This window comes from Pseudomonas petroselini, assembly GCF_045037875.1.
GTDB lineage: Bacteria > Pseudomonadota > Gammaproteobacteria > Pseudomonadales > Pseudomonadaceae > Aquipseudomonas > Aquipseudomonas petroselini.
In genome coordinates, this window is the sequence record NZ_CP173614.1 from 6,147,754 (window position 1) to 6,202,083 (window position 54,330).

The 54,330-nt window shown below is 60.4% G+C and carries 61 protein-coding genes and 1 pseudogene (2 of these 62 cut by a window edge); 28 read left to right on the forward strand and 34 right to left on the reverse strand.

Translation table 11 applies throughout. The annotated features are described in order from the left end of the window. A protein-coding gene (locus tag ACI512_RS28340; protein WP_236380017.1) for a biotin-dependent carboxyltransferase family protein crosses the window boundary here: on the reverse strand, nucleotides 1–507 show its 5' portion. It extends 468 nt beyond the left edge of the window; only the first 507 of its 975 coding nucleotides appear in the window; the start codon lies at nucleotides 505–507; the stop codon falls past the left edge of the window. Beyond that, a complete protein-coding gene (locus ACI512_RS28345) occupies nucleotides 504–1,382 on the reverse strand; it encodes an allophanate hydrolase subunit 1 (RefSeq protein ID WP_043205785.1) in 879 nt (292 codons plus the stop codon). The genes ACI512_RS28340 and ACI512_RS28345 overlap by 4 nt, the downstream gene beginning before the upstream one ends. A gap of 44 nt (nucleotides 1,383–1,426) precedes the next feature. Between ACI512_RS28345 and ACI512_RS28350 the strand changes: the two genes are divergently transcribed. Further along, nucleotides 1,427–1,621: a hypothetical protein gene (locus ACI512_RS28350; RefSeq protein WP_236380020.1), complete on the forward strand. Its 195-nt coding sequence runs from the start codon at nucleotides 1,427–1,429 to the stop codon at nucleotides 1,619–1,621. Between the two features lie 80 nt (nucleotides 1,622–1,701). On the opposite strand, the gene ACI512_RS28355 is transcribed toward ACI512_RS28350, so the two are convergent. Beyond that, nucleotides 1,702–2,463, reverse strand: a complete 762-nt coding sequence (locus tag ACI512_RS28355; protein ID WP_236380022.1) for a 5-oxoprolinase subunit PxpA — start codon at nucleotides 2,461–2,463, stop codon at nucleotides 1,702–1,704. Nucleotides 2,464–2,583: 120 nt separating this feature from the next. Between ACI512_RS28355 and ACI512_RS28360 the strand changes: the two genes are divergently transcribed. Continuing rightward, a complete protein-coding gene (locus ACI512_RS28360; RefSeq protein ID WP_405121444.1) occupies nucleotides 2,584–3,501 on the forward strand; it encodes a LysR family transcriptional regulator in 918 nt (305 codons plus the stop codon). On the opposite strand, the gene ACI512_RS28365 is transcribed toward ACI512_RS28360, so the two are convergent. Continuing rightward, a complete protein-coding gene (locus ACI512_RS28365) occupies nucleotides 3,498–4,394 on the reverse strand; it encodes a LysR family transcriptional regulator (protein WP_236380024.1) in 897 nt (298 codons plus the stop codon). The two genes, ACI512_RS28360 and ACI512_RS28365, sit on opposite strands and share 4 nt — an antisense overlap. Before the next feature lie 106 nt (nucleotides 4,395–4,500). On the opposite strand from ACI512_RS28365, the gene ACI512_RS28370 reads away from it, so the two are divergent. Beyond that, the gene (locus tag ACI512_RS28370; protein ID WP_236380026.1) at nucleotides 4,501–5,259 is read left to right on the forward strand and encodes an SDR family NAD(P)-dependent oxidoreductase; all 759 of its coding nucleotides are present in this window, start codon (nucleotides 4,501–4,503) and stop codon (nucleotides 5,257–5,259) included. On the opposite strand, the gene ACI512_RS28375 is transcribed toward ACI512_RS28370, so the two are convergent. After that, nucleotides 5,158–5,670 carry a multidrug/biocide efflux PACE transporter gene (locus ACI512_RS28375; protein WP_043205787.1) on the reverse strand — a complete coding sequence of 171 codons (513 nt, stop codon included), beginning with the start codon at nucleotides 5,668–5,670 and terminating at the stop codon, nucleotides 5,158–5,160. The genes ACI512_RS28370 and ACI512_RS28375 overlap by 102 nt on opposite strands. 89 nt (nucleotides 5,671–5,759) lie before the next feature. Here ACI512_RS28375 and ACI512_RS28380 point away from each other — a divergent pair, with 89 nt between their 5' ends. Further along, nucleotides 5,760–6,614 carry a LysR family transcriptional regulator gene (locus tag ACI512_RS28380; protein ID WP_015885515.1) on the forward strand — a complete coding sequence of 285 codons (855 nt, stop codon included), beginning with the start codon at nucleotides 5,760–5,762 and terminating at the stop codon, nucleotides 6,612–6,614. A gap of 36 nt (nucleotides 6,615–6,650) precedes the next feature. Here ACI512_RS28380 and ACI512_RS28385 read toward each other — a convergent pair whose 3' ends face one another. Genes ACI512_RS28385 through ACI512_RS28400 form a run of 4 tightly spaced genes read right to left on the reverse strand, consistent with a single transcriptional unit; the run spans nucleotide 6,651 to nucleotide 9,189 of the window. Further along, entirely contained in the window at nucleotides 6,651–7,874 is a 1,224-nt protein-coding gene (locus ACI512_RS28385; RefSeq protein WP_236380027.1) for an RNA polymerase sigma factor, read from the reverse strand. Then, nucleotides 7,871–8,350, reverse strand: a complete 480-nt coding sequence (locus tag ACI512_RS28390) for an SRPBCC family protein (RefSeq protein WP_046036465.1) — start codon at nucleotides 8,348–8,350, stop codon at nucleotides 7,871–7,873. The genes ACI512_RS28385 and ACI512_RS28390 overlap by 4 nt, the downstream gene beginning before the upstream one ends. Before the next feature lie 32 nt (nucleotides 8,351–8,382). After that, nucleotides 8,383–8,727, reverse strand: a complete 345-nt coding sequence (locus tag ACI512_RS28395) for a YciI family protein (protein WP_231808796.1) — start codon at nucleotides 8,725–8,727, stop codon at nucleotides 8,383–8,385. A 42-nt stretch (nucleotides 8,728–8,769) separates the two neighbouring features. Continuing rightward, nucleotides 8,770–9,189 (reverse strand): nuclear transport factor 2 family protein, encoded by a 420-nt coding sequence (locus tag ACI512_RS28400; RefSeq protein WP_236380029.1) that lies wholly within the window; start codon nucleotides 9,187–9,189, stop codon nucleotides 8,770–8,772. Between the two features lie 147 nt (nucleotides 9,190–9,336). Between ACI512_RS28400 and ACI512_RS28405 the strand changes: the two genes are divergently transcribed. After that, complete coding sequence (locus tag ACI512_RS28405) at nucleotides 9,337–9,825, forward strand: N-acetyltransferase (RefSeq protein ID WP_231808795.1); 489 nt, start codon at nucleotides 9,337–9,339, stop codon at nucleotides 9,823–9,825. A gap of 20 nt (nucleotides 9,826–9,845) precedes the next feature. Beyond that, on the forward strand, nucleotides 9,846–10,451 hold the full coding sequence (locus tag ACI512_RS28410) for a pyridoxamine 5'-phosphate oxidase family protein (protein WP_405121445.1): 606 nt from the start codon (nucleotides 9,846–9,848) through the stop codon (nucleotides 10,449–10,451). Nucleotides 10,452–10,494: 43 nt separating this feature from the next. On the opposite strand, the gene ACI512_RS28415 is transcribed toward ACI512_RS28410, so the two are convergent. Further along, a complete protein-coding gene (locus tag ACI512_RS28415; protein WP_231808793.1) occupies nucleotides 10,495–10,977 on the reverse strand; it encodes a GyrI-like domain-containing protein in 483 nt (160 codons plus the stop codon). A gap of 196 nt (nucleotides 10,978–11,173) precedes the next feature. Here ACI512_RS28415 and alaC point away from each other — a divergent pair, with 196 nt between their 5' ends. After that, entirely contained in the window at nucleotides 11,174–12,385 is a 1,212-nt protein-coding gene (gene alaC / locus ACI512_RS28420; protein ID WP_015885523.1) for an alanine transaminase, read from the forward strand. A gap of 159 nt (nucleotides 12,386–12,544) precedes the next feature. Here alaC and ACI512_RS28425 read toward each other — a convergent pair whose 3' ends face one another. Then, nucleotides 12,545–13,897: a GntP family permease gene (locus ACI512_RS28425; RefSeq protein ID WP_236383379.1), complete on the reverse strand. Its 1,353-nt coding sequence runs from the start codon at nucleotides 13,895–13,897 to the stop codon at nucleotides 12,545–12,547. A gap of 84 nt (nucleotides 13,898–13,981) precedes the next feature. Then, complete coding sequence (locus ACI512_RS28430) at nucleotides 13,982–14,515, reverse strand: gluconokinase (protein WP_015885525.1); 534 nt, start codon at nucleotides 14,513–14,515, stop codon at nucleotides 13,982–13,984. 213 nt (nucleotides 14,516–14,728) lie between these two features. Between ACI512_RS28430 and ACI512_RS28435 the strand changes: the two genes are divergently transcribed. The 7 genes from ACI512_RS28435 to ACI512_RS28465 all read left to right on the forward strand — a co-directional run bounded on the left by ACI512_RS28435 (nucleotide 14,729) and on the right by ACI512_RS28465 (nucleotide 20,563). Continuing rightward, entirely contained in the window at nucleotides 14,729–15,760 is a 1,032-nt protein-coding gene (locus ACI512_RS28435) for a LacI family DNA-binding transcriptional regulator (protein ID WP_162471082.1), read from the forward strand. A gap of 314 nt (nucleotides 15,761–16,074) precedes the next feature. Then, nucleotides 16,075–16,305, forward strand: coding sequence for a DUF6124 family protein (locus tag ACI512_RS28440; protein WP_043205792.1), 231 nt, complete (start codon nucleotides 16,075–16,077; stop codon nucleotides 16,303–16,305). A 224-nt stretch (nucleotides 16,306–16,529) separates the two neighbouring features. Then, nucleotides 16,530–16,952 (forward strand): hypothetical protein, encoded by a 423-nt coding sequence (locus ACI512_RS28445; RefSeq protein WP_236383372.1) that lies wholly within the window; start codon nucleotides 16,530–16,532, stop codon nucleotides 16,950–16,952. Between the two features lie 152 nt (nucleotides 16,953–17,104). Next, nucleotides 17,105–17,737: a glutathione S-transferase family protein gene (locus ACI512_RS28450; RefSeq protein ID WP_236383370.1), complete on the forward strand. Its 633-nt coding sequence runs from the start codon at nucleotides 17,105–17,107 to the stop codon at nucleotides 17,735–17,737. A gap of 15 nt (nucleotides 17,738–17,752) precedes the next feature. Next, nucleotides 17,753–18,490: an NAD(P)-dependent oxidoreductase gene (locus ACI512_RS28455; protein WP_236383368.1), complete on the forward strand. Its 738-nt coding sequence runs from the start codon at nucleotides 17,753–17,755 to the stop codon at nucleotides 18,488–18,490. A gap of 8 nt (nucleotides 18,491–18,498) precedes the next feature. After that, nucleotides 18,499–19,908: an MFS transporter gene (locus ACI512_RS28460; RefSeq protein ID WP_064053696.1), complete on the forward strand. Its 1,410-nt coding sequence runs from the start codon at nucleotides 18,499–18,501 to the stop codon at nucleotides 19,906–19,908. A 133-nt stretch (nucleotides 19,909–20,041) separates the two neighbouring features. After that, entirely contained in the window at nucleotides 20,042–20,563 is a 522-nt protein-coding gene (locus ACI512_RS28465; RefSeq protein ID WP_015885532.1) for a hypothetical protein, read from the forward strand. Between the two features lie 161 nt (nucleotides 20,564–20,724). Here ACI512_RS28465 and ACI512_RS28470 read toward each other — a convergent pair whose 3' ends face one another. From ACI512_RS28470 to ACI512_RS28480, 3 genes and pseudogenes are all read right to left on the reverse strand, one after another. Next, nucleotides 20,725–21,294 carry a methyl-accepting chemotaxis protein gene (locus tag ACI512_RS28470; protein WP_405121918.1) on the reverse strand — a complete coding sequence of 190 codons (570 nt, stop codon included), beginning with the start codon at nucleotides 21,292–21,294 and terminating at the stop codon, nucleotides 20,725–20,727. Further along, nucleotides 21,268–22,089: pseudogene (locus ACI512_RS28475) on the reverse strand (PAS domain-containing protein); the annotation flags it as partial. The gene ACI512_RS28470 and the pseudogene ACI512_RS28475, both read right to left, overlap by 27 nt. A 122-nt stretch (nucleotides 22,090–22,211) precedes the next feature. After that, nucleotides 22,212–23,081, reverse strand: a complete 870-nt coding sequence (locus ACI512_RS28480) for a LysR family transcriptional regulator (RefSeq protein ID WP_236379646.1) — start codon at nucleotides 23,079–23,081, stop codon at nucleotides 22,212–22,214. A 96-nt stretch (nucleotides 23,082–23,177) separates the two neighbouring features. Here ACI512_RS28480 and gstA point away from each other — a divergent pair, with 96 nt between their 5' ends. The 3 genes from gstA to ACI512_RS28495 all read left to right on the forward strand — a co-directional run bounded on the left by gstA (nucleotide 23,178) and on the right by ACI512_RS28495 (nucleotide 25,461). After that, nucleotides 23,178–23,780, forward strand: coding sequence for a glutathione transferase GstA (gene gstA / locus ACI512_RS28485; protein ID WP_236379645.1), 603 nt, complete (start codon nucleotides 23,178–23,180; stop codon nucleotides 23,778–23,780). A gap of 365 nt (nucleotides 23,781–24,145) precedes the next feature. Beyond that, nucleotides 24,146–24,583: a GNAT family N-acetyltransferase gene (locus ACI512_RS28490; RefSeq protein WP_064053699.1), complete on the forward strand. Its 438-nt coding sequence runs from the start codon at nucleotides 24,146–24,148 to the stop codon at nucleotides 24,581–24,583. A 59-nt stretch (nucleotides 24,584–24,642) separates the two neighbouring features. Beyond that, nucleotides 24,643–25,461 (forward strand): class I SAM-dependent methyltransferase, encoded by an 819-nt coding sequence (locus ACI512_RS28495; protein WP_236379644.1) that lies wholly within the window; start codon nucleotides 24,643–24,645, stop codon nucleotides 25,459–25,461. 75 nt (nucleotides 25,462–25,536) lie between these two features. On the opposite strand, the gene def is transcribed toward ACI512_RS28495, so the two are convergent. The 3 genes from def to ACI512_RS28510 form a co-directional block, all read right to left on the reverse strand. After that, complete coding sequence (gene def / locus ACI512_RS28500) at nucleotides 25,537–26,076, reverse strand: peptide deformylase (RefSeq protein ID WP_236379643.1); 540 nt, start codon at nucleotides 26,074–26,076, stop codon at nucleotides 25,537–25,539. Nucleotides 26,077–26,079: 3 nt separating this feature from the next. After that, on the reverse strand, nucleotides 26,080–27,030 hold the full coding sequence (locus tag ACI512_RS28505; RefSeq protein ID WP_064053701.1) for a YihY/virulence factor BrkB family protein: 951 nt from the start codon (nucleotides 27,028–27,030) through the stop codon (nucleotides 26,080–26,082). 179 nt (nucleotides 27,031–27,209) lie between these two features. Next, the gene (locus ACI512_RS28510) at nucleotides 27,210–27,395 is read right to left on the reverse strand and encodes a CsbD family protein (protein WP_028617689.1); all 186 of its coding nucleotides are present in this window, start codon (nucleotides 27,393–27,395) and stop codon (nucleotides 27,210–27,212) included. A gap of 199 nt (nucleotides 27,396–27,594) precedes the next feature. Here ACI512_RS28510 and ACI512_RS28515 point away from each other — a divergent pair, with 199 nt between their 5' ends. After that, nucleotides 27,595–27,972: a hypothetical protein gene (locus ACI512_RS28515; protein WP_015885540.1), complete on the forward strand. Its 378-nt coding sequence runs from the start codon at nucleotides 27,595–27,597 to the stop codon at nucleotides 27,970–27,972. A gap of 114 nt (nucleotides 27,973–28,086) precedes the next feature. Here the strand turns inward: ACI512_RS28515 and fadD1 are convergent, their stop codons facing one another. Then, nucleotides 28,087–29,778, reverse strand: coding sequence for a long-chain-fatty-acid--CoA ligase FadD1 (fadD1, locus tag ACI512_RS28520; RefSeq protein ID WP_046035476.1), 1,692 nt, complete (start codon nucleotides 29,776–29,778; stop codon nucleotides 28,087–28,089). A 395-nt stretch (nucleotides 29,779–30,173) separates the two neighbouring features. Next, nucleotides 30,174–31,862 (reverse strand): long-chain-fatty-acid--CoA ligase FadD2, encoded by a 1,689-nt coding sequence (gene fadD2 / locus ACI512_RS28525; protein ID WP_046035477.1) that lies wholly within the window; start codon nucleotides 31,860–31,862, stop codon nucleotides 30,174–30,176. A 266-nt stretch (nucleotides 31,863–32,128) separates the two neighbouring features. Here fadD2 and ACI512_RS28530 point away from each other — a divergent pair, with 266 nt between their 5' ends. Next, complete coding sequence (locus ACI512_RS28530; RefSeq protein ID WP_064053703.1) at nucleotides 32,129–33,073, forward strand: alpha/beta hydrolase; 945 nt, start codon at nucleotides 32,129–32,131, stop codon at nucleotides 33,071–33,073. Between the two features lie 57 nt (nucleotides 33,074–33,130). Beyond that, a complete protein-coding gene (locus tag ACI512_RS28535; protein WP_015885544.1) occupies nucleotides 33,131–33,601 on the forward strand; it encodes a MaoC family dehydratase in 471 nt (156 codons plus the stop codon). A 133-nt stretch (nucleotides 33,602–33,734) separates the two neighbouring features. Here the strand turns inward: ACI512_RS28535 and ACI512_RS28540 are convergent, their stop codons facing one another. Then, complete coding sequence (locus ACI512_RS28540) at nucleotides 33,735–34,202, reverse strand: PA2169 family four-helix-bundle protein (RefSeq protein WP_015885545.1); 468 nt, start codon at nucleotides 34,200–34,202, stop codon at nucleotides 33,735–33,737. Between the two features lie 205 nt (nucleotides 34,203–34,407). On the opposite strand from ACI512_RS28540, the gene ACI512_RS28545 reads away from it, so the two are divergent. Continuing rightward, nucleotides 34,408–34,644 (forward strand): DUF3820 family protein, encoded by a 237-nt coding sequence (locus ACI512_RS28545; RefSeq protein ID WP_010208204.1) that lies wholly within the window; start codon nucleotides 34,408–34,410, stop codon nucleotides 34,642–34,644. A gap of 9 nt (nucleotides 34,645–34,653) precedes the next feature. Then, nucleotides 34,654–35,829 carry an aminotransferase class V-fold PLP-dependent enzyme gene (locus ACI512_RS28550; protein WP_236379642.1) on the forward strand — a complete coding sequence of 392 codons (1,176 nt, stop codon included), beginning with the start codon at nucleotides 34,654–34,656 and terminating at the stop codon, nucleotides 35,827–35,829. A gap of 116 nt (nucleotides 35,830–35,945) precedes the next feature. On the opposite strand, the gene ACI512_RS28555 is transcribed toward ACI512_RS28550, so the two are convergent. The 3 genes from ACI512_RS28555 to zwf are packed head-to-tail and all read right to left on the reverse strand — an operon-like array spanning nucleotide 35,946 to nucleotide 38,801. Beyond that, complete coding sequence (locus tag ACI512_RS28555) at nucleotides 35,946–36,617, reverse strand: bifunctional 4-hydroxy-2-oxoglutarate aldolase/2-dehydro-3-deoxy-phosphogluconate aldolase (protein WP_236379641.1); 672 nt, start codon at nucleotides 36,615–36,617, stop codon at nucleotides 35,946–35,948. 17 nt (nucleotides 36,618–36,634) lie between these two features. Beyond that, on the reverse strand, nucleotides 36,635–37,348 hold the full coding sequence (pgl, locus tag ACI512_RS28560; RefSeq protein ID WP_236379640.1) for a 6-phosphogluconolactonase: 714 nt from the start codon (nucleotides 37,346–37,348) through the stop codon (nucleotides 36,635–36,637). Further along, complete coding sequence (gene zwf / locus ACI512_RS28565) at nucleotides 37,335–38,801, reverse strand: glucose-6-phosphate dehydrogenase (protein ID WP_015885549.1); 1,467 nt, start codon at nucleotides 38,799–38,801, stop codon at nucleotides 37,335–37,337. The genes pgl and zwf overlap by 14 nt, the downstream gene beginning before the upstream one ends. 218 nt (nucleotides 38,802–39,019) lie before the next feature. On the opposite strand from zwf, the gene ACI512_RS28570 reads away from it, so the two are divergent. Further along, on the forward strand, nucleotides 39,020–39,880 hold the full coding sequence (locus ACI512_RS28570; protein WP_170039859.1) for a MurR/RpiR family transcriptional regulator: 861 nt from the start codon (nucleotides 39,020–39,022) through the stop codon (nucleotides 39,878–39,880). Between the two features lie 121 nt (nucleotides 39,881–40,001). Here ACI512_RS28570 and ACI512_RS28575 read toward each other — a convergent pair whose 3' ends face one another. From ACI512_RS28575 to ACI512_RS28620, 10 genes are all read right to left on the reverse strand, one after another. After that, a complete protein-coding gene (locus ACI512_RS28575; RefSeq protein ID WP_064053705.1) occupies nucleotides 40,002–40,847 on the reverse strand; it encodes a D-hexose-6-phosphate mutarotase in 846 nt (281 codons plus the stop codon). Between the two features lie 103 nt (nucleotides 40,848–40,950). Then, on the reverse strand, nucleotides 40,951–42,297 hold the full coding sequence (locus tag ACI512_RS28580; protein ID WP_064053706.1) for a carbohydrate porin: 1,347 nt from the start codon (nucleotides 42,295–42,297) through the stop codon (nucleotides 40,951–40,953). 84 nt (nucleotides 42,298–42,381) lie between these two features. Next, the gene (locus ACI512_RS28585; RefSeq protein ID WP_015885552.1) at nucleotides 42,382–43,542 is read right to left on the reverse strand and encodes an ABC transporter ATP-binding protein; all 1,161 of its coding nucleotides are present in this window, start codon (nucleotides 43,540–43,542) and stop codon (nucleotides 42,382–42,384) included. Nucleotides 43,543–43,544: 2 nt separating this feature from the next. Beyond that, on the reverse strand, nucleotides 43,545–44,390 hold the full coding sequence (locus tag ACI512_RS28590) for a carbohydrate ABC transporter permease (protein ID WP_015885553.1): 846 nt from the start codon (nucleotides 44,388–44,390) through the stop codon (nucleotides 43,545–43,547). Then, complete coding sequence (locus ACI512_RS28595; protein WP_003175732.1) at nucleotides 44,383–45,291, reverse strand: carbohydrate ABC transporter permease; 909 nt, start codon at nucleotides 45,289–45,291, stop codon at nucleotides 44,383–44,385. Before ACI512_RS28595 ends, ACI512_RS28590 begins: the two co-directional genes overlap by 8 nt. Nucleotides 45,292–45,433: 142 nt before the next feature. Next, nucleotides 45,434–46,720: an ABC transporter substrate-binding protein gene (locus ACI512_RS28600; protein ID WP_236379639.1), complete on the reverse strand. Its 1,287-nt coding sequence runs from the start codon at nucleotides 46,718–46,720 to the stop codon at nucleotides 45,434–45,436. A 104-nt stretch (nucleotides 46,721–46,824) separates the two neighbouring features. Then, a complete protein-coding gene (locus tag ACI512_RS28605; RefSeq protein WP_236379638.1) occupies nucleotides 46,825–48,084 on the reverse strand; it encodes an AGE family epimerase/isomerase in 1,260 nt (419 codons plus the stop codon). Between the two features lie 115 nt (nucleotides 48,085–48,199). Further along, nucleotides 48,200–49,045 (reverse strand): ATPase, encoded by an 846-nt coding sequence (locus tag ACI512_RS28610; RefSeq protein WP_102061310.1) that lies wholly within the window; start codon nucleotides 49,043–49,045, stop codon nucleotides 48,200–48,202. 114 nt (nucleotides 49,046–49,159) lie between these two features. Then, nucleotides 49,160–50,158, reverse strand: a complete 999-nt coding sequence (locus ACI512_RS28615; RefSeq protein WP_015885559.1) for an NAD(P)-dependent oxidoreductase — start codon at nucleotides 50,156–50,158, stop codon at nucleotides 49,160–49,162. A 52-nt stretch (nucleotides 50,159–50,210) separates the two neighbouring features. Next, complete coding sequence (locus tag ACI512_RS28620) at nucleotides 50,211–51,104, reverse strand: LysR family transcriptional regulator ArgP (RefSeq protein ID WP_015885560.1); 894 nt, start codon at nucleotides 51,102–51,104, stop codon at nucleotides 50,211–50,213. 96 nt (nucleotides 51,105–51,200) lie between these two features. Between ACI512_RS28620 and ACI512_RS28625 the strand changes: the two genes are divergently transcribed. The 5 genes from ACI512_RS28625 to ACI512_RS28645 all read left to right on the forward strand — a co-directional run. Beyond that, nucleotides 51,201–51,602, forward strand: a complete 402-nt coding sequence (locus ACI512_RS28625; protein ID WP_405121446.1) for an ACT domain-containing protein — start codon at nucleotides 51,201–51,203, stop codon at nucleotides 51,600–51,602. A 5-nt stretch (nucleotides 51,603–51,607) separates the two neighbouring features. After that, entirely contained in the window at nucleotides 51,608–52,207 is a 600-nt protein-coding gene (locus ACI512_RS28630; RefSeq protein WP_231807737.1) for a LysE/ArgO family amino acid transporter, read from the forward strand. A gap of 178 nt (nucleotides 52,208–52,385) precedes the next feature. Continuing rightward, nucleotides 52,386–52,982: a superoxide dismutase gene (locus ACI512_RS28635; protein ID WP_003212997.1), complete on the forward strand. Its 597-nt coding sequence runs from the start codon at nucleotides 52,386–52,388 to the stop codon at nucleotides 52,980–52,982. 152 nt (nucleotides 52,983–53,134) lie between these two features. Then, on the forward strand, nucleotides 53,135–53,329 hold the full coding sequence (locus tag ACI512_RS28640; RefSeq protein ID WP_236379636.1) for a hypothetical protein: 195 nt from the start codon (nucleotides 53,135–53,137) through the stop codon (nucleotides 53,327–53,329). Nucleotides 53,330–53,536: 207 nt separating this feature from the next. Further along, nucleotides 53,537–54,330 carry the start of a bifunctional diguanylate cyclase/phosphodiesterase gene (locus tag ACI512_RS28645; protein ID WP_231807736.1) on the forward strand. 1,258 nt of this gene lie beyond the right edge of the window, so the window shows 794 of its 2,052 coding nt (coding positions 1–794); it begins with the start codon at nucleotides 53,537–53,539; its stop codon lies off the right edge, out of view.

Sequence of the window (54,330 nt, forward strand, 5' to 3'; positions counted from 1 at the left end):
CAACGCCATCGGCAGGCTGTTGCCCGCACGGCCCGTGCCGCTGGGTTCGCCGATGGGCAATTCATCGCCTGCCTGCAAGCGTCGACCGTGAAACCCGCCGAGTGCGCCAAGGGTATAGGTGGAGCGACTGCCGAGCACCAGCGGCACGTCAATGCCACCCGCCACCGCGAGGTAGGTGCGCGCGCCGGCCTTGGGAAACTCAAAGCGCAAGACCTGCCCGGCGCGCACCTGGAATGCAGTGTCCTGATGCACGACTTCACCGTCCAGGCGCGGCGACATCAAGGCGCCGCTGAGTGCCACCAGCGCGTCCTGCTGAAACTCAAGCTCGGGGCCGATCAGCGTGCATTCCAGGCCCGCCGCGCCCACCGGGTTGCCCACCAGGTGGTTGGCCGCACTCAGCGCGTACTGGTCCAGTGCGCCCGACGGCGGGATGCCCAAATGGTAATAACCTTCGCGGCCAAGGTCCTGCACGGAGGTGGCGAGGCCGGGTTTGAGGACCTTGATCATGCCAGCGCCTCCTGCAGGGTTTTCGGATAGCCGATGGGGTCGGCGAGAAAGGCGTCGAGGGAAAACTCCACCGGACGGATGCGCAAGTCGAAGCGTCCTGCGTCCACCTCGGCGACGGCAAGATCGTAGGCGTCGCGGTCCATGGGTTTGAACTGCACGATGTCACCGGGGCGGAAGAACACCATGTGTTCCTTGAGGTACGCCAATTGCTGCGCCGGGTCGTAGATGGGCGCCGGGGTCACGCCGAACATCTGGTAACCGCCGGCACCACGCACCGAGTAGATGCAACCAAAACAGCCGCCATGGCCGAGGGTCAGCTTTGGTGTATCGGTGCGCGGCCGCAGGTACTTGGGCACCTGCAATTGGCGCTCGCGCTCGACCATCTGGAACATGAATGGCAAGCCCGCGACAAACCCGACCATCGACACAAACCACGGCGCGCCGCTGTGGGCGGCGATAAACGCATCGACATCGGCCAGGCCATTGATGCGCGCGGCGTACTCCAGGTCGGTGCCGCTGGGGTCCTGATGGCGGTCGCGAAAACGCATGAGCGTTTCATGGGTCCAGGGGTCGTTGTAGAGCACCGGGATTTCGATGATGCGCGTGTGCAAGGTGCGCTCGGCCACAGCCTGGGCTTCGGCGGTCTGCACCGCATCGAGCAGTACATGGGGGGCGATGCGGTCGGGGTCGAAGCGAATCTGGAACGACGCATTGGCCAGGCACACATCCAGCACGCCTTCGAGCGCCAGGCGTTCCACGGCGCGTGTCACCGCCATGCCTTTGAAAAAGGCTTCCAGGGACATGCTGTCACTGACCTCGGCAAACAGGTGTTCATCACCGCCGAAGCTGTAGCGGATGGGGGACATTTCAGCCATGTCTGTTCCTCTTGGAATCATTGTAGAAAGGCAGGCGAAAAAAAATGTTCAGGGCGTTTCTTGTTGTGGTGACTGAGCTTGCTGTGGTGAACACCCTTGTTGTGGTGAGCGGGCTTGTTGTGGTGAGCGGGCTTGCTGTGGTGAACACCCTTGTTGTGGTGAACAAGCTTGTTGTGGTGAACAAGCTTGTTGTGGTGAGCGGGCTTGCCCCGCGCTGGGCTGCGAAGCGGCCCCAGTAAGACCACCGCGTAGTGTCAGGCTACACGCGGCGTCGGGTTTAGGGGCGGCTTCGCCACCCAGCGCGGGGCAAGCCCGCTCACTACAGAAACCCATTCGTTACCACGATTCCTGCTTGATCCAGGGCTTCGCGGGTGGCTTCTACCAACTCAAGCGCGCCGGGCGTGTCGCTGTGCAGGCAGATGGAATCGAATTCGATAAACACGTCTTCGCCTTCTACGGTGCGCACCAGGCCGGTCTGACACGCACGCAAGACTCGCGCCGCGACCGTTGCCGGATCCAGCGCCCGGACCTGGCGGGTAAACACGATGGAGCCGCTGAGATCGTACTCACGGTCAGCATAAAACTCGCGCACCACCGGTTGCCCCAGTTCGGTGGCGACCCGCCAGATCACCGAATTGGGCATGCAGTAGAGCAACAGCGTCGGCTCGAGGATTTGCAGGTTCTGCACCAGCAACCGCGCCGCTTCTTCATCGCGGGCGAGGTGCATATACAGCGCGCCATGGGGTTTGATGTGTTGCAGGGTCATGCCCTGGGCCCGTGCGATTTCACGCAGGGCGCCGAGCTGGTAGAGCATGTCGTCGACCAATTCCTGGGCCGGCGCGTTGATGTGGCGACGGCCAAAGCCGACCAGGTCCCGAAAGCCCGGATGCGCGCCGATGGCCACGCCCAATTGCTTGGCCCGCTCGACCGTACGACGCATGGTGCCGGGGTCCCCGGCGTGAAAGCCGGTGGCGATATTGGCCGAGCTGATGTAGGCCATCAGCTGCGCATCCACACCGTCGCCGATGGTCCAGGGGCCGAAGCCTTCGCCCATGTCCGAATTGAAATCCACTGCCTGCATCGAGGTCGCTCCGCCTAAGTGATGCTGGAAAAGTAGGCTGCTGCTTGACCCCTTGGGAAGATCTATTATCAGATGGCCCATCTTCTGAAAATCAGATAGCCCTACGTTTTGGAGAGGCCGATGTCCCTGACCCTGCGCCAAGTCCGCTACTTCGTCGCCACCGCCGAAATCGGCCAGATTTCCCAGGCGGCCATCCACCTGAACATCTCCCAGTCGGCGGTGACTACGGCAATCAAGGAACTGGAAGCCATGCTCGGCGTGCAGTTGTTCGTGCGCTCGGCCCAAGGCATGAACCTGACCGACGCCGGCCGGCACTTTCTCAACCGCGCCTATGTGATTCTGCGCAGCGTCGATGACGCGCTGAACAGCCCGCTGCCCGACTACCGCGCCAGCGGCGTGCTGCGCCTGGCCGCCAGTTACACGGTACTCGGCTACTTCCTGCCGCACCACTTGCAGCGCATGGAACACTGGCACCCGGACGTGACCATTGAGGTCTTCGAGCAGGAGCGTCAGGCCATCGAGCACGGTTTGCTCGACGGCCAGTTCGACAGGGCCGTGGTGCTCACCGCCAACCTCACCCACCCGGATATTGTCTCGGAAATCCTGTTCAATTCGGAACGCCGCCTGTGGCTGCCCAGCCATCATCCCTTGTGCGAACGTGGCGCCGTGAGCCTGGCCGATGTGGCCCGCGAACCCTACATCCTGCTCACCGTCGACGAGGCCGAACACAGCGCCATGCGCTACTGGGAACAGGCCGGGCAAACGCCCCAGGTGCGGCTGCGTACCAGCTCGGTGGAGGCGGTGCGCAGCATGGTCGCCAACGGCAGCGGCGTGGCGATCCTGTCGGACCTGGTGCATCGGCCCTGGTCATTGGAAGGCAAGCGCATCGAAACCCTGACGGTGACTGACCCAGTCACGCCGATGAGCGTGGGCCTGGCCTGGCACCGCGAGCGCACATTCACCCCGGCGATGCAGGCGGTACGCGATTACTTCCACGATGCGTTCCTGGCCCCGCAGCAATTATCGGCGCGGCGTTAGAGCTGGGATTGCAACGTTGCCGCCAGCCAATCCATGAACACCCGCACGCGCTGCGGCAGGTGCCGTTGGCCCGCATAGAGCAGCGATACATCCAGCGCTGGCGCGGGGTAATCCGGCAGCACTGCGACCAGTTCACCGCTGGCCAATAAATCACCGATGCCCAAGGCCGGCACCTGAGTAATCCCGAAGCCTCCCAGGCACGCCGCTTTGTACGCATCGGTGCTGTTGACCGTCACGCGCCCGGCCATGGCAATACGCTGCACCTTGTTGCCCTGCATGTATTCAAACCCCGCCGAACGCGCGCCCAGTGGCCGCACGTAATGCACCAACTGATGCCGCGCCAGGTCGGCCAGGGTCTCGGGCACGCCATGACGTTGCAGGTAGGCCGCGCTCGCGCAGTTGATCATCGGCAGGCTGCACAACCCCCGTGCCACCACCGTCTGGTCCGGCTGTGCGCCGACCCGCAACACGCAATCAAACCCCTCGGCGAGCAGGTCGACCTGGCGGTCGGTGGTGCTGATTTCCAGCTCGATCAACGGGTGCGCATCCATGAATGGCGGCAGGCGCGGCAGGATCAATTCCCGCGCCATCATGTTGGGCATGTCCACTCGAATACGCCCGCTGAGTTGCGCTTCATCCTGGCGAAACAGCCCCTCCAGCTCCTCCATGTGCGACAGCAAATCCTTGCTGCGCTCATACAGCACACGCCCGTCCTGAGTCGCCTGCACCGTGCGCGTAGTGCGCTGCAACAGGCGCGCGCCGAGCAGTTCCTCCAGCGCCTGCACGTGCTCGGACACGGTTGAACGCGGCAAGCCCAGGCTCTCGCCGGCCTGGGTAAAACTCGACAGTTCGGTGACGCGCACGAAGGTGCGCAGCAGCTCAAGTTTGTTCATGGGATTGTTCGCCTTATCCGGCCAGTGATTCCGGTATAGCGCTGTTTATCACGATATGGCCGGACAAATAAACTGCTCCCAACGCTCAATCACAGAGGACATCACCATGACCCGCAAAATCGCATTGATCACCGGCGCCAGCCGCGGCCTGGGCAAAAACACCGCGTTGCACTTGGCAGCTCAAGGCGTCGATATCATCGGCACTTACCACAGCAAGGCCGATGAAGCGCAGGCGTTGGTCGCCCAGATCGAACAACGGGGCGGCCGCGCGGTGATGCTGAAACTCGACGTGAGCCAAAGCGCGACCTTTGGCGATTTCGTCGGCGAGGTTGCCAGCGCACTCAAGGATGTTTTCGCACAGGATCACTTCGATTTTCTGATCAACAACGCCGGTATCGGCATTCACGCCAGCTTTGCCGACACCACCGAAGCGCAGTTCGACCAACTGGTAGCGATTCAATTCAAGGGCCCGTTTTTCCTCACCCAGAAGCTGTTGCCACTGATCCGCGACGGCGGCCGCATCCTCAATATCTCCAGCGGCCTGGCGCGTTTCAGCCTGCCCGGCTACGCCGCTTACGCCGCCATGAAAGGCGCCATGGAGGTGCTCACCCGCTACCAGGCCAAGGAACTGGGTGGGCGTGGCATCAGCGTCAATATCCTCGCCCCGGGCGCGATTGAAACCGACTTCGGCGGCGGCGCGGTACGCGATAACGCCCACCTCAACGCAATGGTCGCCAGTAACACTGCACTGGGCCGCGCCGGCTTACCGGACGATATCGGCGGAGCGATTGCCAGCCTGCTGGCCGACGGTAGCCACTGGATCACCGGCCAGCGGATCGAGGCCTCGGGCGGTATGTTTCTGTAGGAGCTTGTCGCGCAGCACGTCATACCCCCAGTGATACACATAGGTGTACGGCAGGAAGAACAGCAGGACACCGATGTCGAGCATAAACGCCTGCATCAGGCTGATATTCAGCCACGCCGCGATCAGCGGCACGGCCACGATAATCAGCCCGCCTTCAAACATCAGCGCATGCAGCACCCGCGTCCAGCCACCCGCGGCGAGTTGCAGGCGCACCTTGAGGCGGTCGAACAGGCTGTTGAACACGATGTTCCAGGTCAGTGCCAGCAGGCTCAGCCCCAAGGTCACCGCGCCCATTTCCAGGGCCGGCCTGCCGGTGATCCACACCAGCAGCGGTGTACAAATCAACAACGCCAAGCCTTCAAAGCCCAGGGCTTGGCAAACACGTTCAGTAATCGACTTGGTAGGGCTCATAACCTGCGCTCCATGAATGACGAGGGTTGCCATGATCACGCCCTGACTCGATACTTCATAACCAATAACCATCGACCAAGGCGATAGACATGGCGTCCAACGAAGTGCTGCAAGCGTTTGTCCAGGCGGCCACCCAAGGGTCGTTTTCCGCCGCGGCGCGCAAGCTGGGCAAGAGCCAGTCCACCGTCAGCGCGGCGGTGGCAAGCTTGGAGATCGACCTGGATGTGGTGCTGTTTGATCGCAGCAGCCGCAAGCCGACGTTGACGCCAGCCGGCCATGTGCTGCTGGAACGGGCCGAGCAGGTGCTGGAAGCCAGCAGCCGCCTGGAACTGGCGGCGAGTCAGTTAGCCCAGGGGTTGGAGCCGAGGCTGACGATTGCGATGTCGGACACTTATCAATCGCAGCGTTTTGAAACCGCGATCATTGCGTTCGCCGAGCGTTACCCCGACCTCGAACTGGAATGGCTGATCGCCGAATGCGACGACCTGATCGACCTGGTGCAAAGCGGCCGGGCGCAAATTGCGTTTATCGAACAGCAGGACGTCTACCCGCCTGACCTGACGCGCTCGCCGGTGCAGGAGCGCACCGAGATCGCGTTGTTCGTGTCGCCGCAACATGCCTTGGCCAGCCTCGACAGCGTCGACCACCAGACCTTGAAACACCATCGCGAATTGCGCTTGGCGAGCATCGTCAAACCTTACGACAACCGCGCCGCTGGCCGGGTCTGGTCCGCCGCCAGTTACCTGATGTTGATGGAGATGGCCCAGCTGGGTTTCGGCTGGGCGCCCCTGCCCCGCTGGCTGGTGGAGCGTTTTGGCAACGCCAGCCTGCAGGAACTCAAGGTGCGCGGCTGGCCGCGCTCGGTCACGGTGGATGCGTTGTGGTCGCGCCAGCATGCACCGGGGCCGGCAGGGAGTTGGTTGTTGGCCACGATGCTGGAGTGAGCCCTCTGAACAATGAAGACAGTGTGGGAGCGGGCTTCATTGTCTGGGGGATTGGAGTTCGGCCAGGCGTTGTTCGAGGAAGCGTTTTTCCGGGGTTTGCTGGGTCAGTGACAGGGCTTTTTCGTAGGCCGTGCGCGCCGCTTCGACACGCCCCAGTTGCCGACAGAACTCGCCCCGCGCCGAATGCGCCAGGTGGTAATCCTGCAACTCGCCGCGCGCCAGAATCTGCTCTACCTGCTGCAACCCCGCCAGCGGGCCATCGCGCATGGCCACCGCTACGGCGCGGTTCAGTTCGATCACCGGTGACGGCATTGTCCTGAGCAGCACATCGTAGAGCCCGACGATTTGCCGCCAGTCCGTCTGATCTGCACGCGTGGCTTCGGCATGCACCGCCGCGATGGCCGCCTGCAGCCCATACGGGCCAAAGCGCCGGGCGCTCAGCGCCTGCTCCGCCAACGCACAGCCTTCGGCGATCAGGGACGCATCCCACAGCGAGCGGTCCTGTTCATCCAGCAGCACCAATTCGCCACTCGCCGAGGTGCGCGCCGAGCGTCGGGACTCGTGCAACAGCATCAGCGCCAGCAGCCCCATGACTTCCGGCTCGGGCAGCAACGCCATCAACAGACGCCCCAGGCGGATAGCTTCGCGCGTCAACGCTTCACGGGTCAGGTCAGCGCCCATGGAGGCCGAATAGCCCTCGTTGAACACCAGGTAAATCACGCGCAACACGCTGTCGAGACGCTCGGGCAGCTCCGCCAGGGACGGCACCTGATACGGAATGGCGGCCTCGCGGATCTTGCCCTTCGCCCGCACGATACGTTGGGCGATGGTGGCCGGCGTGGCCAGAAACGCCCGGGCGATTTCCTCGGTGGTGAGGTCGCAGATCTCGCGCAAGGTCAGCGCCGCCTGGGCGTCGGCCGCCAGCGCCGGATGGCAGCAGGTGAAGATCAGGCGCAGGCGGTCGTCTTCCACGTCTTCATCACTCCAGTCAGCCGCCTCCAGCGCATCGGCCTGCGCCTGCAGCAACGGGGTAAAACGCGCCTGGCGGCGCAGACGGTCGATGGCCTTGAAGCGCCCGGTCGAGACCAGCCACGCGCGTGGGTTGTCCGGCACACCGTCCAGCGGCCAACGTTGCACCGCGACGAAAAACGCTTCGTGCAGGGCTTCTTCGGCCAGGTCGAAGTCGCCGAGCACGCGAATCAGCGTCGCGAGCACTCGCCTTGATTCGCTGCGGTAGATCGCCTCGACCGAAAGGGTCAATCGCGCATGCCTTGGGTGACCAGGGTTACCAGGCGGTCGAGACTCTGACCCCAGCCATCGTGAAAGCCCATGGCTTCGTGGGCCTGTTTGTCTTCGGCACGCCAATGCATGGCGCGGGCGGTGTAGAGGGTCTTGTTGCCCTCGACCTCCTGCAGGGTCACTTCGGCGGTCATGAACGGCTTGCCCGACGGAATCCAGCCCGGCGTAAAGGCGTCGGTAAACACCAACCGCCGTGGCGCGACGATCTCCAGGAACACGCCCTGGGTCGGGTATTCCGCACCGTCGGGCGCACGCATCAGGGTGCGAAACAGGCCTCCGACCCACAGGTTCATTTCGCACTCGGGGGTGGTCATGCCGTGGGGGCCCCACCATTGCTGGAGCAAGGTGGGCTCGGTCCAGGCACGGAACACGCGGCTGCGCGGTGCATCGATCACGCGGCTGATGGACAATTCAAACTCGGCAGGTTGCGTAGACATGGGGTAAACCTCTTGAGTCTTATGGTTGTTGTTCAGAGATTCAATTCGCGCACGGGGCGCACTTCCACACTGCCGACCCGGGCGGCCGGAATGCCGCCGGCCACCTGGATCGCTTCGTTCAGGTCCCGCGCCTCGATCAGGTAGAAGCCGGCGAGCTGCTCCTTGGTCTCGGCAAACGGCCCGTCGGTGATCGACACCTTGCCATGGCGCATGCGCACGGTGGTGGCGGTGGTGACCGACTCCAGCGCTTCGGCGGCCAGCATGCGCCCACTGCCGTGAACGGACTCTGCATAAGCATGGCATTCCGGGTCCTTGGGGCTGTCGGGCAGGCTGTGCAGCAACGCTTCGTCGCTGTAGACCAGGCACAGGTATTTCATGACGTTCTCCGTTTTCGGACTACTGACTATAGATCGCGATGGTCAAGGTTTCAGGTCGAACAGACCGGTGCCGGTTTCCATGTCGAAAGGCGCAGACCAGTGCTCATGCACCACTTTCCATTGGCCATTGATGCGCTGGTAACCGGCGGTCACGCGCATCCAGCAGGTTTTAAGCACGCCATCCGGCCCGGTGCCACCACAGTGGGCGAGCCAGTGGGCAAAGGCGCTGTCGTCGGCGGCGACGATATGCAGCTCATGAAAGTCAAACACGCCGGGGCCGGGGCAAAACTCCATGCAGGCCTGCCAGTGCGCCTGGTAAGCGGCCTTGCCCTTGAATTGCAGGGCGCTGACGGCGTCGAACGCGACGATATCGTCGGCGTAGAAGCTGACAATCTTCTCGACATCCTTGGCGGTGACGGGGTGTTTCCATTGTTCGATCAAGGTGTTGATGGCGGTGCTCATGGTGATACTCCTTCGGGAGGAAAAGCGCGGAATACCCCCTTAATCGAACAAGCCAGCGGCAAATCGACAACCCACTGAAAAATAATTTCGCCCCCGGCAAACCCGCTAGAATCCAGGCCTCTTTGTAGGATTTCGGATGCGCCACTGATGGAAACCCGCCTCGTCCCCTATGAGACGCTGAGCCTTGTGCAGAAACAGCACCTCGACACCCTGCAAGTGCATCCCGAGCAACTGGCGTACTCCGGCGATATCTACTGCGCGCTGAACAGCCTGCTGGTCAACCCCAACCCCAACGCCATCAAAGGCTTCGCCCTGCTCGCCGACGACCTGCCCGTGGCCTTCCTGCTGCTCAAACGCCCACCGTGCCTGCCCCATTGGGCGGATGAGCACAGCGCGACCTTGCATGCGTTGCAGGTGGATCGGCATCAACAAGGGCGCGGGTTCGGTAGGGCCTGCTTGCAGGCGCTGCCGGCGGCGGCATTAAAGGCATGGCCGCAGATCAAGGGCCTGGAATTGTCGGTGGACGCGGACAATGTGGCGGCGATGGGGTTGTATCTCAGGACTGGGTGGGTCGACAGCGGGGAGGCGTATAAGGGGCGGATTGGGCATGAGCGCCGGCTGGCGTTAGTATTTTGAACGGTAAGGAGGAGCTAAGCATGCTGACAACCCTCGAACAACTCGAAACCCTCTACGGCCTCCCCCACGAGCGCGCCGTGCGCAAGGAAATCCCGTTTCTCAACGAGGACTACCAGGCCATGGTGCGGGCGTCGCCGTTGGTGGTGGTGAGTTCGTCCGGGCCGGAAGGCATCGACGGTTCGCCGCGCGGCGATGTGCCTGGGTTTGTGCGGATTGTGGATGAGCGCACCTTGGCGATTCCGGACCGGCCGGGGAACAATCGCGTGGATACCTTGCGCAACCTGGTGCAGAACCCGCGGATTGCGTTGCTGTTCATCATTCCAGGGGTTGGCGAAACCTTGCGGGTGAACGGCCGGGCGCAGATTTCCATCGAGCCTGAACTGCTGGAGAGTTTTGCGGTGAATGGCAAGCCGGCGCGGTCGGTGATTCTGGTGCAGGTAGAGGCCGCGTATTTCCACTGCTCCAAGGCGTTTGTGCGCTCGGACTGCTGGAACCCGGAGAAACACTTGGACCGCTCGGCGTTGCCGTCAGCGGGGACGTTTCACAAGCGGCTCAATGATGGGCAGTTTGATGCCGAGGCGTATGACCGAGAGATGCCGGAGCGGGTCAGAAGTACGTTGTATTGATGTCCCGTAGGAGCCGGCGTGCCGGCTCCCACAAGGGTCGCAGTCAGCCTCTTTCGCCTACCGGCAACCAGATTTCCACCGTCCCGGTGCCTTTGCGCCCGTCAAAATCGGCACTGTAGCGCTCGAAATCCGCGCCCATCACCTTGTAGCCCGAATGCGGCAGCCATTCGAACATGATGCGCTCGTACGTTTGTTCCAGTGCCTGCACCGGCCCGTAATGCGGGAACACGGCATAGTTGAGCGGCGGAATCTCGATGGACTCGAAGTTGCTCGGTACGTCGCCCTTGGTCGGGACCTCGACACCGGCCATGTAGTCGAATTCGCCATGCTTGGGGTTGTGGCAAACACCATACGCCACACCGCCAACCCGTTTCTTGATGTCCTTGATGCAGGTATCGAACAATTCCCACAGCTTGGGGATATCCCCCACGGTGGCCTTTGAGTAACGCCCTTGCACCCCGGCGATCACCAGGGCTTTACCGGCTTCCATGCGTGGCTCTAACGGTTGTTTTGTCTGCTGATCCATACGAACAGTCTCCTTCTTATGAGGGAACAAACCCGTATCGAGTATAGGGGCATATCCGCGCTGGACTCCATGCAGAAAATTTTCCTACGCATCTGGACAACTGGCCATCATCGACCGTATTGTCTGCCCCGCAGGCCACCGCAGTGGCCGACGTCGCTCGGACGGTTCCGGGCGCTTACGTACTCTTGAGGCAACAATGGCAGACCAAGGTTCGCCGCGCCGCTTTGCGCGCATAGATCGACTCCCCCCTTACGTTTTTAATATCACTGCCGAGCTGAAGATGGCTGCGCGTCGGCGCGGCGAAGACATCATCGACTTGAGCATGGGTAACCCGGACGGCGCCACTCCCCCGCATATCGTGGAGAAAATGGTCACCGTCGCCCAGCGTGAAGACACGCACGGCTACTCCACTTCCAAAGGCATTCCGCGCCTGCGCCGGGCGATTTCGCGCTGGTACAAAGACCGTTATGAAGTGGACATCGACCCCGAAACCGAGGCCATCGTCACCATCGGTTCCAAGGAAGGCCTGGCGCACTTGATGCTGGCCACCCTGGACCAGGGCGACACGGTGTTGGTGCCGAACCCGAGCTACCCGATTCATATCTACGGTGCCGTGATTGCCGGCGCCCAGGTGCGGTCGGTGCCGCTGGTGCCCGGCGTGGACTTCTTCGACGAGCTGGAGCGGGCGATTCGCGGCTCGATCCCCAAGCCAAAGATGATGATCCTCGGCTTCCCGTCCAACCCCACCGCGCAGTGCGTGGAGCTGGACTTCTTCGAGCGCGTGATTGCGCTGGCCAAGCAGTACGACGTGCTGGTGGTGCATGACCTGGCCTACGCCGACATCGTCTACGACGGCTGGAAAGCCCCGTCGATCATGCAGGTGCCGGGCGCCAAGGACATTGCGGTGGAGTTTTTCACCCTGTCCAAGAGCTACAACATGGCCGGCTGGCGCATAGGCTTCATGGTCGGTAACCCGGAACTGGTCAACGCCCTGGCGCGGATCAAGAGTTACCACGACTACGGTACCTTCACCCCGCTGCAGGTGGCGGCGATTGCGGCGCTGGAAGGCGACCAACAGTGCGTGAAAGACATCGCCGAGCAGTACCGCCAGCGCCGCAATGTGCTGGTCAAGGGCCTGCATGAGCTGGGCTGGATGGTGGAGAATCCGAAGGCGTCGATGTACGTCTGGGCGAAGATTCCCGAGCAGTATGCCGCCATGGGGTCGCTGGAGTTTGCCAAGAAATTGCTGCTGGACGCGAAGGTGTGTGTATCGCCGGGGATTGGCTTTGGCGAGTATGGCGATGACCATGTGCGCTTTGCGCTGATCGAGAACCAGGACCGCATTCGCCAGGCGGTGCGGGGGATCCGGGGGATGTTCAGGGCGGATGGGTTGGCCCAGAAAGCCTGACCCGATCCACTTGAAGAAATGTGCTCAACATGTGGGAGGGGGCTTGCCCCCGATAGCCGTGGGTCAGCTACAAATAAGCTGACTGATCCACTGCCATCGGGAGCAAGCCCCCTCCCACAGTTTTAATTGGGTTTTCAGCCCTGCTTCATCGGGTGTCTGTCAGACCACCAACGACAGCAACATGATGAAGATCAACGCCACGACCGACAGAATGGTCTCCATCGCCGTCCACGTCTTGAACGTCTCAGCCACGGTCATGTTGAAATACTGCTTCACCAGCCAGAACCCCGCATCGTTGACGTGAGACAGAATCAACGACCCCGCCCCCGTTGCCAACACCAGCAGTTCACGGTTAACGCCTGGAATCATCCCCACCACCGGCACCACGATGCCCGCGCCGGTAATGGTTGCCACGGTGGCCGAACCGGTTGCCACACGAATCACCGCCGCCACCAGCCACGCCAGCAGGATCGGGTTGATCTGTGCGTTCACCGCCATGTGGCCGATCACGTCACCCACGCCGCTGGTCACCAGCATCTGCTTGAAGCCACCACCGGCACCGATGATCAGGATGATCGCGGCGGTCGGCGCCAGGCTGCCGTCGAGCAGCTTGAGGATCTGCTTGGAATGGATGCCCTGGCGATGGCCAAAGGTGTACAGCGACAGCAGCAACGCCAGCAGCAGCGCGGTGATCGGGTGACCGATCATGTCCATCCAGTTGCGCACCACGTTGCCTTCGGCAAACGCGATGTCGGCGAAGGTTTTCAGCAGCATCAGGAACACCGGCAGCAGCACGGTGACCAAGGTGATGCCGAAGCTCGGCAACGACTTGTTATCGGTCTCGCGGGCCAGTTGGTCGACCAGTTCCTGGGACGGGTTGCCCGGGATGTACTTGGCGATGAACGTACCGAAGATCGGGCCGGCAATGATGGCGGTCGGCAAGGCGACGATCAGGCCGTACAGGATGGTCTTGCCGATGTCCGCGCCAAACACGCCGATGGCCAGCAGCGGGCCGGGGTGCGGTGGCACCAGGCCGTGTACCGCCGACAGGCCGGCCAGCAGCGGGATGCCGATCTTGATCAGCGACACACCGGTACGGCGCGCGACGATGAACACCAGCGGGATCAGCAGCACAAAGCCGATCTCGAAGAACAGCGGGATGCCCACCAGGAACGCGGCGAACATCATGGCCCACTGGACCTTGTCCTTGCCAAAGGCGCGGATCAGGGTCTGGGCGATCTGATCGGCGCCGCCGGACTCAGCCATCATCTTGCCGAGCATCGTGCCCAGCGCGAGGATGATGCCGACAAAGCCAAGCACCCCGCCGAAGCCGTCCTGGAAGGCCTTGATGATCTTGTCCACGGGCATGCCCGAGGTCAGGCCGAGGAAACCTGCGGCGATGATCAACGCAATAAAGGGGTGAACCTTGAACCGGGTGATCAACACGATCAGCCCGATGATGGTGACGACTGCATCTAACAGCAGGTACGACTCGTGGGACATGCCAAACATGGGGGGTCTCTCCTGTTTGTTGTTGTTATTAAAGCGGGTGTTGAATTTCCTGCCGGGGATAGCGCTATCTTTTCCGGCAAAAAATTATTTGGATGGTTCAAAACCGTGTTTCAGCCACCAGGCATTGGTCTGCTCGGCCAATTCCTCGACGCTGTCTTCGCTGGCGTTGAGGGCCAGGGTCAGCGGCTCGCCTTTGGGCGACTCAAGGGTGGCGAACTGGCTGTCGATCAGGCTTGCCGGCATGAAATGGCCGGGGCGATGGGACACGCGGTCAGCGGCCACGGCGCGGGTCAGTTCCAGGAAGACGAACCCCAGGCCCGGCGCGGCTTCGCGCAGGTGGTCGCGGTATTTCTTTTTAAGCGCTGAACAGGTGAGTACGGGATGCTCGCCCGCTTTCAGCGAACGGCGCAGTTCATCGCACAGGATGTCGAGCCAGCCGGCGCGGTCGTCGTCGTTGAGGGGGTGGCCGGCGCTCATCTTTTCGATGTTGGCGGCGGGGTGAAAGCTGTCGCCTTCGATGGCGGTTGCACCGTTCAGGCGGCACAGGGCCTCGCTGACGCTGGACTTGCCACAGCCGGAAACACCCATGATGACCAGGGCGGTAACAGGTTGACTCATGGAACACCTCAGGACGCAGATAGCGCTACCTTTGCACGCTGTAAGGCTAGTGCAAAAACAGGCTTTTCCCGCGCCGTCTTGTCTTTTTTTATGGAGTGACGCGTGCATCCGCTCCAACGCGTTGAACAGGATCAGGCAACCCTTTGTTCAAGAATTTGCAGCCCTTTGGAGACAGCGCTACCTTAGTGCCTCGATTTTTGTTTGGCAAGCCGCCTGATGACCTCTAAGAACGATAAAAAAATGCGCACTACCGGTCGCCCGACCCTTAACGAAGTCGCCCGCCTGGCCGGCGTCAGCCCGATTACCGCCTCCCGTGCCCTACGCGGCATCAGCACCGTCGCCACCGAACTGGTGGAAAAAGTGCAACACGCCGCAGCCGAACTGAACTACGTGGTCAACCCCGCCGCCCGCGCCCTGGCCTCGGCCCAGAGCCATTCGGTGGTGGTGCTGGTGCCGTCGCTGTCCAACCTGCTGTTTATCGAAACCCTCGAAGCAATCCACCAGGTGCTGCGGCCCAAGGGCTTTGAAGTGCTGATCGGCAACTCCCACTATTCGCGCGATGAAGAAGAAAACCTGCTGCGCAACTACATGGCCTACCAGCCACGCGGTTTGTTGCTGACCGGGTTTGATCGCACCGAAAGCGCCCGACGGATGGTTGAGGCCAGCAATGTGCCGTGCGTGTACATGATGGACCTGGACCCGAACGCCGGCGTGAACTGCGTGGGGTTCTCGCAGCTGGCGGCGGGCGAGACGGCGGCAGCGCATTTGATCTCCCGCGGGCGCAAGCGCCTGGCGTACATCGGTGCACAGTTGGACCAACGCACCTTGCTGCGTGGCGAAGGTTTTCGCCGAGCGCTGCAACAGGCCGGCCTGTACGACCCGGCGCTGGAGTTGCTGACGCCGCGCCCCTCCTCCGTGGGCCTGGGCGGCGAGTTGTTTTTACAGTTGCTGGCGGCGCATCCGGACGTGGACGCGATCTTCTTCGGCAACGACGACCTGGCCCAGGGCGCGCTGCTGGAAGCCCTGCGCCATGGCATCAAGGTGCCGGAGCGTGTGGCGGTGCTGGGCTTCAACGACTTGCCGGCGTCGTCGTTCATGGTGCCGCGCCTGAGCAGCATCAGCACCCCACGTGAAGCGATTGGCCGGCGGGCGGCGGAGCATTTATTGACGATCATGGCGGGCAACAAGATCGCCAAACCGGTGGTGGACATGGGGTTTGAGTTGCAGGTGCGGGAGAGTACGTAGGACGCCTGTAGGACGCAGCTGACATTGCGGTAAGCGCCTTGCCCGGTTGCCTACGCTTACGTCAGAATCCGCCGGCTTGTGCGCCTGGGTGGGGGTCTCTAAGGTTGTCTGGTCGCTGAATTTCTCGGTGATCGGGTTTAGTAGCCCGCTTCCTCACACAAGATGCATGAGCCTATCGATGCTTGATGGTGGCTGTGCGCAGGGCGCCTTCGGGTGCGCCGGGTTTGTGTGGGATACCGGTCTACTAACCTGCGTACAGCTGCCACCCTCGTTTAGTAGCGATGAGGTATCAGCCCATATCAGGTACTTCACTCATGCACAGCATCCCCACGCACACGCTCTTCACTGTCATCCCTGACACCTCCACAGAAACCCTGCTGATCAACAGCTACGAAGCCGTATGTTCCGTCAGCACCTTGCTGCTCGACCTCTCCGATGACCTCAGCGGCAAGCACCGCGATGTGGCCCTGGCGATTTACCAACTGAGTGAACTGAGCATCTTGCTGCTAGGAAAAGCCGTGGACCAGCACACACCAAGCTGCTGAAGGAAGGCTGCGTGAGTTTAACAATTGATTGCCCCTGCAGGACAAAGTCCAAGTTATTGCGTCAGAAAGCCCACTATAAAAGCTCAGTACGTTAGCCCAGTCAAATACAATAAAACACTGTGATTTCTGACAGTAGACGTGATACCGATAATACGGACTAATAAGCTTCCTGACTCCCAATATGCTCAGGACTAAACATTTATTTAAACCGGAGGAAAGCAATCATGACCGCTGGCATCCCACACACACCCGACATCAACATCAAAACTAAAAAGGCTAAAGGGCACTTTGATATTGAAGCGTCTCCGATCGGAGCTTTTTTTACTAACGATGTAATTATGACCAAGGGACAGGGCATACTTCGTTTAACCGGCACTCATATTCACTCAAACGAAAGAATTCGAGTCACTGTGTATATCGGCGATGGGCCCGGCTCTTTCGAGGGTAAGATCGTAAGTGATGACGTTCCTTCGGGTTCTTACGATATCGACACTACAAGCTACCAGGCGTTAAGTGGGAAGGTTAAATCAACCTATATTCCTAACCAACAGCATGTAACGCTGGAATTCAGTTTTTTTATAAAAATAAAAGGACAGGAGCACGAAGTTAAAGGTAAGGCCAACATTCAATATTTTGATGAACTATAACAACCTCTCATACATTGAGACTTCTCAGCCAACCGGCTCTCTATAACACTCTGAGCCGGTTTCTTTCATAGGCACAGTTTCCGCGCAACTCGCTCTTATACGTGCTCCCTGCTACATTGGCCACTGCACATTTCCACCGCCAGGGAAGCAACATGGGCCACTCACTGAAAATCTTGGTTCGCACGTCCTCCATCAACGTGCGCAAAGTACTCTGGACCTGCCAGGAACTGGGCATCGACTACCAGCGCGAAGACTGGGGCATTGGCTTCAAGCCCACCCAGTCCGCCGAATTCCTCGCCCTGAACCCCAACGCCCAGATCCCCGTATTGATCGACGACCACGGCGTGCTGTGGGAGTCCAACACCATCTGCCGCTACCTCGTGAACCTCTACCAACGGCATGACCTGCTGCCCGCCGAACCCGCACCGCGCGCGCGGGTCGAGCAATGGATAGACTGGCAAGCCGTCGAACTCAACCGCGCCTGGGGCGATGCCTTCACAGCCTTGGTACGCGGCAACCCGGAGGGTCTGGACGCGACGCAGATTGCCGCCGCTGTGCAGCGGTGGAACGACAAGATGGGCATTCTGGAACACCAGCTGACCAAGACCGGTGCCTACGTGGCCGGCGACGAATTCACCCTCGCCGATATCCTGATCGGCCTCTCGGTACACCGCTGGCAGATGACGCCCATGGAGCGCCCGCCCTACCCCGCCATCGCGGCGTACTATCAACGCCTCAGTCAGCACGCTGGCTTCAAGGCCTTTGCCCTCGACGGTCACAACTAAACCAAGGACGACACCGTGAAAGGACTCAACGTACTGCTGACAGGCGCCTGCGGCAGAATCGGCAAGACGTTTTTCGAAGCCTCGAAAGACCGCTACCGCTTCACCCTCACCGATCGCATCGCGCCAAATTTCAACGTGGGCGAACACCGCTTCGTGCACGCCGACCTCAGCGATCAATCCAGCCTGGCTGCCCTGCTCGACGGCATCGACGTGATCGTGCACCTGTCGGGCATCCCCCATGCCAGCGCCTCGTTCGACGAGTTGCTGCCCAACAATATCCTCGCCACGACCTACCTGTTCGAAGTCGCTGTGAACGCCGGGGTAAAACGCCTGGTATTCGCCAGCAGCGCGCAAACCATAGAAGGCTACCCGGTGGATCGCCAGATCACACCCGGCATGCCCGTACTGCCCGCTAACCTGTACGGCGTGAGCAAATGCTACGGCGAGGCGTTGTGCGGCTACTACGCGGCGAAAACCCCGCTGTCGACGATTGCCCTGCGCATCGGCGCCTTCGAGTTCCCCGAAACCCACGACCTGAACAACGCCCGCGACCTCAGCGCGTGGCTCAGCCCCCGTGATGCGGTGCAGTTGCTGCAACGTTCGGTGGAGGCCGAGGGTGTGAAGCACTTGATTGCCCATGGTATTTCCAATAACCGCTTCAAGCGCTTGGATTTGAGCGAGACCACGCGGGTGCTGGGTTACCATCCCCAGGATGACGCGTTTCAAACATTCGAGATTCCGATCACTTATTGAGTTTCCCCATGCCCACACTCTCCAGTACCGACGGCATCGACCCCCTCCGCGCCGCCCACATCAGTGCGCGCATCGACCGTCTGCCCGCCGTCGCTACCGTTTGGCGCTTGGTGGCGCTGCTGTCGATTGGTGGTTTTTTCGAGCTGTATGACCTGTTCCAGACCGCCTACATAAGCCCCGGCCTGATCAGCGACGGGATTTTCCACACCGGCAGCGAAGGCGTGTTCGGCTTCTCGGACCAGGCGGCCTTCGCCTCTGCGACCTTCCTGGGCCTGTTCCTCGGCGCCAGCCTGCTCAGCCCCATCGCCGACCGTTTTGGGCGCCGGGCAATCTTTACCTTTGCGTTGATCTGGTACACCGTCGCCACCGTATTGATGGGCATCCAGACCTCGGCCTTGGGCATCATCTGCATGCGCTTCCTGGTGGGCATCGGCCTGGGCATCGAGCTGGTCACCATCGACGCCTACCTCTCGGAACTGGTGCCCAAGCGCATGCGCAGTTCGGCGTTTGCCTTTGCGTTTTTTATCCAGTTCCTGTCGGTGCCGGCGGTGGCGCTGATGTCGTGGTGGCTGGTGCCGCAGGCGCCGTTCGGCATCTCGGGTTGGCGCTGGGTGGTGCTGTCGAGCGCCGTGTTCGCGTTGTTTATCTGGCAACTGCGCAAACGCCTGCCGGAATCACCGCGCTGGCTGGCACAGAAAGGCCGCTTCGACGAAGCCGGGAAGATCATGGACAACCTGGAAGCGCGCTGCCGAAAGGATCACGGCAAACCGCTGGACGAGCCCGAACCGCAAGCCGTCAGCGTGCAGGGCAGCGGCCGCTTTGCCGACATCTGGCAACCGCCGTACCGCCGCCGCGCGTTGATGCTGATCGTGTTCCATGTGTTCCAGGCCATCGGGTTCTTCGGCTTCGGCAATTGGCTGCCCGCGCTGCTCTCAGGCCAGGGCGTCAGCGTGACCCACAGTTTGCTCTACGCCTTCATCATTACCCTCGCCTACCCGCTGGGGCCGTTGTTATTCGTGAAGGTGGCCAACCGCTTTGAAAACAAATGGCAGATCGTCGGCTCGGCCCTGGGCGCCGTGATCTTCGGCAGCCTGTTTGCCCTGCAAACCACGGCGGTGGGGCTGGTGATCTGCGGGGTGATGATCACCTTCTGCAATGCCTGGCTGAGCTTCAGTTATCACTCGTACCAGAGCGAACTGTTCCCGACCAACATCCGCGCACGGGCGGTCGGGTTCTGTTACTCGTTCAGCCGCTTGTCGACGGTGTTCAGCAGCCTGTTGATCGGCTTTATCCTCGAACACCTGGGCACGCCGGGCGTACTGGCGTTTATTGCCAGCAGCATGTTGATCGTGATGATCACCATCAGTTGGTTCGGGCCACGCACGCGTAACCTGGCGCTGGAAAATATCGCCCATTGACGGCAATGAATGGCCGCCGGCAGGACAACCTTTGCCGCGGCGGCCACAGCTTCCCCAATAAAACCGGGGACTTTGACCCCGGCACGTTACTTGCTCCTCCTGAGGCACCGAACATTTCCCCAGGTGACCGATCATGCTGGTTAACAACAACACCCAAGCCGTGTCGACCCTTCAACAGATCAAACGGCCCGACATGGACCCCGCCAACGCCGCCGCCAGCGCGCTGTACAGCGGTGCCTTGCAAGCTGCGCAGCAAAGCGTGACCGTGCCGGCCGCGCAGAAGGAGTTGGACAAGGCGACTGACCGTATCGACGAAGCCTTCGCCAAGACCCGCGTGCAGTTGCAGACCACCACTGAGGCCGTTACCGCCTCCACGGCGACAACAGACGTGCCGAAAACCGGTTCGACCACCAGCACGGCGCGGTCCGAGTTCACCGATTACATGAGCAAATCCCCGGCCGAGCGCATTCGTGAGCAGTTGCTCAAGGAGCAGGGTTTGACCGAGGCGGATGTGCAGAACATGTCGCAGGAAAAGCAGGACGCTATTTCCAAGCAAGTGGCGGAACGCTTGAAGCAGCAGCAAGAGCAGCAGGTAGCGGCGAAGACCACTGACCCGCAGGCGCGGGCGGTAAAAGAAACCCTGGCCGCGATCTAAGCCCCTTAGCCTGTAGTGAGCGGGCTTGCCCCGCGCTGGGGGGCGAAGCCGCCCTAAAACCAATCGCCGCATTCCGCCTGACAGAATGCGGCGTTTTTATTGGGGCGGCTTCGCCCCCCAGCGCGGGGCAAGCCCGCTCACTACGCAAAGCGTGCTCGGGGTTACTGCAACTGCAACGTGGAATTGAACTGCCCGATCGCCTCCACCACATGCCGTGAGCCTTGCTGAATCTCCAGGATCACCTGCCCCGCTTCGTTCGCCAACTCTACACCCAGCCCTGTGCGGCTCAAGCTCGATTGCATGCTCGACACGGCGCTCAGGGACAGGTCGTGGTTCTTGCGCACCACATCAACAATTTCCACCGTCGCCTGGCTGGTCCGCCCCGCAAGGCTGCGCACTTCGTCGGCCACCACTGCAAACCCGCGCCCATGCTCACCGGCCCGCGCCGCTTCAATGGCAGCGTTGAGCGCCAGCATATTGGTCTGCTCGGCAATGCTGCGGATGGTCTGCACAATGGCGCCGATGATGTCCGACTGCTTGCTGACCGCGTCGATACTCACGGCCGCCTGGTTCAGGTCGAGGGAGATTTCTTCGATGATCTGCACAGTTTGCTGCACCACTTCCGACCCCTTACGGGCGCAGGCATCGTTTTGCACCGAGGTGGCGTGAGCCGAGTCAGCGGCGCTGCGCAGGGTGGTGACTTGGTCGGTGATGTCGCTGGCGAACTTCACCACTTTGTACAAGCGGCCATTGGTGTCGAAGATCGGGTTGTAGGAGGCTTCCAGGAACAGCGTCTTGCCGTATTTGTTTTTGCGCTCGAAGCGGTGCGAGTGGTACTCGCCGCGGTTGAGGGACGCCCAGAACGCCTTATAGGCGGGCGACTCCACTTCGCTGCGGTGGCAGAACAGGCTGTGGTGCTGGCCGACGATCTCATCCAGGGAGTACTGCACGGTTTTCAGGAAGTTTTCGTTCGCGTTGATGATCTGGCCCTGGGGCGTAAATTCGATCACCGCCATGGAGCGGCCGATGGCGTCGATCAGGCTCTGGTTTTCATGCTCATGGTGAACCCGTGAGGAAATATCCGACGCGACTTTGATCACGCTCAACACGTGATTGTCTTTGTCCAGCACCGGCATGTAGCTGGCTTCGAGCCAGACTTCCTGGCCCTGTTTGTTCAAGCGCATAAAGGTGCCACTGAGCGCCTCGCCCCGCGCCAGGTCACGCCACAGCTTGGCGTAGGCGTCGGTTTGGGTGTAGGCCTCGTCGCAAAAAAGGCGGTGATGTTTGCCGCAAATCTCCTCGGCGCTGTAGCCCATGGCTTTGCAGAAGTTGTCGTTGGCGTCGAGGATCACGCCACTGGGGTCGAACTCGATCATGGCCATGGAACGGCTGATGGCGGCGAGTTTGGCGTTGGATTCAGTGAGCGCGCAGGAGAAACGTTCGATTTGTTGCAGGTCGGATGTGCGATGGCGGTTGAACATAGTCAGATCACCCTTGATTACCGGCGCCCAGAAGGCGCATTCCATTCATTTGTTGGCTATTGCTGGCACACCTTCATGGGGAAATAACCATCCAAATCGCTTTATATGCCAAGCGTCATCAACGGTTCTGGATGAGCATAGACACGGCTTGGCGCTATGCAAGGCCACTAGTCAGCCAGCATTTTTAACAATGCGCCTGCAGCAGCAGAGGGCGGACAGTGTTGCGCTGCGACCAGGGAGAACTCGCGGTGCACGGGCACGGCCAGTGGCATCACACGCAGGCCCTGGCGTTGGGCTGGCAGGGTCATTTCCGGCACCAGGGTCACGCCGACACCTTCGCGAACCAGGCTGAAGGCACTGCTCCACTCGCGCACTTCAACGCGAATATCACTCAGCGTCAGCCCGGCATCAGCGCCCAGGCTGCGCGCATTGGCGGTGCAGCCACCAGTGGCCAGTACAAAGGGCTGTGCCAGCAATTCCTCCAGCGTCACCGTGGCATGCGCCGGGCGTTGGGCCAGCGCGTGCTGCACCGGCAACACCGCCAGCCAATTGTCCCGCCCCAACACCGTGGCATTGCGCCCAGGATGGGGGTTGAGCACCACGCCGAAGTCGATCAGGCCTGCGTCGAGCAACGTGTTCACTTCGTTGTCGGTGACTTCAAGGGTGGTGACCTCTATACCGGGGTAAAGCTGCGCGAAGCGTTGTAACAGCGGAGTGAGATAGGCCACCAGCACCATGGGGAAACTTGCAATGCGAATACTCCCACGCAGCATGGGCCTGGCTTCGTCCACGGTGCAGCGAATCGCCTGCAAGGCTGTGAGCATCACCCGCGCCTGCTCGACCACACTCAAGCCCAAGGCAGTGGGCAAGGTCTTGCGCGGCTCGCGGGTAAACAGCTGCGCACCCAGTGATGCCTCCATACCGGCCATGGCCTGGCTGGCGGCGGATTGGGTCATGCCCACATGCTCGGCGGCGGCGGTGATGCTGCCGTGATCGGCCACCGCCACCAGCAGGCGCCAATGCATCAGGTTCATCATGGCAGTAGCGATCCTTATGGCAGGGGTCTGAAGGTTTAATTTTACGCAAGGTGCCACGCCCACGAGACTGGCGCAAACTCAACGGAGCTGCCCCAGATGAAACTGTATTTCGCCCCCCACGCCTGTTCCCTCGCCCCGCATATCGTCCTGCGCGAATTGGCGTTGCCGTTCGACCTGGTGCGGGTTGATAACCAGGCCAAAACCACCGCCGATGGCGAGGATTTCCTGCAGATCAACCCCAAGGGCTACGTCGCCGCGCTGAAGCTGGACAATGGCCAGGTGCTGACCGAAGCCAGCGCGATCCTGCAATACTTGGCCGACCTGAAACCCACCGTCGGCCTGGCCCCCGCCAATGGCAGCTGGGAGCGCGTGCGGTTGCAGGAATGGCTGAATTTTATTGCGACCGAAGTGCACGGCGGGTTGGCGGTGTTCTTCAACGACGCCATCCAGGGCGAGGTGCGTGCCCTGTTCCAGGCCACCCTCTTCAAGCGTTTCGCGGTGCTGGTGCAGACGCTGGAACGCCAGGATTATCTGTTGGGCACCGCATATTCGGTAGCGGACGCCTACCTGTTCGTGGTGCTGCGCTGGGCAGGGTTTCACGCTATTGATCTGGGCGAGTGGCCGGCGCTGGCGGCGTTTCAGCAGCGGATCGGCGCACGGCCGGCCGTGATTGCCGCCCTGGCAGCAGAAAGCCGATGAACTGAAATGCAATCAACCTGTGGGAGCGGGCGTGCTCCCACAGTTGATCGGCTTCGCTGCAGAGAACGGGTTTCAAGCGGCCATTCGGGGCTTACGGTAGAGGCTGGAAAATCTTGCAGAGGGTTTGCTTCCAAGCGTGTCACTCAGTGACCGAACAGGCCTGTCTCAGTTTTCTTGGCTTTTTTGTCGGCGCGTTTTTCATCTGCGGTCTTTGCCGGTTTCTTCTTCGCGGCTTTCTTTGAATCCATACCTTTGGCCATGATGCGTGCTCCACTGACAGGGGGATGTAGCAGTGGGTATACCACCTATTGCAAGACAGAAGGCGCTTATAATCCCCGGTCCTTGATAACGCTTGCCTGAACACCATGCCCCCATTGCACATCGAACCGCTGGCAGAGCCGCTTTGGCCGTTGCTGAATAAATTTTACCGCAGCCACAATTCGCCGATGAAGGCGCTCAAGGGCGGGCGTTTGTGGGTGGCGCGCGATGGCGAGATTGTCGCGGGTCTGTGCCTCACACCCGTGGTCGGCGGGCAGTGGCTGACCGGAGTGTTTGTTGATCCGGCCTATCGCGGCCAGGGGCTGGCCGCGCGGGTGATCGAGGCGGCGGTGGCCGATGTCGAAGGTACAGTGTGGTTGTTGTGCCATCCGGACTTGGAGGGGTTGTATCAGCGCATGGGGTTCAGTCAGGACACGCTGTTGCCGCAGTCTCTCAGCGAACGGCTGGTGCGCTACAAACGCAACAAACCGATGATCGCGATGGGCTTAGATCGTTTGGTGAGGTCGACCTCGGATAATGTGTGATCCGAGCGTACAGGGCCCATGCTAGCCTCGGCGGCACAGTGGCCCTTTACAGGATGATCATGAAAACCACACTCGCAGCTCTGTCCCTCACCGCCCTGCTCGCCCCGTTTTCAAGCCAGGCAGCCGACGCCACCTTCACCGCCCAGCAGTACCAGAGCGTGCTCGCCGGCAGTTGGCGCGACCCGGCCAACAGCGCCCGCGACGGTTATCGCCATCCGCGACAGACACTGGCGTTCTTTGGCCTGGGCGCCAAGCAAACCGTGATCGAGATCACCCCCGGTGGCGGCTGGTACAGCGAGGTGCTGGCACCACTGCTCAAGGATCACGGGCATTACATCGCGGCGGTGCAGGCCGCGAGCAGCAGTGCCTATGCGCGCACCTCGGAAGAGAACCTGAAAAAGAAATTCGCGGCTGACCCTGTTCGGTACGGCAAGGCTGAGGTGGTCGAGTTCGACCCCAAGGCGCCGGTGTTCGGCAAACCCGCTTCGGCAGACGCCGTGCTGACATTCCGTAATGTGCATAACTGGGTCGCGGCCGATACCGCAGCGAAGACGTTCAGTGCCTTCTACACCGTGCTGAAACCGGGTGGCGTGCTGGGCGTGGAGGATCATCGGGCCAAGGAGGGGGCCGATCTGGACGCGATCAAAGACAGCGGTTACCTGACCACGGCCCAGGTGGTGAAACTGGCGACGGATGCCGGGTTCAAGCTGGCGGGACAGAGCGAAATCAACGCCAACCCGAAAGACACCAAGGACTATCCGGCCGGGGTGTGGACGTTGCCGCCGACATTGAAATTGGGGGAGCAGGATAAGGCCAAGTATGTGGCGATTGGCGAGTCGGATCGGATGACGTTGCGGTTTGTGAAGCCGGCCAAATAACCCGACTTGAAAGGCGTTCCAACAGTGGGAGCGGGCTTGCTCGCTCCCACCGTTGGGTCTCATTGGGCCTGAACGCTAGGCGTCGGCCGTGGGATCCATGTCTGGAAACATCACCTCGATAAACCCGAACTTGCTGAAGTCAGTGATCCGCGACGGGTATAACCGGCCGATCAAGTGATCGCACTCATGCTGCACCAACCGCGCATGAAAACCATCGGCAAACCGCACGATAGGTTCGCCCTTCGGATCAAACCCTTCATAGCGAATCTGCTGGTAACGGCTCACCGCGCCCCGCATGCCGGGCACGGACAGGCAGCCTTCATACCCCTCTTCAAGCACCGGGACCAGCGGCGTGATCAGCGGGTTGATCAGGATCGTCTGCGGCACCGGCGGCGCGTCCGGGTAGCGTTCGCTGGCCTCGAAACCGAAGATCACCAATTGCAGGTCTACGCCGATCTGCGGCGCGGCCAGGCCGACGCCGCCCACGTGTTCCATGGTCTGGAACATGTCATCAATCAATTGCCACAGTTCGGGGCTGTCGAACATTTCCGGCGGAACCGGAGGCGCGATACGCAGAAGGCGTTCGTCGCCCATTTTAAGGATTTCACGAATCATCGATCAGACTTCGTCAGGGGTGGGCTTGGAATGGTCCCGGCCAAGGCCTGAGACGTGCTGTTTTTCAACGGTGTGGCCGAGTTCATCGAACTCTTTTGCGCCAGGGTCCTTGCCCTCGGCGGACATGTGCTCGATCACCGCATTCATCTCCGCGCCCAGCAACAACACGGCCGCAGAAATGTAGAAGTACAGGAGCAACACGATGATCGCACCGATGCTGCCATACATGGCGTTGTAGTCGGCAAAGGTTTTGACGTAATAACCAAAACCCAGAGAGGCCACGATCCAGACCACCACGGCCAGCACCGAACCTGGAGTGATAAAGCGAAATTTCTGCTCGACGTCCGGCATCACGTAATACATGAGGGCCACGGCAAACATCAGCAGGATCACGATCAACGGCCAGCGCACAATGGTCCACAAGGTGACCACAAACTCCTGCATGCCGATCTGCCCCGCCAACCACTCCATCACCTGCGGGCCGAGCACCATCAACGCTGCAGCGGCCAACAGCATGCCGGCGATGCCGACGGTGTAGAAAATCGACAGCGGAAAGCGCTTCCAGATAGGCCGACCTTCGACCACGTCATACGCGGCGTTCATCGCACTCATCATCAGACGCACGCCGGCCGAGGCCGTCCACAGCGCAATCACGATACCCACCGACAGCAGGCCACCCTTGGATTGCTGCAACTGGTCGATCACCGGGTTGACCTGCTCCAGGGCCTGGGGCGGCAACACCAACTCGGACTGCAGGCGCAGCCAGGTAAAGAAGTCCGGCAGGTGCAGGAAACCGATCAGGGCAATCAAGAACAGCAGGAAGGGAAACAGCGAGAACAGCATCTGGTAGGCCAGCGCCGAGGCGTAGGTGGGCATCTCGTCATCGACAAATTCCTTGACGGTGCGCACCAGCACTTTGTGCAGCTTGAGGCCTTCTAGTACCGGGAAAATCATAGCGTCTCCTTTCGCCGCAAAAGGAAGGTTCGTGGGCGACTCAGGGGCCGTTTTCTACATCAAGGTAGCCTATTTGGCGACCTTGAAACAATTTCGAAACTTTAACCGCATCAGGCGACACAAAAACGGCCATCCGTGGATGGCCGTCGGGCTGCGTGAAACCAGCCAGCGATTCAGGCTTACTTGGTCGCTTTTTTCACGGCGTCTTTGGTATCGCCGACAGCTTTCTGAACTTCGCCTTTCTTTTCCTGCACCACGCCTTCAGCGCGCAGTTTGTCGTTGCCGGTGACTTTACCGACGCCTTGCTTAATGTTGCCGACCGCTTCGTTCGCTACGCCTTTAACCTTATCGGATGTACTGCTCATGGTATTTCTCCTGAAACAATCGATGGTTTTTGGTCATTACGTAAAGATTGACCCGAGGCCATTCGGCAGAGTTTCAATTATTTTTGCGCAGGCATTTCATCGCCGGTTGCAGGTTTGGCTTTATGTTTTGCGGCCAACCCACGAGAATGCCCGGCACATTCAGGCTATAACGCTGAATAACAGATCCCGTAGGAAGGTTATGAAACTCAATAAAGCACAGGCCATCGCCCGCAGAAACACTGAACTGGGCGGTGCCGTACTCGGCGTCAACAACTGCCACTTCACCGACCTGGACAGCAAACGCAACATCTGGTGGTTCGACTTGCCGGTGGTGCGGATTGGCGTGGGCCAGTACGAGTGGATTCATCTGTTGATGCATAACGCCGAGACCGACCAGTTGCTGCACCTGAAGGTGCCGACGGTGTTCCTGCGCGAGAATCTTGAAGGCCTAGTGGTGCGCAACGCGGGCAAGCGCAAGCCGGAGATCACGCTGGAGCTGAGCGCGGATAAGGATTCGTTCTTGAAGGATGTGCGCCCTGCAGGCGCCGGTGTGAGCTTCGCGCAGTTCGCCCTGTAGAAAACGCATAAAAAATGTGGGAGGGGGCTTGCCCCCGATGGCGGTGTGTCAGCTACCGATTGCTGACTGATACACCGCTATCGGGGGCAACCCCCCTCCCACATGGGTATAGCGTTACTTTTTCAGACCGAGCTTCTTCAACTCTTCATCGCGCAACTCACGCCGCAGGATCTTGCCCACGTTGGTGGTCGGCAACGCATCGCGGAACTCCACGGCCCTGGGCACTTTGTAGGCGGTGACATTGGCGCGCATGTGCTCCATCACCTGCTCCTTGGTCAGGGTTGCGCCTGGCTTGACCACGATAAACAGCTTGATGTGCTCCCCGGACTTCTCGTCCGGCACGCCGATGGCCGCGCACTGCAGCACGCCCGGCAAGCCCGCCAACACGTCTTCCAGCTCGTTGGGGTACACGTTGAAGCCCGAGACCAGGATCATGTCTTTCTTGCGGTCGACAATGCGCATATAGCCGTCGGGCTGGATGATCGCGATGTCACCGGTCTTCAGCCAGCCTTCGCTGTCGAGCATCTCGTCGGTGGCTTCCTGGCGCTGCCAGTAGCCCTTCATCACTTGCGGACCCTTGACGCAGAGCTCGCCGGTTTCACCCAGTGCGAGTTCGGTGCCGTCGTCGGCGATGACTTTACACACGGTGGACGGCACGGGAATGCCGATGGTGCCGATCTGAATGTGCTGGATCGGGTTCACGGTAGCCACTGGGCTGGTTTCGGTCATGCCGTAGCCTTCGCAGATGCCACAGCCGGTCACGGCCTTCCAGCGTTCAGCGGCTGCCAGTTGCAACGCCATACCGCCCGACAGGGTGACTTTCAGCGCGGAGAAGTCCAGCTTGCGGAAGGCTTCGTTGTTGCACAGCGCGACGAACAGGGTGTTCAAGCCGACAAAGCCGCTGAACTTCCACTTCGACAGCTCCTTGACCATCGCCGGCAGGTCGCGCGGGTTGCTGATCAGGATGTTGTGGTTGCCGATCAGCATCATCGCCATGCAATGAAAGGTGAACGCGTAGATGTGGTACAGCGGCAGCGGCGTGATCAGGATCTCGCAACCTTCGTTGAGGTTGGAACCCATCAGCGCCTTGCATTGCAGCATGTTCGCGACCAGGTTGCGGTGAGTGAGCATCGCGCCCTTCGCCACGCCGGTGGTGCCGCCGGTGTATTGCAGCACGGCTACATCGCCGCTGGCCGGGTTGGCGTCGCTGACCGGCTGGCCATGCCCCTTGGCCAACACGTCGTTGAACTTGATCGCCTTGGGCAAGTGAAACGCCGGGACCATTTTCTTCACGTACTTGATGACGCTGTTGATCAGCAGGCGCTTGAGCGGCGGCAACAGGTCAGCGACTTCAGTGACGATCACGTGCTTGATGGCGGTCTTGGGCACGACCTTTTCCGCCAGGTGAGCCATGTTGGCCAGGCAGACCAAGGCCTTGGCCCCGGAGTCGTTGAATTGGTGTTCCATTTCCCGCGCGGTGTACAGCGGGTTGGTGTTGACCACGATCAGGCCGGCGCGGATGGCACCGAATACGGCAACCGGGTACTGGAGGACGTTGGGCAACTGCACGGCGATGCGGTCGCCGGGCTTCAAGTCGGTATGTTGCTGCAGGTACGCGGCGAAGGCGCCGGACAATTCATACAATTCACCGTAGGTGATTGTCTTGCCCAGGTTGCTGAAAGCCGGTTTGTTGGCGAAGCGCTGGCAGGACTGCTTCAGTACCGCCTGAATATTCGGATACTCGTCTGGATTGATTTGTGCAGCAATCCCGGCGGGGTACTTATCCTTCCAAAAGTCTTCGTTCATGGAAGCCCACTCCTCAGCGACGTCAGCGACGCGAATTCATCATCGCATTTGATGCGATTATTATTGGTGTATGTTTTTTTTAGGTGAATCTGGCGCTTTCAAGCAGGCCGAGACGTCACAAAGCGCGCCGAGAGTAGCAGCTTTGCCAAGGGCCGCCTAGAGCCAAAAGAGGGGACCACGGTCATAAACACGACTGTCCTACAATATTTGGTCACACTTTAAACCAAGCCAAAATAGCGGCATAAATGGCTCTGGAACGGGGCTTTCAGAACAACACAGTACAAATGTGGGAGGGGGCTTGCCCCCGATGGTAGTGGTTCAGTCTACACATCTGGTGACTGACCCACCGCCATCGGGGGCAAGCCCCCTCCCACTTTTTTTCAGCGCATTTCAGATCAGGCAATATCGCGCAACTCACGCCGCAAAATCTTGCCAACCGGCGTCATCGGCAACGACTCACGCAACACAATATGCTTGGGCACCTTGTACCCCGTGAAGTTGGTCTTGCAGTACGCCTTCAATTCCTCAAGGCTCACCCCTTGCGCACGCGCCACCACAAACAGCTTCACCGCCTCGCCGGTGCGATCATCCGGTACGCCGATCACGGCACAGTTGGCCACCGCCGGGTGAGCCATCACCACGTCTTCGATCTCGTTGGGGTACACGTTGAAGCCCGAGACGATGATCAGGTCCTTCTTGCGGTCGACAATGCGCACAAAGCCATCGTCATCGATCACTGCAATGTCGCCGGTCTTCAGCCAACCTTCGGCGTCCAGCGCTTCGGCGGTGGCAGCCGGTTGCTGCCAGTAGCCCTTCATCACTTGCGGGCCCTTGATGCACAGCTCGCCGCGTTCACCCAAGGGCAGTTCGAGGCCCTGGTCATCAATCACCTTCATTGCCGTGGCGGGCACGGGAATGCCCACGGTGCCCAGGCGTGATTTGTTGCCGTAGGGGTTGGTGCTGGCCACAGGGGACGTTTCGGTGAGGCCGTAGCCCTCGCCTATCGCACAGCCGGTGATCTGCTCCCAGCGCTCGGCCGTGGCCTTGATCAGCGCGGTGCCGCCGGAGTTGGTGAGCTTGAGGTGGGAAAAATCCAGGCTTTTGAAATCCGGGTGGTCCATCAAGGCCACAAACAGCGTGTTGAGCCCCAGCAGCCCGGTAAAGCGCCACTTTTTAAGCTCCTTGATAAAGCCGCCGATGTCGCGCGGGTTGGTGATCAGCACGTTGTGATTGCCGGACACCATCATGCACATGCAATTCGCGGTGAAAGCATAGATGTGGTACAGCGGCAGCGGCGCGATCATCACCTCCTGCCCTTCCTTGATCAGTGGATGGCCGTCCTCGCCGGTCTGGGACATGCAGGCGCGCACCTGTTGCATGTTTGCCACCAGGTTGCCGTGGGTGAGCATTGCGCCCTTGGCCAGGCCAGTGGTGCCGCCGGTGTATTGCAGCACGGCGATGTCATCCAGGGTCACCGGGTGGCGGGTCACGCCCAGGCCCGCGCCCATGCGCAGGGCGCGCTTGAACGACACCGCGCGCGGCAGGCTGTAGGCCGGGACCATCTTCTTGACCTTGTCGACCAGGGTGTTCACCAGCCAACCCTTGGCGGCGGGCATGAAGTCGCCCATCTTGGCTTCGATCAGGTAGTCGATCTCGGTGTCGCTGCACACCTCTTGCACCCGCGAACCGAAGAGGTTGAGGTAGACCAACGCACGCACACCGGCATCCTTAAACTGGTGACGCATCTCGCGCGGGGTGTACAGCGGATTGGTGTTGACCACGATCAGCCCGGCGCGCAAGGCACCGAACACGGCAACCGGGTAATGCAGCACGTTGGGCATCTGCACCGCGATGCGCTCGCCCGGCTTGAGGTCGGTGTGCTGCTGCAGGTAGCCGGCGAACGCCGCGCTCTGGCGTTCAAGCTCGGCGTAGGTCAGGGTGATGCCCATGTTGCTGAATGCCGGACGGTCGGCAAAGGCCTTGCAGGAGCGCTCGAAGACTTCGATCACCGACTTGTAGGCCGCGAGATCGATGTCATTGGGTACGCCCGCCGCGCGTTTGTCATTCCAGAAATCAGGTTGCATTATTCTTGTCCTCTTACCTGAGTGTGTCCGGCCGCTGCTGGTGTAAAACCTCTACATCTATAAAAAGCGGAGCTCAGGGGACGTTAGCAGCTATGGCCAAACAGGCAAATACAGGAAAGAGCGTCATTAACTGCGTGAATCTTCCTACAAGGCCCTGCACTGATCAGACGCTTCCCTTGGGATGAGCTATACACTGGAACGAATCTGACCAGACCTTGAGCAGACCTTGAGCAGACCTTGAGCAGACCTTGAGAAAAGGAACCGCCATGAACCACAGCACCTTCTGGCTGACCGCGAATGACCGCTGCCGCCTGTACGTCAATCAATGGATGCCTGACGGTCCGCCCAAGGCCCTGGTGATGCTCTCCCATGGGATGGCCGAGCACAGCGGGCGCTACGCACGCCTGGCCGAAGCCTTGTGCGGTGCCGGCTACGGCCTTTACGCGCTGGACCAGCGTGGCCACGGCCGTACCGCCGATGAAGGCACGTTGGGTCTGTACGCAGAGAAGGACGGCTGGAACAAGGTGGTGGGCGACCTGGCCAGCCTCAACCAGCATATCGGCCAGCAGCAGCCGGGGTTACCGATCATTCTGCTCGGCCACAGCATGGGCAGTTACATCGCCCAGGCCTACTTGGTGCACCACAGCGCCAGCCTGAACGGGGCGATCCTCAGCGGTTCGAATTTCCAGCCGGTGGCGCTGTACCGCGCCGCGCGGGTGATCGCACGGGCCGAGCGCCTGCGCCAGGGCTTGCGTGGGCGCAGTGCGCTGATCGAGTTCCTGTCGTTTGGATCGTTCAACAAGGCGTTCAAACCCAATCGCACTGCTTTCGACTGGCTCAGCCGCGACCCGGCGGAAGTCGACAGGTACATCAACGACCCACTGTGTGGGTTCCGCTGCACCAACCAGCTGTGGATAGACCTGCTCGGCGGCTTGCAGCAAATCAGCAAAGCGTCCAATCTCGCGCAGATCGATCCCGGCCTGCCGATCCTGGTGATGGGCGGCGAATGTGATCCGGTGAGTGAGGGCAAGCGTCTCAAACACCTGGCCCACGCCCTGCGTGAAGCCGGCTGCCAGCACCTGCAATTGACTATTTACCCGCAGGCGCGTCACGAAGTGTTCAATGAGACCAACCGCGATGACGTCACCGCGGATGTGCTGACGTGGCTCGACCAGGCCCTGACCTTGCACAGGCCCGCCCACTGCGAATGAATTCTCACTTAAAATCAAACAGTTAAATTACCGATTAGCCACAGGATGCACCTTTAGATGACCCAGGTAACCAACACCCCGTACGAAGCCCTCGAAGTCGGCCAGACCGCCAGCTACAGCAAATTGGTGGAAGAGCGCGATATCCAGCTGTTCGCCGCGATGTCCGGTGACCACAATCCGGTGCATTTGGATGCCGAATACGCCAAGGCGACCATGTTCAAGGAGCGTATCGCCCACGGCATGTTCAGCGGCGCCCTGATCAGTGCGGCAGTGGCCTGTGAGTTGCCTGGGCCGGGCACGATCTATATCGGCCAGCAGATGACCTTCCAGAAGCCGGTGAAGATCGGCGACACGCTGACGGTGCGCCTGGAAATCCTCGAAAAACTGCCAAAGTTCCGCGTGCGCATTGCCACCCGTGTATTCAACCAGCGCGATGAGTTGGTGGTGGACGGCGAGGCGGAAATTCTGGCGCCGCGTAAGCAGCAAGTCGTGACCCTGACCGAGTTGCCGCCGATCAGCATTGGCTAAAACTTATGCAATACGAATGTGGGAGGGGGCTTGCCCCGATAGCGGTAGATCAGTCACAAGATGCAGTGATTGACACTCCGCAATCGGGGGCAAGCCCCCTCCCACATTTCTTACAGCATTTACAGCACAGGGCTTACGACTGGGCGCGAGCCTGGTTACGCAGGGCTTTCACTTGGTCGTGGTTGCGTTGTGCGCCGTGGAACTGACGCTCAACCAGGTCACGAATGCCCAGCAGGTTGTGCTTGTTGATCTTCTCGATCGCTTCCTTGTAAGCCTTCAGGGCGTGGTCTTCACCGCGCTCGGCTTCGTTCAGCACGGCCTCTTCATCTTTACCGGTGACCATCGACTTCACGTCGACCCAGCCACGGTGCAGGGCGCCGGCAACGCTGCCGGACTCTTCCGGATCGCCACCCAGAGCACGAACAGCGGTCTGCAGCTCGGCAGCCGCAGTAGCACAGTCAGCAGAACGTTTCACAAACAGGGCTTTGAGCTCTGGATGCTTGATGTCTTCAGCACAAGTCGCGAAGCCTTTCTGGCCGTCTTTGCTGGTCTCGATCAGGTCGTTGAGTACGGAGATCGATTCTTTGTTGATGTCAGTCATTTTTCAATTCCTTGTGCGGGTTTAGAAACGTGTCTTAGTAATTGCAGCGCCCGTGCCAGGTTTTGATAAACAACTTTTCTATTAATTATCAATAGCTTACGAATTATTGAACCATCTGTATGTACGTTATTTGCATGATCTGTCATTTGGCCTTCATGCAGAATGCCTGTATTTTCGAAGACCTCGCCTCTACCGCCTGAAGCTCATGAACCCGGAAAAACTCGAACTGCTGATCACCCGCGAAATGCCCTTCGGCAAATACAAGGGACGGATCATCGCCGACCTGCCCGGCCCTTACCTGAACTGGTTCGCCCGCGAGGGTTTCCCACACGGTGAACTCGGCGGTTTGCTGGCGTTGATGCAGGAAATCGACAGCAACGGTTTGTCTGAACTGCTTGAACCCCTGCGCGCCAAACACGGCAAGCCCGCCCCTCGTCATTAAGAGCCACCTATGCCACGGAATGCAGACAACGAACGTCACTGGCAGGCCGTCGCGCAGCGCTATGCGCTGGAGCCCGGCCCGATCAATCTGGAAAACGGCTATTTCGGCCGCATGAGCCACGCGGTGCAAACGCACTATCTGGAGCAGGTTGCGTTTATCAACCGCAGTAACTCGCTGTATGTGCGTCAGACGTTCGAGCAGGGTGAGAATGTGGAGATTCGTCGACAACTCGGCGAGCTGATGGAGGCTGATCCCGAATCGCTGGCGTTTACCCGTAACGCCACCGAAGCCTTGCAATCACTGATCCGCAACTACAACTGCCTGCAACCGGGTGACCAGGTGCTGATCAGCGACCTGGAGTACGACACGGTCAAAGGGGCCATGCGCTGGTTGGCGAGTTACCGTGGCGTGGAGGTGATCGAACTGTCCCACACTCACCCGGCCAGTTTCGACAGCCTCGTGCAAACCTATCGTGACGCGTTCACTCAGAACCCGCGCCTCAAGTTGATGGCGCTGACCCACGTCACCCACCGCACCGGGCTGGTCATGCCCGTTGCCGCGATTGCCCAGGCGGCGCGCGAGCATGATATCGACGTGATCCTCGATGGCGCCCATGCCCTGGGCCAAATCGAGTTCAACCTCGCCGAGTTAGGCATTCAGTTTGCCGGTTTCAACCTGCACAAATGGATCGGCGCGCCGCTGACCCTGGGCTTTCTGTACATCGCCCCGGAGCGCCTGGCCGATATCGACCCGGACATGGGCGAGTTTCACTACCCGGCTACCGACGTACGCGCACGCACGTCCTACAGCACGCCGAACTTTCCGGCGCTGATGACACTGCCATTGGTGTTTGAAGAGCACCGGAAGTTGGGTGGCTCGGCGGCCAAGGGTGCGCGGGTTAATTACCTGCGGGATTTGTGGGTGAACCAAGTGCGGGCTTTGCCAGGGATTGAAGTGCTGACGCCGGATGATCCCAGGTTGTATTGCGGGATTACGGCGTTCAAGTTTGTCGGAAGGGACCAGCAGGTGATGGTGGATCGGTTGCTCAGGGACTTTGACTTGTTTACTACCACGCGTGTCGGTGCAGCATTTGGCACGTGTATCCGGGTAACGCCGGGGCTAGTGACTTCAGCTGCGGACATCAGCGTGTTGGTGAACGCGATTACCCAACTGAACGCAGACTAAAAATGTGGGAGCGGCGTTGAATTCAAGTTTTCTGCAGGCAAAAAAAAAGCGGCACACCGACCAAGTGCGCCGCAAAAATGCCGTTAAGCACAGCAACAACGATTCGGTAAATCAGCTCAATCCAGCAGCGCCAGCGCCAGCGCCTGCGCGGTGACTTCCTGGATGCGGGCCCAGTCGCCGTTCTTGACCCATTCCGGGTCCAGCATCCAGCTACCGCCCACGCACATCACGTTTTTCAACGCCATGTAGTTTTTGATGTTGGCCGGGCCCACGCCGCCGGTCGGGCAGAACTTCACTTCGCCGAACGGGCCGCCCAGGGCCTTGATGGCCGCGACGCCGCCGCTGACTTCGGCCGGGAACAGCTTGAAGCGGCGGTAGCCCAGGCCATAGCCTTCCATGATGCCCGAGGCATTGCTGATGCCCGGCAGCAGCGGGATCGGGCTGTGCACCGAGGCTTCCAGCAAGTCGCGGGTAATGCCAGGGGTGACGATGAATTGCGAACCGGCCACTTCGGCCGCTTCGAGCATGTGACGGTCGAGTACGGTGCCGGCACCGGTGCATAGTTCAGGACGTTGCTCACGCAGCACCTGAATGGCCTTGAGGCCGAACTCGGAACGCAGGGTCACTTCCAATGCGGTCAAACCACCGGCTGCCAGGGCATCGGCCAGCGGCAGGATGTCCTGTTCGCGGGCGATGGTGATCACGGGCAGGATCCGCGCCTTGGCGCAGAGGCTGTCGATCAGGGCAACTTTATCCGCCATGGACACGGTCGGTTGAGGGCTTTTCATAGCGGCTGATCCTTGGCTCATGGGCACCAGTAAATCTCTAATGTGGGTTGCAAAAACGCGCGAATCGGCATGGCAGCAACGTCGTTGCTGGCCAGCGCGGCGCTCAAGGTGGTCAACTTCGAACTGCCGGAAATCGACAGCACGGTGTAGTTCGCCGTGGCCAGCAACGCGCGACTCATGGTCAGGCGCTGGTGCGGCACGGTCGGCGCCAGCATCGGCCAGCAACGGCGGGTACCGTCGGCCTGCAGTGCTTCAGCGAGGTTCGGACTGTTGGGAAACAGCGATGCGGTGTGGCCGTCATCGCCCATGCCCAATACCAGCACATCAATGGCGGGCAGCTCGGCCAGCAGGCGATCGGCCTGTTCGGCGGCCTCTTCAAGGTTGGCCGCAGCGCTGTAGAGGCTGAGGAACTTGGCCTTGGCCGCCGGGCCTTGCAACAGGTTTGCTTTGAGCAAACCGGCGTTGCTGTCCGCGTGCTCCACCGGTACCCAGCGCTCATCGGCCAGGGTAACGGTGACCTTGGACCAGTCCAGGCCTTGCTTGGCCAGGTTCTGGAAAAACGCGACGGGGCTACGGCCGCCGGAGACGACCAGCGTCGCTTCGCCACGCGCACTGATGGCCTCGCGCAGTTGTTCGGCCACGTCATTGGCCAGGCCGTCCGCCAACAAGGCAGACGTACGGTACTCATGGGCCGTCACACCCTGAGGCAGTTTCAATTCAGATATCGCCATACCACGACCTCCCATCCCGCGTGATCAGTGCAATCGAGCTCATCGGCCCCCAGGAACCCGCCGCGTACGGCTTGGGCGCATCACCGGACTTTTTCCACCCGGCAATCAACTGGTCACACCACTTCCACGCGGCTTCGATTTCATCTTTGCGAACAAACAGGTTCTGATTGCCGCGCATCACTTCCAGCAACAACCGCTCGTAGGCATCCGGGATACGGGCACTGCGGTAGGTGTCGGAAAAATTCAGTTGCAGCGGGCCGCTGCGCAGTTGCATGCCCTTGTCCAGGCCCTGCTCCTTGGTCATCACGCGCAAGGAAATACCTTCGTCCGGCTGCAGGCGGATGATCAGTTTGTTGCTGATCTGCAGGCGCTGCTCGGGGGCGAAGATGTAGTGGGACGGTTCCTTGAAGTGGATGACGATCTGCGACAGCTTTTGCGGCATACGCTTGCCGGTGCGCAGGTAGAACGGCACCCCGGCCCATCGCCAGTTGCGGATATCGGCACGCAGGGCGACGAAGGTCTCGGTGTCGCTCTGGGTGTTGGAGTTCTCTTCTTCCAGGTAACCCGGCACCGGCTTGCCGGCGCTGTAGCCGGCGATGTACTGGCCGCGTACCACTTGGGTGGTCAGGCCATCCGGGCTGATCGGCGCCAGGGCCTTGAGTACCTTGACCTTCTCGTCGCGGATGCTGTCGGCGGACAGGTCGGCCGGCGGGTCCATGGCAATCAGGCAAAGCAGTTGCAGCAGGTGGTTCTGGATCATGTCACGCAGTTGGCCGGCCTTGTCGAAATAACCCCAACGGCCTTCGATACCGACCTGCTCGGCCACGGTGATTTCCACGTGGGAGATGTAATTCTGGTTCCACTGGGTTTCGAACAGGCTGTTGGCGAAACGCAGGGCGATCAGGTTCTGGACGGTCTCTTTGCCCAGGTAGTGGTCGATGCGGTAGGTGCGGTTCTCCGGGAAAAACTGCGCCACGGCATCGTTGACCTTGCGCGAGGACTCCAGGTCCGAACCGATGGGTTTTTCCAGCACCACGCGGGTGTTTTCCGCCAGGCCGACCTTGGACAGGTTCTCGCAGATCGCGCCGTACACCGCCGCCGGGGTGGCGAAGTAGGCGATCAGGCGTTGCGCAGTGCCGGCGATTTCCGCCAGGGCCACGTAGTCATCGGCTTTCATGAAGTCGACGTGAACATAGGTCAGGCGCGCCAGGAAACGCTGGGCGATGGTTTCGTCCAGTTCCTTGCCAACGTATTTGCGCAGTGCTTGTTCGATGTGCGCCAGGTGCTGTTGCTCGGAACCGGCTTCACGGGCCAGGGCCAGGATGCGCGTGTCATCGTGCAGGAGCCCCGCGCCATCAAGTTGGTAGAGGGCAGGAAATAACTTGCGCAGCGCCAGATCACCCAAGGCGCCAAACAGGGCAAAGGTGCAGGGTTCTACGGTTATCGAAGGCATGATGTTTGTTCTTTTATCAAGTTAAGCTACAAATACCTTTTTTCAAGGCATCACTCAAGGAAAAATGTAGTAATAACCACAACATTTTCCCGAAATACGCATTCCGAGTGGTGGTGTTCAGCTACCCTCAGTAGGATAGGCCACCGCAAAAGACCACTTATCGATTGGTTACCACCCTAATTTGCATCGTCGCCCGAAGGAAAGACTGAATGGACCGCGTGCGAAATCTTCTGGAACAGATCCGGAACCGCCTCGAAGAATTGAACAAGGCCGAGAAAAAAGTCGCCGAGGTCATCCTGCTCAACCCGCAGCAGGCGACCCGCTTCTCTATCGCCGCCCTCGCCCAGGCGGCCTCGGTCAGTGAACCGACGGTCAACCGTTTCTGCCGTTCGTTCGGCGTCAGCGGTTACCCTGAACTTAAATTGCAACTGGCGCAAAGCCTGGCCAGTGGCGCCGCGTATGTCAGCCGTGCAGTGGAGGCCGATGATAACCCTGAGGCCTACACCCAGAAGATCTTTGGCAGCGCCATTGCGTCCCTGGACAGCGCCTGCCAGGCCCTGGACCCCGCGCTGATCAGCAAGGCCGTGGACCTGTTGATCCAGGCACGGCAAATCCACTTCTTCGGCCTGGGCGCTTCGGCCCCGGTGGCCATGGATGCGCTGCACAAGTTTTTCCGCTTCAACCTGGCCGTGACCGCGCACGCGGACGTGCTGATGCAGCGCATGATCGCGTCGGTGGCACACACGGGCGAGTTGTTCGTGATCATTTCCTACACCGGGCGTACCCGTGAGCTCGTGGAAGTGGCGCGTATCGCGCGGGAAAACGGCGCGTCAGTGCTGGGCGTGACGGCTGAGAACTCACCGCTGGCCAAGGCCAGTACCGTGAGCCTGAACATTCCGCTGCCGGAAGACACCGACATCTATATGCCGATGACCTCGCGGATCATCCAATTGACGGTGCTGGATGTGCTGGCAACCGGCATGACCTTGCGCCGTGGCGTGGATTTCCAGCCGCATTTGCGCAAGATCAAAGAGAGTTTGAATGACAGCCGGTACCCGGTTGGGGATGAGTTTAACTGAGCCAGCCTGTGTGTTGGCTTCACTGGCCTCATCGGGGGCAAGCCCCCTCCCACAGTTTAATTTGTGAATACCTTCAAATGTGGGAGGGGGCTTGCCCCCGATGAGGCCATCAACCACACCGCTAAACCCCAGCCCGCGCCTGCAAACTGAGATGCGCCCGCTCCCCCGGCGCCAAACTGGCCCCCGCCATCGCCGACTCCACGCACACAAAACCCGACGCCTCGTTGAAGCTCACGCCTAACAACGGCCGACTGCCTGGGTGCCACACCACCGTGTCGGCGCTGTCGCCGGTGTCGATGCACAGTTCACGCTGCCAGGCGTGGTCCTTGAGCTGCAATTCGCCTTCGTGATGGAACACCCGCTGGCACCCGCCCTCCACCCGCAGCTCGCCTTCCTGCTGGCAAACCTGGCGATTGAGCTGGTCGTAACCCTGCGCACCGTCGAGCCCAGACAGCGCTATCTCGTCAACGTGACCAATACGCCAGTAAGCATGCAACGCATGGCTCAATTGGCACGGCAGCTCATCCTGATGCTCGGTGCTCAGGCGCAATTCCAGGGTGTCGCCCAAGTGCGCGTGGAGGTCGACCTGCCAGTCGCACAGCTGCAATTGCCAGTGCAGGCGCACGCCGTCATCGTCGGTGCTGCTGTCGAGCAGTTTCCAGTCGATCAAGCGCGCCCAGCCATGTGACGGCCAGGCATTCTCACTCGGATGGCGGCCATACCACGGCCAGCACACCGGTACGCCACCACGGATCGCGCCGACTTGCGGCCACTTGGCTGCACACCACAGCCAGGGTTTTTGGCCACGGGGCTGGAAATGCAACAGTTGCGCGCCCTGGCGACTGAACACCGCCTGGCACAGCGGGTGGTCGATCACCAGCACGTCGCGCATCTGGAAGCGCTCCCAGGCGAACACCGGACGCTCGCGCAGGGATTTGAAAAAGCGTTGCAGCGGTTGCTCATGCATGTGCCACGGTCCTGAATATCTTCACAATGCAACCCAAAAAAAAGCGGATAGCCATGGCTACCCGCAAAATGCGCACAGAGAGAAGGAGCTTATCGCAACAGCGTTAGAACGTAGACTGAATTTTCAGGCCCGCCACCAGCGCGTTGTCGACTTTATCCACGCCGCCCGGTTGGACGACGTATTGCAGGTTGGGACGCACGGTCAGCCAGTTGGTGACGTGGAAGCCGTAGTTGATTTCGAAGTTGTACTCGGTTTCGCGGATCGGCGAGAACAGCGCGTTGTCGTAGTCGTTCACGCCATTGGCGACGTTGAGCAGTTCGGCGTTTTTCTTCACGTCGTCGTTGACGTGCAGACGCGCGGCACCAATACCCACGTCGTCTTTTGGACGCGCATCGAATGGGCCTTTGTACACCAGCATCAACGACTGGTAGTTGTCGACCAGGTTGGTTTCCTTGTCGTGGAAGGTCGCGTTGGCCGCGATGTTCAGGCCACGCGAAGCGTCGCCGTTGTGCGTGGTGAGTTGTTGCTGGGCAACGAACCAGTAGCCTTTCTTGCTGCTGTGGGTACGGTATGCAGCACCCGTGGTAGCGGCATCGTTGCCGTTCACGTCTTCACGTACGTCAGAGGCATCGGCGGCACTTTTGTAGTAACCCACACGGTATTCGCCCGGCAGGTTATTAACCTTCGGCGACCAGACCAATTCCACCGGAATCACGGTACCTTTGGTGCCGCTGCCGCTGAGCTTGAAGCCATTGCCGTGCTCGAGCTGCGATGGGTTCTGGTTGTACGCACCGATTTGCGCATACAGCTCAGGCGTGATGTTGTATTTCACGCGGATCGCGGCCTGGCTGACGGGCCAGTTGTACCAGGTGTTCACATAGTTACCGACCTGCGAGCCGCAGAACGACAGGTTCTGGAAGTCGCATGGGAAGGTGTTGAAGTCTTCGCCTTCACCGAAGTAACCGAGTTTCACGTCCAACTTGTTGTCGAACATCTGGTGCTGGATCCAGAACTGGGTCAGACGCACCATGTGGCCACGGCCGTAGACTTCCATGGACGAACTCAGCGTGCCGGCACGCGGGTCGCCAATGCGGTCGTTGGAGATGTTCTGGCCATTACGGTTGGTAAACTGGATCTTGGCCTGGGTGTTATCCCAGCCCCACAGCTTTTGCAGGTCCAGTGCTACGCCCAGACCGAACTGGTCAGAGTAACGGCCGGTCCTGTCGTCGTTGTAGCCGCCGCGCAGGTTGGCGCCCATTTCCCCTACGTAGTCAGCCTTGATGTCGATACCTTGCTCGATCAGCTTGGTACGCTCACCACCCCAATCGCCGGTCATCCACTTGGAGTCGGCACTGAATGCATCGGCCGCCATCGCATTGGCGGACAAAACCAGGGCTGCTGCAGCTGACATTTGGCAGATCAGCCGAGTGTTGTTGTGTTGCTTTTTCATCCCTACATCCTCGTCTTTATTGTTATTAAACTGTTTTTATCTAACGCGGGTTACTTTTTTATTTAAAACAACAACTTAGCTGCTTCAGCGGCCTTTGAATTGGGCCACGTTGTCGGCATGCCCCTGTGCGGGCAATGAAGAAGCAGTGCCTAGGCGTTCGCCAGTGTTGGCGTCGAACAGCAATACCTTGGCCGGATCAAATTGCAGGGTCAGGGTCTCGCCGACCTGGGGCGCCACATCCGGCGCCAAACGGCAGCAGACCTTGGTGTCATTGAGCTGCACGAACACCAGGGTGTCCGGACCGGTCGGTTCGGTGACCTGGACTTCAGCGCGAATGCTCGACGAACCGTTGCCCTCGCCCGCCGCCAACACGATCTGCTCCGGACGCAGGCCCAGAATCACATCACGGTCCTCCAGGCCTGCGTCGTTCATGCCTAACGGCAATTCGCAACGGGCCTGGCCGCTGTCGAGCAGCGCGACCAAACGACCTTCCTTGCGTTTTAGGCGCATAGGAACGAAGTTCATTGGTGGTGAACCGATAAAGCTTGCCACAAACAGGTTGGCCGGGTCGTTGTAAATTTCTTTCGGCGTGCCGAATTGTTGGATGATGCCGTCCTTCATCACCGCCACTTTGTCGCCCAGGGTCATCGCTTCGATCTGGTCGTGGGTCACGTAGACCGTGGTGGTCTTGAGGCGCTGGTGCATCAGTTTCATTTCGGTGCGCATCTCGACGCGCAGCTTGGCGTCGAGGTTGGACAGCGGCTCGTCGAACAGGTAGATCTTCGGCCGACGCGCCAGCGCCCGGCCCATGGCCACGCGCTGTTGCTGGCCACCGGACAGTTGACCCGGCTTGCGGTTGAGCAGGTGTTCGATCTGCAGCAGCTTGGCCACGCGCGCCACTTCGGCGTCGATGTCCGCCTGGGCCATCTTGCGGATCTTGAGGCCGAACTCGATGTTCTGGCGCACGCTCATGGTCGGGTACAGCGCGTAGGACTGGAACACCATGGCGATGTCACGGTCCTTGGGGCTCATGCCGCTCACGTCCTGGTCGCCGATCATGATCGCGCCGCCGGTGATGGTTTCCAGGCCGGCGATGCAGTTCATCAGCGTGGATTTACCGCACCCCGAAGGGCCGACCAGGATCAGGAACTCGCCTTCCTTGATCGACAGTTCGATGTTCTTCAAGGTGTCGGGCAGGCCGGCGCCATAGGTCTTGTTTACATTGCGAAGTTCAAGCGTAGCCATGATTACCCCTTGACCGCGCCGGCCGTGAGGCCGCGCACGAAATACTTGCCTGCGATCACATAGACCAGCAGGGTCGGCAGCCCGGCGATCATCGCCGCCGCCATATCCACGTTATATTCCTTGGCCCCGGTGCTGGTGTTGACCAGGTTGTTCAGCGCCACCGTGATGGGCTGGGAGTCGCCGCTCGAGAACACCACACCAAACAGGAAGTCGTTCCAGATCTGGGTGAACTGCCAGATCAGGCAGACCATGATGATCGGAGTGGACATCGGCAGAATGATCTGACGGAAGATGGTGAAGAAACCGGCGCCGTCCAGGCGTGCTGCCTTGATCAGCGCATCCGGAATGCTGACGTAGTAGTTACGGAAGAACAGCGTGGTGAACGCCAGCCCATAGACCACGTGCACAAACACCAGGCCGGTGGTGGTGCTGGCCAGGCCCATCTTGCCGAGGGTGAACGACGCCGGCAGCAGTACGGTCTGGAACGGCAGGAAGCAGCCGAACAGCAGCAAACCGAAGAACAGCTGCGAACCGCGGAAGCGCCAGAACGACAGCACATAACCGTTCAACGCACCGATGGCGGTGGAGATCAGCACAGCGGGAACGGTGATCTTGATCGAGTTCCAGAAGTAGCCATCCACGGTGGCCCAGGCCTTGACCCAGCCGATGCCGGAGACCACGGTCGGCCAGCTCAGCAGGTTGCCGGTGCTGATGTCTTCCGGGGTCTTGAAGCTGGTCAGCAGCATCACCACCAGCGGCACCAGGTACAGCAGCACGGCGAGGATCAGCACCGCGTAGATCGCGATGCGACTCAGGCTGATGGCAGGTTTGGAGGCGAGACTAGTCATTACGTTTGGTCCTCAGCTCGGAATAGAGGTAAGGCACGATGATCGCGAGGATCGCACCGAGCATCAGGATTGCACTGGCCGAGCCCATGCCCATCTGGCCACGGCTGAAGGTGAACGAGTACATGAACATCGCTGGCAGGTCGGACGAGTAGCCCGGCCCGCCGGCCGTCATCGCCGCCACCAGGTCGAAGCTCTTGATCGCAATGTGCGCCAGGATCATCACCGCACTGAAGAACACCGGACGCAGGCTTGGCAGCACCACGCTCCAGTAGATGCGCGGCAGGCTCGCACCGTCGATCTGTGCGGCACGGATGATCGATTGATCAACGCCACGCAGGCCGGCGAGGAACATCGCCATGATGAAGCCCGAGGCTTGCCAGACAGCGGCGATCACCAGGCAGTAGACCACGCGGTCCGGGTCGATCAGCCAGTCGAGACGGAAGCCTTCCCAGCCCCAGTCACGCAGGAGTTTGTCCAGGCCCATGCCCGGGTTGAGCAGCCATTTCCAGGCGGTACCGGTAACGATCATCGAGAGCGCCATCGGGTACAGGTAAATGGTGCGGATAAAGCCTTCACGACGGATTTTCTGGTCGAGGAAGATCGCCAGTGTCACGCCGATGACCAAGGTGATGCCGATAAACATCCCGCCGAACAAGGCCAGGTTCTTGCTCGCGACCCACCAGCGATCGTTGTCGAACAAGCGCTCGTACTGTGCAAGCCCTGCCCATTTGTAACTCGGCAGGAACGTCGATGTGGTGAACGACAGTACAAACGTCCACAGGATGTAGCCGTAAAAGCCCACCAGCACGATGAACATGCTGGGCGCCAGCACCAGTTTGGGTAGCCAGCGCTGCAGTGCATCGAACGGCGAGGCTTTGCTGAACACAGCAACAGAACTCATGGGAAAATCCAGTACAGGGAAAAAGGACTACAGCCTGTCGGAGCCAGTGTGTTGTGGCGAAGGCGCTCCGCCTTTGGGGGTGCTTCGCACCCCAGCGGGAGCAAGCTCCCTCGCCACAGCAACCCGACTCCTACAAAAGGTGTTACTTGGCAGACTTGATCGCAGCGCCGAGTTTCTTGGCGGTGTCGGCCGGGTCGGCTTTCGGGTCGTTGATGTAGTTGGTCACGACATCAAAGAACGCACCTTGCACAGCCAGGGTGGTAGCCATGTTGTGCGCCATACTTGGCTGCAGGCCGCCGGTCTTGGCGTCTGTCAGGAAGTCCTTGGCGGCGGTCTGGGCGCAGGAGTCGAAGCCGTAGGAGTCCATTTTGTTCAGCATGTCATTACGCACAGGGATCGAACCCTTGTTGATGCTGAAGACTTTCTGGAAGTTTTCACCCAGCACGACCTTGGCAATGTCCTGCTGACCCGCAGCCGTGCCTTTGTCTTTCTGCTTGAACACCGCCAGGGAGTCGATGTTGTAGGTGAAAGCTTTGTCGGTGCCTGGGAAGGCTACGCACTCGTAGTCTTTGCCAGCGACTTTCTTGGCGGCCGTCCATTCGGACTTGGCCCAGTCACCCATGATCTGCATGCCGGCCTTGCCGTTGATAACCTTGCCCGCTTCGAGGTTCCAGTCCTGGCCTTTACCGTCGACGTCCATGTAGGTCGCGACTTTTTTCAGCTCAGTCAGGGCCTTGACCATTTCCGGACCGGTCAGCGCGCCGTTATCCAGGTCGACCAGGGCTTTTTTGTAGCCATCTGCGCCCATCACCGACAGGACGACGGCTTCGAACACCGTGCTGTCCTGCCACGGCTGGCCACCGTGGGCGAGCGCGATGAAGCCGGCTTTCTTCAGCTTGTCGCCCGCGGCGTAGAATTCTTCGAGGGTGGTCGGGTTCTTGGTGATACCGGCTTTCTTGAAGACTTCCGGGTTGATCCACAGCCAGTTCACGCGGTGGATGTTGACCGGTACGGCGACGTAGTCACCGTCGTACTTCACGGTATCGGAGACTTTCTTGTCGAGCAGGGAGTCCCACTTTTCTTCTTTGGCGACGTCTTTGAGCACGTCGGTGTCGAGCAGGCCGGTGGACGCCCATTCCTGGATGTCGGGGCCTTTGATCTGGGCAACGCCTGGCGGGTTGCCGGCGACCGCGCGGCTTTTCAGCACGGTCATGGCCGTGGCGCCACCGCCACCTGCGACGGCACCGTCTTTCCAGGTGAAGCCGTCTTTCTCAACTTGGGCCTTCAGGACATCTACAGCCGCCTTCTCACCACCCGAGGTCCACCAATGCACAACTTCAACCGTCCCTTTCGAGTCGGCGGCAAATGCACTGAGGGGAAACAACGAGGCAATGGAAATAGCGACGGCGAGGCGATTAATCGCGTTCATCTGAGTACCTTTTCTTGTTGTTATGCATGCAAGTCTTAAGCTTGCGCTGCACGGAGTTTAAACATGGATTTTTGAGGCGCAGGTAACAAAGGGATGCACAAATGTCACCAACTGGTGACATAAAGCCCAGCCCCGATGGCACTGGCCATACTCGGTGCCAAGGGCAGTGCAGGCAGCACGACCGCTTGCCAAGCATGGTACAGGTCTGGCTTGCCGCCCCAGATGTTGCTGCTGGGTTGGTTGTGCGGGCTGAGTTCGTGGTGCCAACTGCCGTGGAGACGGTCAATAAAGTGGGCCTCGCAAAACTCCCAGAAACGCCGGTACCAGGTTTCGTAATGCAACTCGCCCGTGCGCTTGAGTAACGCCTGGGCAGCGGCGCTGGCTTCGGCATGGGTCCAGTGCAGGCGTTCGCGCACCACTGGACGATGGTTCCAGTCCAGCGTGTAGACGATGCCGGGGGCGCCATCCACTGCCCAGGCGTATTCACAGGCACTGGCGAACAAGCCCTTGGCGTCAGTCACCAACCATTCTGGTGTGACGAGCCCGGCTTGCAGGCGCGCCGCCTCCAGGTGCAGCACCAGCCGCGCCCACTCGAAGCCGTGGCCGGGGGTGATGCCATAGGGACGAAAGCCATCGGCGGGGTTGTCTTCGTTGTAGCCGAGCAAAGGTTGCCAATAAATGTCGAAATGCTCGATCACCATGAACTGGTTACCGGCGGCGTGGGTGTGGATCACACGCTCGACGATCCGCAGCGCGCGGTCCAGCCAGCGCGTATCGCCGGTCACATCGGCGAGGGCGAGGAAGGCCTCGGTGGCGTGCATGTTGCTGTTGGCGCCGCGGTAGGCCTCGACGCCGCTCCAGTCCTGGGCAAACGACTCGAGCATCACGCCCTCCTCCTCGTTCCAGAAAAACTGGTCGATGATATGGATGGCGTCGTTCAGCAGGGTGCGCGCGCCGGGAGCGCCGGCCACAACCGCAGAGCTGGCGGCCAGCGCGACAAAGGCGTGCAGGTAAGCGGCCTTGCCACGGTTACCATCGAGGGCGTGGGGCGCGGCGAACCAGCCGCCATGCTCAGCATCGCGTAATGGGCCGTTGAGGCAGGCAACCCCGTGCTCAACCAGCTCGGCATAACCGGGCAACCCCATGGCGTGGGCCATGGCGAAGCTGTGGGTCATGCGGGCGGTGTTCATGGTTTCGGCGCGCGCATCGGCCGGCAATTGGCCTTTATCGTTCAGGTTGCCGAAGCCGTCGGGCAGTCGAGAAGCCTTGGCAAACGCCAGCAAACGCTGGCCTTCGGCGGCGAGCCAGGCGTGATGAGCAGGCGCGTTCAGCCAACTGCTGGCAGGCAGTGGTTGCGTGGTCATGGGTGGCCCTTATTATTTTTTGTGGGATGAACGGAGTCTAAACAAGGGCACGGTGGGGGCAAGTAACGAAGGGGAAGGGAAATGTCACCGAGTGGTGACATTTGCCATTACACCCTTATTGACCGAGGGGCGTGATCTTCGCCGGCGCGTTGAGTTGCTGGTTGAGGGTCTGCACTTGGCTTTGCAACGTGGTGATATTGCGCGTGGTCTGGATGCGGAACACATCAAACTCTTTATTGGTGGGCGCATCGCTGTTGACCGGCTGGTTATCCTGCGCGCTTTTGAGCACTACCAGGTCCTGCTCGATACGGGCGATGGCCGCACTGGGGTTACCCTGTTTCTTCAAGGCCGCCACGTCAGCGGAAAGCTCCTTGATTTCGCTATCGCGCTTGCTCGCATCGCCTTGTGCCGCCTTCAGCGTTGCCACTGCGTCGGTCAGGGCCTGGACCTGGCCTTGCAGCTTGCTGTTGGCGTTGGACAGCTCAGTGGTGCTGGCCGTCATTTGCGCCAGGCGCTTATCCAGCTCGGTCGCCTGGCCGGCCACGCCGACTTGCTGTTTACCCTGCTCCAGCAACTGGCTTTCAAGTTGCTTGATCTGCAGTTTCAGCGCCTCGCTGCCATTGTTGACGCTGGCCTCACTGGCCACCACCTTGCCGGAAATATCCTGCAGGCGCCCCGCCGCTTCTTCGCTGATGCGCGCAAAGCTTTCCTGGGTGGCAACCAACTGCTGGCCCATCAAGGAGATCTGCTGGAAGCTCCACCAGGCCAGGCCCGCAAAGGCGATCAGCAACGCGCCGATCAAGGCCCACAATGGGCCGGTGCTGGCGCTCTTGACCTTGACCACCTTGGTGGTGCGTGACCGCACCGAGGTGGCGGGAGAAGGCTCGAAATCATCATCATCCCCGACATCGGCCCGCAGGCTGGGAACGTTGTCGAAGTCGTCTTTAGCATCGTTGCGCATGAATCAACCCTGAATCGGTGAAATGGCGAGCGACGGGAGTATAAACCGTGATCCCGGCGCACTGATCGACCCGGAACGCCGAAATCGGTTCCCGAAGTGTTGCCTGTTGTGTGCTTACTGGATCCCCGGCGCCTGGGCTTTCCACCAACTGCAGAACTCGTCGAGGGCGGTCCACAGGCTGACCTTGGGCTCATAGTCCAGATAATGCCTGGCACGGCTGATGTCGAGGGTGAAATCTTTGTTCATGACTTGCATGCCCAGGCGAGACAACGCGGGTTCCGGCCGCCCCGGCCACATCGCGCAGAACGCTTCGTTAAGTGCCGCCACGCTGTAGGACAGGCCGTAGGACCGATACCGCGTTACCTGCGGCATTTCCATCTGGCGCATCACATAGTTCACCACATCCCACACCGGCACTGGCGCACCGTTGCTGATGTTGTAGGCCTTGCCGAGTGCCGAGCCGGGAGCAAGCAGACTGCTGAGCAGCGCCTCGTTGAGGTTGTGCACGCTGGTGAAGTCGACCTTGTTCAGCCCGTCGCCGACGATCGCCAGGCGGTTCTTGCGCTGCATTTTCAGCAAGCGCGGGAAGATACTCATGTCACCCGCGCCCGTCACGAAGCGCGGGCGCAAGGCCAGTACCTCGAGGCCGAACTCCTGGGCGCCGAACACCTTCTGCTCGGCCAGGTACTTGGTGGCGGCATAGGGGTGCTTGAAACGCTTGGGAACTTGTTCTTCGGTCACGCCCAGATGATCGCGGCCATCAAAGTAGATCGACGGTGACGACAGGTGGACCAACCGACCGACGCGCTGCTTGAGGCAGGCTTCGACGACGTTCTCGGTAACGAGCACATTGCCTTGGTGGAAGTCCTGGTAACGCCCCCACAGCCCGACGGCGCCCGCGCAATGCACCACGGCTTCGACATCGCGGCACAGGTCACGCACCAGCGCGGCGTCATTCAAATCACCCTGGATAAACTCGGCGCCGCGCCTGACCAGGTGTTCCACACCTTCGGCGCGTCGCCCGTTGACCCGAACGTCCAGGCCCTGCTCCAAAGCGAAACGCGCAAAGCGCCCGCCAATGAAGCCGCTTGCGCCGGTGACCAGAATCTTCATGTATTACCCCGTGTTCTTTCATTTTTCATCGCTGTTGCCTTGACGCGCGCCATCACTCCAACGGCACCAACCATTGGCCACAGGCCTGGGCCAAGTGGTCGGTCAACAAGCCCAGCAGTTGCCCGCCACTGCGCCAATGATGCCAGTACAACGGCACATCGATGGGCTTATCTGGTAATAACTCGACCAATAGGCCCTTTTCCAGTTGGTCACGTACCTGCAATTCCGGCACCAGCCCCCAGCCCAACCCCGCTTCCGTCAGGCGGATAAAACCTTCGGAGGATGGGCATAAATGGTGCTCGAAACCGCCGTCCACGCCGAGGGATGCCAAGTAGCGGTGTTGCAGGAAATCATCCGGACCGAAGACCAAGGCCGGCGTACGCGCCAGTTGGTCCGCGCGCACGCCGTGCGCAAAGTGCCGGGCAATAAAGGCCGGACTGGCCAACGCGCGATAGCGCATGGCCCCCAGCAAGAGGCTGCGCGCGCCCGCCACCGGGCGCTCGCTGGCGCAGATACAGGCCGCCACCTCCCCGGCGCGCATGCGCTTGAGGCCCACGGTCTGGTCCTCTACGACCAGGTCCAGCAGCAGATGCTGCTCGGCGCAAAAACCGCTGACAGCCTCTGCCCACCAGGTGGCGAGGCTGTCGGCGTTCAACGCGATGCGCAGGCGCTCAGGCATGCCTTCGTCGTCCAGCGCGGGCACCTGGCTTTGCAGGTCACGTTCCAGCAGGCGCACCTGTTGCACGTGGTTGAGCAGACGACGGCCGATATCGGTGGGCGTCGGCGGGGTGGCGCGCACCAGTACCGGCTGGCCGATACGCGCTTCCAGCAACTTGATGCGCTGGGAGATCGCCGATTGCGAAAGGCCCAGGACTTGAGCGGCACGCTCGAAGCCCGCTTGTTCCACCACCGCCGCCAGCGCGGATAGCAATTTATAGTCGAACATCAGTTTCTCTAATGAGCGATCAGCAATATTTGTTTTTCTTATACAGCCTGCCTCATGAGAATAGCCAGCATCGCTTCTCTCTATAAGGAACCTTCCATGGCTGGCGAAACCGCTCTGGCAACCCTGCTGCGCAGCATGAGCCCCCATCTCAACGACGGTGACTATGTGTTCTGCACCCTGCCCGATCACCGGATTCCTGCCGGTTGCGAGGTGATCGGCAGTTTCCGCGAGCAGGAAGGCCTGACGCTGATCCTCGAACGCCAGCACGCGCAACAGGCCGGGCTGGCGTTTGACTATGTCGCCGCGTGGATCACCTTGAATGTGCACTCGGCCCTCGACGCCGTGGGCCTGACCGCCGCGGTCGCCAGTGCACTGGGCAGCGCCGGCATCAGTTGCAACGTGATTGCCGGCTATTACCACGATCACCTGTTAGTTGGCCGTGCCGATGCCCAGCGCGCCCTGCAGGTGTTGCAACAACTGGCAGCGGACGCGGAGTAAATCCTATGTGGCAGAGTTATCTGAACGGTCTGCTGGTAGCCCTCGGCCTGATCATGGCCATTGGCACCCAGAATGCTTTTGTATTGGCGCAAAGCCTGCGCCGTGAACATCATTTGCCCGTGGCGGCGCTGTGCGTGGTGTGCGATGCACTGCTGGTGGCTGCCGGGGTGTTCGGTTTGGCGACGGTGCTGGCGCAAAGCCCGGTGCTGCTGGCGGTCGCACGTTGGGGTGGCGCGGCGTTTCTGCTCTGGTACGGGACGTGCGCACTGCGCCGGGCCTGTTCGAAACAGAGCCTGGACCAGGCGGATAATCTCAAGGTGCGCTCACTGCGTGCGGTGCTGCTGAGCGCGTTGGCCGTCACGTTGCTCAACCCTCACGTGTACCTGGACACCGTGTTGCTGATTGGCTCACTCGGCGCCCAACAAACCGAGCCCGGTGCCTATGTGGCCGGTGCCGCCAGCGCTTCATTGCTGTGGTTCTCCACCCTGGCGCTCGGCGCGGCGTGGCTGGCACCCTGGCTGGCACGCCCTGCCACCTGGCGTCTGCTGGACCTGTTGGTGGCGGTGATGATGTTCAGCGTGGCCTATCAATTGATCAGCGGTTGATGAATATTCCAAAACGCTCTGGAACCTCTATCCCACACAGTTGTTGCGTGGTTTTGCCGCACCCCCGGTGCTATGATCCGGACCCTGCGCCGCAAAGAGTACAAACTCCCCGGCGCTTGTTTGGCCGCCCGTGATCGGCCTTGCGCTCACCGCAACTGACCTGATTAGGAGAATCATCATGGCTTTCGAATTGCCGCCGCTGCCCTACGCACACGATGCCCTGCAGCCGCACATTTCCAAGGAAACCTTGGAATACCACCACGACAAGCACCACAACACCTATGTCGTGAACCTGAACAACCTGGTCCCAGGCACCGAGTTCGAAGGCAAGACCCTGGAAGAGATCGTCAAATCCTCTTCGGGCGGTATCTTCAACAACGCCGCTCAGGTCTGGAACCACACCTTCTACTGGAACTGCCTGGCGCCAAACGCCGGCGGTCAACCTACCGGCGCGCTGGCTGAAGCCATCAACGCTGCGTTCGGTTCGTTCGACAAGTTCAAGGAAGAGTTCACCAAGACGTCCGTCGGCACCTTCGGTTCCGGTTGGGGCTGGCTGGTGAAAAAGGCTGACGGTTCCCTGGCCCTGGCCAGCACCATCGGTGCCGGCAACCCGCTGACCAGCGGCGACACCCCGCTGCTGACCTGCGACGTGTGGGAACACGCTTACTACATCGACTACCGCAACGTGCGTCCAAAGTATGTGGAAGCGTTCTGGAACCTGGTCAACTGGAAGTTCGTGGCTGAGCAGTTCGAAGGCAAGACCTTCACTGCCTAAGCAACGCTTGCAGTAGAAAGAGCCCGGCATTGCCGGGCTTTTTTGTGGGTGTTCCACAACGTCGACCTGCCCAGAATCGTGGAACCCGCGGAAGGGAAACTGCCACCCATCCGGTGAGAGGAATAACCCTCCCACACGCTTCTGGAGAATCAATGATGGAAGAAATCGGAAAAGCAGGCGGACAGATGGCGATGCAACTCATCACCGGACTTATGAAAGGCCTCGCCGGCGGGGCGGGTGGCGGTGGCGGTGGCGGTGATGGCGCTGCTGCCAGCCCTCCCAGCAAACCAGGCGAGGACATGATGCCGCCGGCGCCGCCAAAGATCGAGATTTCAGCCTATCAATAACAGCGGCCACCGTAGGAAAGGCCTTTGCCTGACCCCACGTACGCCGAGCCCCCCAGGCGGCGGAGCAAATCCGCCGTTTTATCTGGTTTTTCCCCCCTCCCCACCGCCAAGACGTCTCCAGCCCTAATGTTCCTTTGACTGGCCTCACGGGATTGCCAATACTCATGGCATATTGAAGGCCACCCGCATGAGACAAGGAATGCCCCTTTGAAGCTGGAACTCAAGAACAGCTTGTCGGTGAAGTTGCTACGGGTTGTGCTGCTGTCGGCGTTGATCGTAGGCGTTACGCTGAGCGTGGCGCAGATCGTTTTCGATGCTTACAAGACGCGCCAGGCCGTGGCCAGCGATGCCCAGCGCATCCTCGACATGTTTCGCGACCCTTCGACCCAGGCCGTCTACAGCCTGGACCGCGAGATGGGCATGCAGGTCATTGAGGGGCTGTTCCAGGATGATGCCGTGCGTATCGCGTCCATCGGCCATCCCAACGAAACCATGCTGGCTGAGAAAAGCCGCGCATTGCAGCAAGCCCCCAGCCGCTGGTTGACCGACCTGATTCTTGGCCGGGAACGCACCTTTAAAACGCCTCTGGTGGGCAAAGGTCCTTACAGTGAGTATTACGGTGACCTGAGTATCACGCTCGACACCGCCACTTATGGCCAGGGTTTTATTGTCAACTCGGGGATCATCTTTATTTCCGGCGTGCTGCGCGCCCTGGCCCTGGGCCTGGTGCTGTACCTGGTCTATCACTGGCTGCTGACCAAGCCGTTGTCGCGGATTATCGAGCACCTGACCTCGATCAACCCGGACCGCCCCAGCGAACACAAGATCCCACAGCTCAAGGGGCACGAGCGCAACGAGTTGGGGCTGTGGATCAATACCGCCAACCAGTTGCTCGAATCCATCGAACGTAATACCCACCTGCGCCATGAAGCCGAAAGCAGCCTGCTGCGCATGGCTCAGTATGATTTCCTGACTGGCCTGCCGAACCGCCAGAAACTGCA

Bases quoted from the DNA above. Each gene is read 5' to 3' on its own strand.
- ACI512_RS28405 (WP_231808795.1), top strand. From the start codon at position 9,337: ATGGAAACCCGCCTCGTCCCCTATGAGACGCTGAGCCTTGTGCAGAAA.
- zwf (WP_015885549.1), bottom strand. From the start codon at position 38,801: ATGCCTTCGATAACCGTAGAACCCTGCACCTTTGCCCTGTTTGGCGCC.
- ACI512_RS28615 (WP_015885559.1), bottom strand. From the start codon at position 50,158: ATGAAGATTCTGGTCACCGGCGCAAGCGGCTTCATTGGCGGGCGCTTT.
- ACI512_RS28625 (WP_405121446.1), top strand. From the start codon at position 51,201: ATGGCTGGCGAAACCGCTCTGGCAACCCTGCTGCGCAGCATGAGCCCC.
- ACI512_RS28575 (WP_064053705.1), bottom strand. From the start codon at position 40,847: ATGCATGAGCAACCGCTGCAACGCTTTTTCAAATCCCTGCGCGAGCGT.
- ACI512_RS28580 (WP_064053706.1), bottom strand. From the start codon at position 42,297: ATGAAAAAGCAACACAACAACACTCGGCTGATCTGCCAAATGTCAGCT.
- ACI512_RS28425 (WP_236383379.1), bottom strand. From the start codon at position 13,897: ATGTTTGGCATGTCCCACGAGTCGTACCTGCTGTTAGATGCAGTCGTC.
- ACI512_RS28370 (WP_236380026.1), top strand. From the start codon at position 4,501: ATGACCCGCAAAATCGCATTGATCACCGGCGCCAGCCGCGGCCTGGGC.
- ACI512_RS28530 (WP_064053703.1), top strand. From the start codon at position 32,129: ATGAACCACAGCACCTTCTGGCTGACCGCGAATGACCGCTGCCGCCTG.
- ACI512_RS28590 (WP_015885553.1), bottom strand. From the start codon at position 44,390: ATGACTAGTCTCGCCTCCAAACCTGCCATCAGCCTGAGTCGCATCGCG.
- ACI512_RS28350 (WP_236380020.1), top strand. From the start codon at position 1,427: ATGTTCAGGGCGTTTCTTGTTGTGGTGACTGAGCTTGCTGTGGTGAAC.
- ACI512_RS28640 (WP_236379636.1), top strand. From the start codon at position 53,135: ATGATGGAAGAAATCGGAAAAGCAGGCGGACAGATGGCGATGCAACTC.
- ACI512_RS28515 (WP_015885540.1), top strand. From the start codon at position 27,595: ATGAAACTCAATAAAGCACAGGCCATCGCCCGCAGAAACACTGAACTG.
- ACI512_RS28345 (WP_043205785.1), bottom strand. From the start codon at position 1,382: ATGGCTGAAATGTCCCCCATCCGCTACAGCTTCGGCGGTGATGAACAC.
- ACI512_RS28600 (WP_236379639.1), bottom strand. From the start codon at position 46,720: ATGAACGCGATTAATCGCCTCGCCGTCGCTATTTCCATTGCCTCGTTG.
- ACI512_RS28480 (WP_236379646.1), bottom strand. From the start codon at position 23,081: ATGATGAACCTGATGCATTGGCGCCTGCTGGTGGCGGTGGCCGATCAC.
- ACI512_RS28460 (WP_064053696.1), top strand. From the start codon at position 18,499: ATGCCCACACTCTCCAGTACCGACGGCATCGACCCCCTCCGCGCCGCC.
- ACI512_RS28620 (WP_015885560.1), bottom strand. From the start codon at position 51,104: ATGTTCGACTATAAATTGCTATCCGCGCTGGCGGCGGTGGTGGAACAA.
- ACI512_RS28360 (WP_405121444.1), top strand. From the start codon at position 2,584: ATGTCCCTGACCCTGCGCCAAGTCCGCTACTTCGTCGCCACCGCCGAA.
- ACI512_RS28585 (WP_015885552.1), bottom strand. From the start codon at position 43,542: ATGGCTACGCTTGAACTTCGCAATGTAAACAAGACCTATGGCGCCGGC.
- ACI512_RS28510 (WP_028617689.1), bottom strand. From the start codon at position 27,395: ATGAGCAGTACATCCGATAAGGTTAAAGGCGTAGCGAACGAAGCGGTC.
- ACI512_RS28430 (WP_015885525.1), bottom strand. From the start codon at position 14,515: ATGAGTCAACCTGTTACCGCCCTGGTCATCATGGGTGTTTCCGGCTGT.
- alaC (WP_015885523.1), top strand. From the start codon at position 11,174: ATGGCAGACCAAGGTTCGCCGCGCCGCTTTGCGCGCATAGATCGACTC.
- ACI512_RS28545 (WP_010208204.1), top strand. From the start codon at position 34,408: ATGAACCCGGAAAAACTCGAACTGCTGATCACCCGCGAAATGCCCTTC.
- ACI512_RS28365 (WP_236380024.1), bottom strand. From the start codon at position 4,394: ATGAACAAACTTGAGCTGCTGCGCACCTTCGTGCGCGTCACCGAACTG.
- ACI512_RS28595 (WP_003175732.1), bottom strand. From the start codon at position 45,291: ATGAGTTCTGTTGCTGTGTTCAGCAAAGCCTCGCCGTTCGATGCACTG.
- ACI512_RS28610 (WP_102061310.1), bottom strand. From the start codon at position 49,045: ATGCGCAACGATGCTAAAGACGACTTCGACAACGTTCCCAGCCTGCGG.
- ACI512_RS28410 (WP_405121445.1), top strand. From the start codon at position 9,846: ATGCTGACAACCCTCGAACAACTCGAAACCCTCTACGGCCTCCCCCAC.
- ACI512_RS28535 (WP_015885544.1), top strand. From the start codon at position 33,131: ATGACCCAGGTAACCAACACCCCGTACGAAGCCCTCGAAGTCGGCCAG.
- ACI512_RS28555 (WP_236379641.1), bottom strand. From the start codon at position 36,617: ATGAAAAGCCCTCAACCGACCGTGTCCATGGCGGATAAAGTTGCCCTG.
- ACI512_RS28395 (WP_231808796.1), bottom strand. From the start codon at position 8,727: ATGAAATACCTGTGCCTGGTCTACAGCGACGAAGCGTTGCTGCACAGC.
- ACI512_RS28375 (WP_043205787.1), bottom strand. From the start codon at position 5,670: ATGAGCCCTACCAAGTCGATTACTGAACGTGTTTGCCAAGCCCTGGGC.
- ACI512_RS28380 (WP_015885515.1), top strand. From the start codon at position 5,760: ATGGCGTCCAACGAAGTGCTGCAAGCGTTTGTCCAGGCGGCCACCCAA.
- ACI512_RS28415 (WP_231808793.1), bottom strand. From the start codon at position 10,977: ATGGATCAGCAGACAAAACAACCGTTAGAGCCACGCATGGAAGCCGGT.
- fadD2 (WP_046035477.1), bottom strand. From the start codon at position 31,862: ATGCAACCTGATTTCTGGAATGACAAACGCGCGGCGGGCGTACCCAAT.
- ACI512_RS28550 (WP_236379642.1), top strand. From the start codon at position 34,654: ATGCCACGGAATGCAGACAACGAACGTCACTGGCAGGCCGTCGCGCAG.
- pgl (WP_236379640.1), bottom strand. From the start codon at position 37,348: ATGGCGATATCTGAATTGAAACTGCCTCAGGGTGTGACGGCCCATGAG.
- ACI512_RS28630 (WP_231807737.1), top strand. From the start codon at position 51,608: ATGTGGCAGAGTTATCTGAACGGTCTGCTGGTAGCCCTCGGCCTGATC.
- ACI512_RS28445 (WP_236383372.1), top strand. From the start codon at position 16,530: ATGACCGCTGGCATCCCACACACACCCGACATCAACATCAAAACTAAA.
- ACI512_RS28635 (WP_003212997.1), top strand. From the start codon at position 52,386: ATGGCTTTCGAATTGCCGCCGCTGCCCTACGCACACGATGCCCTGCAG.
- ACI512_RS28540 (WP_015885545.1), bottom strand. From the start codon at position 34,202: ATGACTGACATCAACAAAGAATCGATCTCCGTACTCAACGACCTGATC.
- ACI512_RS28490 (WP_064053699.1), top strand. From the start codon at position 24,146: ATGCCCCCATTGCACATCGAACCGCTGGCAGAGCCGCTTTGGCCGTTG.
- ACI512_RS28450 (WP_236383370.1), top strand. From the start codon at position 17,105: ATGGGCCACTCACTGAAAATCTTGGTTCGCACGTCCTCCATCAACGTG.
- ACI512_RS28440 (WP_043205792.1), top strand. From the start codon at position 16,075: ATGCACAGCATCCCCACGCACACGCTCTTCACTGTCATCCCTGACACC.
- ACI512_RS28605 (WP_236379638.1), bottom strand. From the start codon at position 48,084: ATGACCACGCAACCACTGCCTGCCAGCAGTTGGCTGAACGCGCCTGCT.
- ACI512_RS28495 (WP_236379644.1), top strand. From the start codon at position 24,643: ATGAAAACCACACTCGCAGCTCTGTCCCTCACCGCCCTGCTCGCCCCG.
- ACI512_RS28505 (WP_064053701.1), bottom strand. From the start codon at position 27,030: ATGATTTTCCCGGTACTAGAAGGCCTCAAGCTGCACAAAGTGCTGGTG.
- ACI512_RS28465 (WP_015885532.1), top strand. From the start codon at position 20,042: ATGCTGGTTAACAACAACACCCAAGCCGTGTCGACCCTTCAACAGATC.
- ACI512_RS28400 (WP_236380029.1), bottom strand. From the start codon at position 9,189: ATGAGCACCGCCATCAACACCTTGATCGAACAATGGAAACACCCCGTC.
- gstA (WP_236379645.1), top strand. From the start codon at position 23,178: ATGAAACTGTATTTCGCCCCCCACGCCTGTTCCCTCGCCCCGCATATC.
- ACI512_RS28390 (WP_046036465.1), bottom strand. From the start codon at position 8,350: ATGTCTACGCAACCTGCCGAGTTTGAATTGTCCATCAGCCGCGTGATC.
- ACI512_RS28355 (WP_236380022.1), bottom strand. From the start codon at position 2,463: ATGCAGGCAGTGGATTTCAATTCGGACATGGGCGAAGGCTTCGGCCCC.
- def (WP_236379643.1), bottom strand. From the start codon at position 26,076: ATGATTCGTGAAATCCTTAAAATGGGCGACGAACGCCTTCTGCGTATC.
- fadD1 (WP_046035476.1), bottom strand. From the start codon at position 29,778: ATGAACGAAGACTTTTGGAAGGATAAGTACCCCGCCGGGATTGCTGCA.